General features: G+C 42.6%; 49 protein-coding genes and 1 pseudogene (2 of these 50 cut by a window edge). 33 read left to right on the forward strand and 17 right to left on the reverse strand.

Features of this window, described 5'->3' with window-relative positions; all coding sequences use genetic code 11:
* On the forward strand, positions 1–989 hold the 3' portion of the coding sequence (locus ACQ4XT_RS08685) for a lactonase family protein (RefSeq protein ID WP_446853342.1). Its footprint begins 64 nt before the window's first position; only the last 989 of its 1,053 coding nucleotides appear in the window; the start codon falls outside the window, past its left edge; its stop codon occupies positions 987–989.
* Between the two features lie 243 nt (positions 990–1,232).
* Here ACQ4XT_RS08685 and ACQ4XT_RS08690 read toward each other — a convergent pair whose 3' ends face one another.
* From ACQ4XT_RS08690 to ACQ4XT_RS08710, 5 genes are all read right to left on the reverse strand, one after another.
* Positions 1,233–2,759, reverse strand: coding sequence for an AbgT family transporter (locus ACQ4XT_RS08690; protein WP_446853343.1), 1,527 nt, complete (start codon positions 2,757–2,759; stop codon positions 1,233–1,235).
* Positions 2,760–2,826: 67 nt separating this feature from the next.
* The gene (locus tag ACQ4XT_RS08695; protein WP_446853344.1) at positions 2,827–4,134 is read right to left on the reverse strand and encodes a hypothetical protein; all 1,308 of its coding nucleotides are present in this window, start codon (positions 4,132–4,134) and stop codon (positions 2,827–2,829) included.
* Complete coding sequence (locus ACQ4XT_RS08700) at positions 4,131–5,378, reverse strand: M20 family metallo-hydrolase (protein WP_446853345.1); 1,248 nt, start codon at positions 5,376–5,378, stop codon at positions 4,131–4,133. Before ACQ4XT_RS08700 ends, ACQ4XT_RS08695 begins: the two co-directional genes overlap by 4 nt.
* On the reverse strand, positions 5,375–6,679 hold the full coding sequence (locus ACQ4XT_RS08705) for an amidohydrolase (protein WP_446853346.1): 1,305 nt from the start codon (positions 6,677–6,679) through the stop codon (positions 5,375–5,377). The genes ACQ4XT_RS08700 and ACQ4XT_RS08705 overlap by 4 nt, the downstream gene beginning before the upstream one ends.
* Before the next feature lie 2 nt (positions 6,680–6,681).
* A complete protein-coding gene (locus ACQ4XT_RS08710; protein WP_446853347.1) occupies positions 6,682–7,881 on the reverse strand; it encodes a M20 metallopeptidase family protein in 1,200 nt (399 codons plus the stop codon).
* Between the two features lie 454 nt (positions 7,882–8,335).
* Here ACQ4XT_RS08710 and ACQ4XT_RS08715 point away from each other — a divergent pair, with 454 nt between their 5' ends.
* From ACQ4XT_RS08715 to ACQ4XT_RS08750, 8 genes are all read left to right on the forward strand, one after another.
* On the forward strand, positions 8,336–8,950 hold the full coding sequence (locus tag ACQ4XT_RS08715) for a hypothetical protein (protein WP_446853348.1): 615 nt from the start codon (positions 8,336–8,338) through the stop codon (positions 8,948–8,950).
* A 129-nt stretch (positions 8,951–9,079) separates the two neighbouring features.
* The gene (locus tag ACQ4XT_RS08720; protein ID WP_446853349.1) at positions 9,080–9,244 is read left to right on the forward strand and encodes a hypothetical protein; all 165 of its coding nucleotides are present in this window, start codon (positions 9,080–9,082) and stop codon (positions 9,242–9,244) included.
* A 430-nt stretch (positions 9,245–9,674) separates the two neighbouring features.
* Entirely contained in the window at positions 9,675–10,880 is a 1,206-nt protein-coding gene (locus tag ACQ4XT_RS08725; protein ID WP_446853350.1) for a hypothetical protein, read from the forward strand.
* Between the two features lie 17 nt (positions 10,881–10,897).
* Positions 10,898–11,455 carry a signal peptidase I SipW gene (gene sipW, locus ACQ4XT_RS08730; RefSeq protein ID WP_446853351.1) on the forward strand — a complete coding sequence of 186 codons (558 nt, stop codon included), beginning with the start codon at positions 10,898–10,900 and terminating at the stop codon, positions 11,453–11,455.
* Between the two features lie 68 nt (positions 11,456–11,523).
* Positions 11,524–12,141: a TasA family protein gene (locus tag ACQ4XT_RS08735; RefSeq protein ID WP_446853352.1), complete on the forward strand. Its 618-nt coding sequence runs from the start codon at positions 11,524–11,526 to the stop codon at positions 12,139–12,141.
* 60 nt (positions 12,142–12,201) lie between these two features.
* Positions 12,202–12,897: a TasA family protein gene (locus ACQ4XT_RS08740; protein WP_446853353.1), complete on the forward strand. Its 696-nt coding sequence runs from the start codon at positions 12,202–12,204 to the stop codon at positions 12,895–12,897.
* A gap of 32 nt (positions 12,898–12,929) precedes the next feature.
* Positions 12,930–13,580, forward strand: a complete 651-nt coding sequence (locus ACQ4XT_RS08745) for a class D sortase (protein WP_446853354.1) — start codon at positions 12,930–12,932, stop codon at positions 13,578–13,580.
* 22 nt (positions 13,581–13,602) lie between these two features.
* Positions 13,603–14,367, forward strand: a complete 765-nt coding sequence (locus ACQ4XT_RS08750) for a DUF6612 family protein (protein WP_446853355.1) — start codon at positions 13,603–13,605, stop codon at positions 14,365–14,367.
* 281 nt (positions 14,368–14,648) lie between these two features.
* Here the strand turns inward: ACQ4XT_RS08750 and ACQ4XT_RS08755 are convergent, their stop codons facing one another.
* Positions 14,649–16,385 (reverse strand): ABC transporter ATP-binding protein, encoded by a 1,737-nt coding sequence (locus ACQ4XT_RS08755; RefSeq protein WP_446853356.1) that lies wholly within the window; start codon positions 16,383–16,385, stop codon positions 14,649–14,651.
* 114 nt (positions 16,386–16,499) lie between these two features.
* Positions 16,500–16,640 carry a hypothetical protein gene (locus tag ACQ4XT_RS08760; RefSeq protein ID WP_446853357.1) on the reverse strand — a complete coding sequence of 47 codons (141 nt, stop codon included), beginning with the start codon at positions 16,638–16,640 and terminating at the stop codon, positions 16,500–16,502.
* A 128-nt stretch (positions 16,641–16,768) separates the two neighbouring features.
* Here ACQ4XT_RS08760 and ACQ4XT_RS08765 point away from each other — a divergent pair, with 128 nt between their 5' ends.
* Positions 16,769–17,884 carry a M20 peptidase aminoacylase family protein gene (locus ACQ4XT_RS08765; protein WP_446853358.1) on the forward strand — a complete coding sequence of 372 codons (1,116 nt, stop codon included), beginning with the start codon at positions 16,769–16,771 and terminating at the stop codon, positions 17,882–17,884.
* Between the two features lie 60 nt (positions 17,885–17,944).
* Positions 17,945–18,901: an aldo/keto reductase gene (locus tag ACQ4XT_RS08770; protein WP_446853359.1), complete on the forward strand. Its 957-nt coding sequence runs from the start codon at positions 17,945–17,947 to the stop codon at positions 18,899–18,901.
* A gap of 162 nt (positions 18,902–19,063) precedes the next feature.
* On the opposite strand, the gene ACQ4XT_RS08775 is transcribed toward ACQ4XT_RS08770, so the two are convergent.
* Positions 19,064–19,933, reverse strand: a complete 870-nt coding sequence (locus ACQ4XT_RS08775; protein WP_446853360.1) for an immunoglobulin-like domain-containing protein — start codon at positions 19,931–19,933, stop codon at positions 19,064–19,066.
* Between the two features lie 119 nt (positions 19,934–20,052).
* Here ACQ4XT_RS08775 and ACQ4XT_RS08780 point away from each other — a divergent pair, with 119 nt between their 5' ends.
* The 10 genes from ACQ4XT_RS08780 to ACQ4XT_RS08825 all read left to right on the forward strand — a co-directional run bounded on the left by ACQ4XT_RS08780 (position 20,053) and on the right by ACQ4XT_RS08825 (position 32,187).
* On the forward strand, positions 20,053–20,475 hold the full coding sequence (locus ACQ4XT_RS08780; RefSeq protein ID WP_446853361.1) for a hypothetical protein: 423 nt from the start codon (positions 20,053–20,055) through the stop codon (positions 20,473–20,475).
* 162 nt (positions 20,476–20,637) lie between these two features.
* Positions 20,638–22,248 (forward strand): ATP-binding protein, encoded by a 1,611-nt coding sequence (locus tag ACQ4XT_RS08785; protein WP_446853362.1) that lies wholly within the window; start codon positions 20,638–20,640, stop codon positions 22,246–22,248.
* Positions 22,238–22,903 carry a response regulator gene (locus ACQ4XT_RS08790; protein ID WP_446855627.1) on the forward strand — a complete coding sequence of 222 codons (666 nt, stop codon included), beginning with the start codon at positions 22,238–22,240 and terminating at the stop codon, positions 22,901–22,903. Before ACQ4XT_RS08785 ends, ACQ4XT_RS08790 begins: the two co-directional genes overlap by 11 nt.
* A 260-nt stretch (positions 22,904–23,163) precedes the next feature.
* A complete protein-coding gene (locus ACQ4XT_RS08795; RefSeq protein ID WP_446853363.1) occupies positions 23,164–24,171 on the forward strand; it encodes a tripartite tricarboxylate transporter substrate binding protein in 1,008 nt (335 codons plus the stop codon).
* Between the two features lie 49 nt (positions 24,172–24,220).
* Positions 24,221–24,685: a tripartite tricarboxylate transporter TctB family protein gene (locus ACQ4XT_RS08800; protein WP_446855628.1), complete on the forward strand. Its 465-nt coding sequence runs from the start codon at positions 24,221–24,223 to the stop codon at positions 24,683–24,685.
* A 16-nt stretch (positions 24,686–24,701) separates the two neighbouring features.
* A complete protein-coding gene (locus ACQ4XT_RS08805; RefSeq protein WP_446853364.1) occupies positions 24,702–26,219 on the forward strand; it encodes a tripartite tricarboxylate transporter permease in 1,518 nt (505 codons plus the stop codon).
* A 539-nt stretch (positions 26,220–26,758) separates the two neighbouring features.
* A complete protein-coding gene (gene zwf / locus ACQ4XT_RS08810; protein WP_446855630.1) occupies positions 26,759–28,204 on the forward strand; it encodes a glucose-6-phosphate dehydrogenase in 1,446 nt (481 codons plus the stop codon).
* A 40-nt stretch (positions 28,205–28,244) separates the two neighbouring features.
* On the forward strand, positions 28,245–29,657 hold the full coding sequence (gnd, locus tag ACQ4XT_RS08815) for an NADP-dependent phosphogluconate dehydrogenase (RefSeq protein WP_446853365.1): 1,413 nt from the start codon (positions 28,245–28,247) through the stop codon (positions 29,655–29,657).
* Positions 29,658–29,866: 209 nt separating this feature from the next.
* Positions 29,867–30,316, forward strand: a complete 450-nt coding sequence (locus tag ACQ4XT_RS08820) for an RDD family protein (RefSeq protein WP_446853366.1) — start codon at positions 29,867–29,869, stop codon at positions 30,314–30,316.
* A gap of 1,106 nt (positions 30,317–31,422) precedes the next feature.
* Positions 31,423–32,187, forward strand: coding sequence for a tyrosine-protein phosphatase (locus tag ACQ4XT_RS08825; RefSeq protein WP_446853367.1), 765 nt, complete (start codon positions 31,423–31,425; stop codon positions 32,185–32,187).
* Positions 32,188–32,498: 311 nt separating this feature from the next.
* On the opposite strand, the gene ACQ4XT_RS08830 is transcribed toward ACQ4XT_RS08825, so the two are convergent.
* Entirely contained in the window at positions 32,499–34,826 is a 2,328-nt protein-coding gene (locus ACQ4XT_RS08830) for an immune inhibitor A domain-containing protein (RefSeq protein WP_514132557.1), read from the reverse strand.
* A 996-nt stretch (positions 34,827–35,822) separates the two neighbouring features.
* Here ACQ4XT_RS08830 and ACQ4XT_RS08835 point away from each other — a divergent pair.
* Positions 35,823–36,908, forward strand: a complete 1,086-nt coding sequence (locus ACQ4XT_RS08835; protein WP_446853369.1) for a lipid II:glycine glycyltransferase FemX — start codon at positions 35,823–35,825, stop codon at positions 36,906–36,908.
* A gap of 217 nt (positions 36,909–37,125) precedes the next feature.
* Here the strand turns inward: ACQ4XT_RS08835 and ACQ4XT_RS08840 are convergent, their stop codons facing one another.
* The gene (locus ACQ4XT_RS08840; protein ID WP_446853370.1) at positions 37,126–37,449 is read right to left on the reverse strand and encodes a VanZ family protein; all 324 of its coding nucleotides are present in this window, start codon (positions 37,447–37,449) and stop codon (positions 37,126–37,128) included.
* A gap of 232 nt (positions 37,450–37,681) precedes the next feature.
* Between ACQ4XT_RS08840 and ACQ4XT_RS08845 the strand changes: the two genes are divergently transcribed.
* Positions 37,682–38,623 (forward strand): LCP family glycopolymer transferase, encoded by a 942-nt coding sequence (locus ACQ4XT_RS08845; RefSeq protein WP_446853371.1) that lies wholly within the window; start codon positions 37,682–37,684, stop codon positions 38,621–38,623.
* 175 nt (positions 38,624–38,798) lie between these two features.
* Here ACQ4XT_RS08845 and ACQ4XT_RS08850 read toward each other — a convergent pair whose 3' ends face one another.
* Entirely contained in the window at positions 38,799–39,866 is a 1,068-nt protein-coding gene (locus tag ACQ4XT_RS08850) for a hypothetical protein (protein ID WP_446853372.1), read from the reverse strand.
* Between the two features lie 720 nt (positions 39,867–40,586).
* Here ACQ4XT_RS08850 and ACQ4XT_RS08855 point away from each other — a divergent pair.
* The 3 genes and pseudogenes from ACQ4XT_RS08855 to ACQ4XT_RS08865 all read left to right on the forward strand — a co-directional run.
* Positions 40,587–40,649, forward strand: a pseudogene (locus ACQ4XT_RS08855) (zinc-ribbon domain-containing protein); the annotation flags it as partial.
* 18 nt (positions 40,650–40,667) lie between these two features.
* Positions 40,668–41,405, forward strand: coding sequence for a DUF6574 domain-containing protein (locus ACQ4XT_RS08860; RefSeq protein ID WP_446855632.1), 738 nt, complete (start codon positions 40,668–40,670; stop codon positions 41,403–41,405).
* A gap of 122 nt (positions 41,406–41,527) precedes the next feature.
* The gene (locus ACQ4XT_RS08865; protein ID WP_446853373.1) at positions 41,528–42,949 is read left to right on the forward strand and encodes a TcaA NTF2-like domain-containing protein; all 1,422 of its coding nucleotides are present in this window, start codon (positions 41,528–41,530) and stop codon (positions 42,947–42,949) included.
* A gap of 88 nt (positions 42,950–43,037) precedes the next feature.
* Here ACQ4XT_RS08865 and ACQ4XT_RS08870 read toward each other — a convergent pair whose 3' ends face one another.
* The 6 genes from ACQ4XT_RS08870 to ACQ4XT_RS08895 form a co-directional block, all read right to left on the reverse strand.
* Entirely contained in the window at positions 43,038–43,841 is an 804-nt protein-coding gene (locus tag ACQ4XT_RS08870; RefSeq protein WP_446853374.1) for a sugar phosphate isomerase family, read from the reverse strand.
* A 13-nt stretch (positions 43,842–43,854) separates the two neighbouring features.
* Positions 43,855–44,646 carry an amidohydrolase family protein gene (locus tag ACQ4XT_RS08875; protein ID WP_446853375.1) on the reverse strand — a complete coding sequence of 264 codons (792 nt, stop codon included), beginning with the start codon at positions 44,644–44,646 and terminating at the stop codon, positions 43,855–43,857.
* A complete protein-coding gene (locus ACQ4XT_RS08880; RefSeq protein ID WP_446853376.1) occupies positions 44,643–45,647 on the reverse strand; it encodes a Gfo/Idh/MocA family protein in 1,005 nt (334 codons plus the stop codon). The genes ACQ4XT_RS08875 and ACQ4XT_RS08880 overlap by 4 nt, the downstream gene beginning before the upstream one ends.
* A 12-nt stretch (positions 45,648–45,659) precedes the next feature.
* Positions 45,660–46,472 carry a carbohydrate ABC transporter permease gene (locus ACQ4XT_RS08885; RefSeq protein ID WP_146817133.1) on the reverse strand — a complete coding sequence of 271 codons (813 nt, stop codon included), beginning with the start codon at positions 46,470–46,472 and terminating at the stop codon, positions 45,660–45,662.
* An 18-nt stretch (positions 46,473–46,490) separates the two neighbouring features.
* The gene (locus ACQ4XT_RS08890; RefSeq protein WP_446853377.1) at positions 46,491–47,360 is read right to left on the reverse strand and encodes a carbohydrate ABC transporter permease; all 870 of its coding nucleotides are present in this window, start codon (positions 47,358–47,360) and stop codon (positions 46,491–46,493) included.
* A 79-nt stretch (positions 47,361–47,439) separates the two neighbouring features.
* Positions 47,440–48,675, reverse strand: a complete 1,236-nt coding sequence (locus tag ACQ4XT_RS08895) for an ABC transporter substrate-binding protein (protein WP_446855633.1) — start codon at positions 48,673–48,675, stop codon at positions 47,440–47,442.
* 512 nt (positions 48,676–49,187) lie between these two features.
* On the opposite strand from ACQ4XT_RS08895, the gene ACQ4XT_RS08900 reads away from it, so the two are divergent.
* From ACQ4XT_RS08900 to ACQ4XT_RS08930, 7 genes are all read left to right on the forward strand, one after another.
* Positions 49,188–49,697, forward strand: coding sequence for a DUF4867 family protein (locus ACQ4XT_RS08900; RefSeq protein ID WP_446853378.1), 510 nt, complete (start codon positions 49,188–49,190; stop codon positions 49,695–49,697).
* Positions 49,694–51,451: a solute:sodium symporter family transporter gene (locus ACQ4XT_RS08905; protein ID WP_446853379.1), complete on the forward strand. Its 1,758-nt coding sequence runs from the start codon at positions 49,694–49,696 to the stop codon at positions 51,449–51,451. The genes ACQ4XT_RS08900 and ACQ4XT_RS08905 overlap by 4 nt, the downstream gene beginning before the upstream one ends.
* A gap of 21 nt (positions 51,452–51,472) precedes the next feature.
* Positions 51,473–53,524: an alpha-glucosidase gene (locus tag ACQ4XT_RS08910; RefSeq protein ID WP_446853380.1), complete on the forward strand. Its 2,052-nt coding sequence runs from the start codon at positions 51,473–51,475 to the stop codon at positions 53,522–53,524.
* Positions 53,525–53,605: 81 nt separating this feature from the next.
* Positions 53,606–54,949, forward strand: a complete 1,344-nt coding sequence (gene sftI / locus ACQ4XT_RS08915) for a sulfoquinovose isomerase (RefSeq protein ID WP_446853381.1) — start codon at positions 53,606–53,608, stop codon at positions 54,947–54,949.
* Positions 54,950–54,966: 17 nt separating this feature from the next.
* Positions 54,967–56,133, forward strand: coding sequence for a diphosphate--fructose-6-phosphate 1-phosphotransferase (locus ACQ4XT_RS08920; RefSeq protein WP_446853382.1), 1,167 nt, complete (start codon positions 54,967–54,969; stop codon positions 56,131–56,133).
* The gene (locus tag ACQ4XT_RS08925; protein ID WP_446853383.1) at positions 56,123–56,854 is read left to right on the forward strand and encodes a GntR family transcriptional regulator; all 732 of its coding nucleotides are present in this window, start codon (positions 56,123–56,125) and stop codon (positions 56,852–56,854) included. Before ACQ4XT_RS08920 ends, ACQ4XT_RS08925 begins: the two co-directional genes overlap by 11 nt.
* 15 nt (positions 56,855–56,869) lie before the next feature.
* Positions 56,870–57,671, forward strand: the 5' portion of a protein-coding gene (locus ACQ4XT_RS08930) for a class II fructose-bisphosphate aldolase (protein WP_446853384.1). The gene runs 89 nt beyond the window's last position; the window shows 802 of its 891 coding nt (coding positions 1–802); it begins with the start codon at positions 56,870–56,872; the stop codon falls past the right edge of the window.

Below are 57,671 nucleotides of genomic sequence, written 5' to 3' on the forward strand. Positions count from 1 at the left end.
TCACGCTGGATACAGACAATAAAGAATTGAAAGACGTGAAATTAGCAGCAGAGTTGGGTAACCCGACGTATGTGACGGTGAGTGATGACCAGAAAAATCTATATGCCGTCACAAAAGAAGGAGAAAACGGTGGCGTTACAGCCTTCTCCATTCAGGATGGAACAGGAGAGCTGACCAAATTAAATATCCAAACCGCTGCAGGCTCACCTCCGTGTCATGTGAGTGTCGATCATGAGAAGAACACGGTGGTCACAGCGAATTATCATACCAGAAATATCGTATCCTACTTAACCAATGAAGATGGATCATTGAATCCAGCTACATCTGTCATTGAACATGAAGGCACTGGTCCTCATGAGCGTCAGGAAAAACCGCACATGCATTATGCTGGTTTCACACCTGATGAAAAATACGTCATCGCGATTGACCTGGGAAGTGATCGTGTGATCACGTACGCCGCAGATCAAGGTGATTTAACTCAGGTGCAAGTCTTCAACACAGAACCTGGCAGTGGTCCAAGACACATCACTTTCCATCCGAACCAAAAGTACGCGTATGTTATGACAGAGTTGAGCTCAGAAGTCCTTGTCCTTCACTATGACGAGAAAGACGGTCGTTTCACACAGCATCAGGCGATTAAAACAATCCCGGAAACCTTTAACGAAACCAATGACGGAAGTGCCATCCATATTTCTTCAGATGGACAATTTGTGTACGCTGGAAATCGAGGACATAACTCCATTGCTTCATACAAAGTCGATCAGGACAATGGTCAGTTAACGTTTGTAGAATGGACTTCTACGGAAGGAAATTGGCCGCGTGACTTTGTGCTGGATCCTTCTGAAGAATTCTTAATTGCGACGAACCAGAAGTCAAACACAATGACGTTGTTTGAAAGGGACAAGAATACTGGGAAGCTATCCCTCGTTCAATCGGACGTTCACGTACCGGAACCTGTTTGTGTGAAATTTTTGAATACCCAAAGCTAAATCTTGAAAAACAGGAATTTTGGGAATTGGAATCAAAACGCTTTGGTCTCATGTCCCACTACATGAAATCTCCCTATTAAGAACTGAAAAGAACAGGATAGAGGTCGATGCTATTCTGTTCTTTTTTTAGTAGATGCCGGGGCTTATATTAAAAGTGCTAGACCAACCTGGCGTATTATCTTTATTTGCTATACAGAAAAAGGGCTCCCTTTAAGGGAGCCCTTTTCATGTTCACAAAATGATTTAATTTATATACATACCCACGCCAGGGCCAAACGGAATGCCTAATAGAGCAAAGGCTAGTAATAAAACAATCCAGACACTCAAGAAGATTAAAGCGTATGGCAGCATGAGTGCGATCAAGGTACCAAGACCAGCTTTCTTATCGTACTCTTTCATAAACGCAAGGACGATAATGATGTACGGGTTCATCGGTGTAATGATGTTCGTCGATGAATCGGCAATACGATAAGCCGCTTGGATGAACGCTGGGTGATAGTCTAATAGATAGAACATCTTCAGGAAAATCGGTGCTTCAAGGGCCCACTGGGCAGAACCACTGAAGATGAACATGTTCATGATTGCGGTCAGGAAGACAAAGCCGATGACGACAGGAAGGCCTGTCATGTTGATAGAACCAAGGAAGTTTGCTCCGCTTACGGCAATCCATGTGCCGATGTTTGTCCAATCAAAGTAAGCGATGAATTGAGCGGCAGCGAAGATCAAAACAATAAACCCGGACATTTCTTTCATTGCTTCTCCCATGTAGCCGGAGATATCACGTGTGGAAGTGATTTTCTTAACGGTTACCCCGTAGGCGACACCAATGGTAATGAAGAATAATAGGATAATGGGTACGATTCCGCTTAAAAATGGAGATGGAATGATTCCGCCTTCTTCGTTTCTTAGAGCTGAACCAGGAACGGCAATCGCGACAATCAAGAGCGCGATAAATCCAAGAGCTGCCAGTACGGCATTTCTGAATCCGCGTTTTTCAAGTTTCGTACTTTCCTCCATTTCCGTTCCGCCTTCTCCTTCATATTTTCCTAGACGGGGTTCAACGATTTTTTCTGTAATCAGTGCACCCGTGACGGATAGAACAACAACGGAGGCAATCATGAAGTACCAGTTATCTACGGGTGTAACGACGATGTTTGAGTCCAAGCTTTCCATGACTTCTGTTGAAATACCGGAAAGCAATGCATCGGTTCCTGCAATGATGATGTTTGCTGTGAAACCAGATCCTACACCGGCAAATCCGGCAGCAAGTCCAGCTAACGGGTGACGACCAAGCGTATAGAATACCATAGCCGCTAGTGGAGGGACGATAACGAACGCTGCGTCAGAAGCTAAGTTACCTAGAATACCAACAAAAATAACGGCATAAGTGATCAATGATTTCGGTGCTTTCAAAATCGTACTCTTAATCGCTGTTTCTAGTAAACCGACTTTATTGGCTAGACCAATACCAAGCATCATAGCCAATACAAGTCCAAGCGGCTTGAATCCAGTGAAGTTTTCGAGCATCGAAGTAAGAATGTACTGTAATCCTTCACCTGAAACTAAACTTTTAATGGCGATTTCTTCTCCAGTGCCAGGCTGGGTAGTTGTGACTCCGAAAAGGGAAATGATCCACGAACCTAGGATGGTAAAGACGGATAGGTAAACAAACAGCATGAATGGATCGGGCAGTTTATTCCCCACTTTCTCTACGCCGTTTAACATCCTGGAGAAACCTTTTGCTTTCTTCGTTGAGCTTTTTTCGCTCATATTCATCATCCTTTCTATATTTAGGAAATATTCCTTTATTGTTCCGTAAAAAGGGGAGAAGGAAGAATTATTCCTCCTTCACGAAGCGATACACCTTTCTCGGTCTCCCGCGTTCGCCCGATTGTCGTTCACCTGCCTGTTCCACAATATGGACGCGCTCTAGTTCTGTCAGGATCCTTCGTCCATTTCGTTCGGTACTTTTCAACCATCGGGACAAGTCTTGAGATGAGAAGTGATCCCGGTGATACTGCCTGGAATAAGCCAGAAGCTTGGAAATCACCCCTGGGCTTAAATTCGCTTCTTTCATCTTGTTTTGCAGGGTATGACCGATTTCGGTCGTATGATAACTTAAGGTCTTTTGCTGCTGTTTCAATGAGATGGATTGATCTTCATCCACAATGAGGAGCAGCGGTTCTTTTTCTTCTTTGATATGACGGAAACCGATGCGGACATGATTTTCAGCTTGTGATACGGTTTCACCAAAACCGATGGACACGCGAGCGGTTAAATTGGTTTGCAGACGGATGTCTTCAATGAGAGTAAAAAGATCAGCTTCTGATTCTTCACTTAATTCCCCCCGTGTCGTAAAGATGAAAAACAGTCCATCTCCGAGTTGCATGACAGATCCGTTCGTTTGTTCTGCAAAGGAAAGTAATTGACGACGCACATCGAGCTCTTGATATTTCGTTTTGAACGAGTAGTAGTTTTCTTCTGAGTGGGAGGCATTCATCTCGACACGACAGCCGATGATGGCCACTTGTGAATTGCGGAAATGTTTAGATTGGGCGCGCTCCTCTAAGAACTGAATGAGCATTTTAATCGATAAATAAGAGGGGGTCACCCGGAAAACAGGAATGTTCTTTTCTTTCAATTCTTTATATACGGACTTAATGGAAGTGATGACGACTTCTGTTTTTCCTTGTTCATACAACTGGCTATGAAAAGCGGTCAGTTCATCGGTGTGGCGGACCTTCTCGAATGGAAAGTTTTCGTATTCAAGGGCGTCCAGTTGGTAATAGGACAAAATCTTATCAAACTCTTCATTAGCAATCGTATCGATGCTGACTTTCCGGTAAACGTGATTCGTCGTCAATTGAGCTTCCAATAATATTCCGAAAAAGCTGGAACCGTGAAGAGGAGGGTAAGCACTCTCCTCTTCCGTAATCAAGCCATTTTCTATCGCATAGGTGTGGTTGAGGACGCCTGAGAAGAACCATTGATCGACTTCATGTCGGTGCTCTTTCAGGATATCCGTGACGTCCGATAACTTTTCATAGGCAAATGGGTAGAAGGTAATTTGCTTAAATTCCTCGGCGACATACATGACTTGCTCGACGGAATCCTTCGGGCCGATGACTCCTATCTTTGTTTTCATTGGTGATCACTCGCTACGGATTCCATATAGGCTGCCAGCACATGCGTCCCTTTATTTAAGTCATCAATGGATGCATATTCTCTAGGGTGGTGGCTGATCCCTTCCCGGCAAGGGATGAAAATGAGTCCCGATGGCCAGCGCTTCGCCATATTCATCACATCATGACCGGCCCCGCTGTCCATGGCATGAGCACGGTAACCGATGTTCTCCGTGATTTCCTGAAGCTTCTCTTGAATGGAAGAATCAAGATGGACAGAATCATTGTCCACGAGCGTATGGACATGAACCGTTACATCCTTAGATTCTTGAATCGTTTCACAATAGCTGCGGATTTGGTCGGCAAGTCCTCTTTTCAGCTCATCATCTACGCTTCGGATGTCGATTCCTAATTGGACTTCTCCTGGAATGACATTCATGACGTTCGGTGAAAGTTTCACTGTACTTGTCGTCGCGACAATCGGGGTCTGCTGTTCCTCATTCAGCTTACGTGCTTGTTTTTCCACATAAGTGATGATGGGTGCGGCAGCGACAAAGGCATCGGCACGGTTGGTCATCGGTGTCGTTCCCGTGTGGTTGGCCATCCCTTTCACGGTGACCTGCAATCTGACAGGGCAAGCGACTCCACGAACAATCCCGATTTCTGCTCCGTTGTCTTCAATTTGGGTCCCTTGCTCGATGTGCAATTCAAGGAAGCTTTCTAGATCGGCTGGAGATTTTTCGGCTTGATCGATGGCATCCCAGGATAATCCATAAGATTCTACGGCTTCTTTCACCGTTATGCCGTCAGCATCCACAACACTGCCGAGCTCTTCCTTATCAATCATTCCGGCTGTCGCCTTGCTTCCTACGGTGGAGACGCCGAAACGTGCCGATTCTTCGGAAGCGAAACAGACAATATCAATGTTTTTTTTCGGTTGGAAGCCTTTATCTTTCAGAAGTTTGACGGCAGCCAAGCCTGTCAGTACACCGGCAGCTCCATCGTATCCACCGCCACTACTGACGGTATCCAGGTGGGAGCCGGTAGCAATCGTCGGTGCATTCTCATCGTTTGCTTTCCATCGAGCCCATAAATTTCCGGCCTCGTCCTGGCTCACATCAAGGTTCAGTTCATTGGCTACTTTTCTAAAAGCTTCGTGGGCCTGTTTTTCTTCATCTGTATAACTGAGTCTTGTGAATCCGTTCTCTTCATCCATGTATTCGGTAACATTGAGTTGTAATAATTTTTCTTCTAACCATTGCTTCATTGGATACTTCCTCCTCTTAAGACGTGAGCATAGGCAGCGAGTGCTACAGGTAATACTTTTTCTTCAAAATCAAAGGTTGGTGAATGGTGGTTGGATGGCAGGGATGTACCAAACAGCATGTACGTTGCTTTTCCTCCGTGCTCCTGAACCGCATTCATCATGAAACTGGCATCCTCGGACCCTGACACATAAGCGACAGGATCGATTTGGTGGATCAAGGAACTTTCTGCGCACTGTTTTTCAATGAATGGAATCAAGGAATCATCACAGCGCATTCGCTCCGTTTCCCCGACAAATTCGATATCGACGCTTACATCATACATGGAAGCGGTAGAATGGATGATGCGTTTAGCTTCCTGCTGCATGAATTGATGGATGCCCTCTGATTCTCCTCTTGTTTCAATCTCCATATACCCACGGTCGGATATAATGTTCCGACCGCTTCCTGCAACCAGTTTTCCTACATTCACTCGGCTTACTCCTTCACTGTGCCGGGGGATGGCATGCAGTTGGGTGGCAGCGGTTGCAGATGCAAGTAACGCGTTCCGCCCATCCTCAGGTTTCATACCCGCATGGGAAGACTGGCCGCGGAAGGTCACGTTCCATTTGGAAGAAGCCAGAAAGCCTTGCGTTGTTGCGGCGATGGTACCTACAGGGAGGGAGTTGATTCCGATATGGCCGGAGTAGAATTGGTCAACTCCGGCCAACCATCCTTGGTCCACCATCGCTTTTGCCCCTCGGCCGCCTTCTTCTGCCGGCTGGAACAAGAGGGTAAACCTGCCGACAAGGTGTTCTTGAAATTGAGCTATCAGATGGGCAAGCCCGAGCCCTATCGTTGTGTGTCCATCGTGCCCACATGCATGCATGACGCCATCCTGCTTAGAACGGAATTGACGATCATAAGGAATGTGGTCTTTGTCAGATGCTTCCAAGATCGGGAGAGCATCGATGTCAAAACGAAAGGCGAGATGAGGGCCGTCTTTTCCAGTGTCCCACTGAGCGACCACTCCGGTGTGGCCTCCTGCCATCCGGTCGATCCACTCCGGTGGTACACCATTTTCAAGGGCTTGCTTCTCTGCCTTTTGAAAATCATGAGGCTCAGGAATACCGTACCTGGAATCGCTTTTGACCGCTTCTTTTCCAATATGGGTGAGGAACCCGAGTTTTTCTAATTTCTTGCCGACTTTGTACGAGGTTTGATATTCAAGAAAGCCGAGTTCCGGCTGCTGATGAAACTCGCGTCGCCATGAAGTTAGTTGTGGCTCAAGTTCTTGGATGAAAGAATCAAAGGAATCAATCACTATTATCCCTCCTTATTGGATAGAGACTGTAACGTGTCTAAAGCAACTTCCGCTAATAAGCGGCTTCCCATAGGCAGGGCTCTTTCATCCAATTGGAACCCTGGATCATGAAGCGGCTTTTGTTCAGATGCCTGCTCGATTTGTGTTCCAAGCCAGAGGAAAGCCCCTGGGTATTCAAGTAAGAAACGTGAGAAATCTTCTCCCGCAAGCGCAGGCTCGACTTCAGGTGTCGCATTTTCTCCGAAAAGTCTTTGAGCTGTTTTACGAGCTTGTTGAGCGTAGGCTGGTGTATTAATGGTCGCTGGGTAACCGTCCAGGTATTCAATGTCGACATCCGCATCGAATGCATCCGCTGTTTGGTTGAGAATCGTATGGAAACGATCTTTGATTTTTTGTTTCACTTCAGGTTTGTAAGTCCGGATCGTGCCTTCAATCGTCACCTCTTTAGGAATGACGTTGTAGCGGTGTCCGCCTTCAATCCTTCCGATGGTCACGACTGCGGAATCCAAGGGGTTGATGTTACGACTGACAATGGTTTGCAGGCTTGAAATCATCTGATTCGCAACGATGATCGCATCGTTTCCTTCGTGCGGCATGCTCGCATGTCCGCCTCTTCCAGTAACTGTAACTGTGAAGCGATCTGATGCGCCCATCATTTCCTTGTCGCGAATCCCCATCTGACCAACAGGTAACCCCGGCCACACATGTTGTCCGTAAATCACGTCCGGTTTGTACTCCTCGAATACCCCATCTTCCATCATCGGACCAGAGCCCCCGGTAGGTGAGGCTTCTTCTGCTGGTTGAAAAACGAGAAGGACCGTTCCTTCGATGTGCTTTTGGATTTGTTTAAGGGCATAGCCAGCACCAAGAAGCATGGCGGTGTGTGCATCGTGACCGCACGCATGCATGTTTCCATCTACTTGTGAAACGAAATCATGGTCGTTGGTTTCCTGAATAGGGAGAGCATCCATATCAGCCCGTAACGCAACTGTTCTTCCGGGCTTTCCGCCTTCAATGATCCCAAGCACACCTGTGTTTGCAAAGCCGTTCTTATAAGGAATTTCGTATTCTGTGAGTTTCTCTTTTACGAGAGCAGAGGTGTTCACTTCTTCCCCGCTCAATTCTGGATATTTATGCAAGTGTCTTCGTATTTGATAGATGTCATTTTCAATTTCATTGATGTATGATTGTAAGGTTTCCAAAAAGGACACCCCTTCATTGTTATTTTGGACATTGTCCTTAAATGTTCCGTTATTTATGTACTATAACAAAACTTTCATGAAAATGCATCATGTCTTGACGAATTTTCTGAAATTTCCTTTTGTAATTTACTGAAGTTGTACAGCTATAAAGGATCAGAGGAATGGGGGAAAGTAACGGGTGGAAATTGTTAGCATGGGGATTTTTATTACATTGTATTTATCGGCTAAGAAGGGTTTCTTCCAGTAGAAGTCTAGCGGCTATCGAACACTTAGGTATAAAAGCTGTGCTGTGTCCCTTCTTTGTGTGCGGGAGAAGAGGAGTGTACTACCACAGAGAGTGCCTTCCATAATGGCGCTAACATGAATGTTTGAATAATGATGAAGGTGGGTATAAACGAAACATTTCAAATCTCTGGATAGTGTTCATTTTAAAAAGTGAAAGATAGGTGAAAAGATGAACGTGCGCCAAGTCTTATTTTTAGCTGGATGGATTGCTTTTATATCCTATGCACTATTCCTTGCCCCGGACGGTAACCTCGGATACTTGGATCAACTGTTAACGATGGATGAACCAGATCCTTTCTTATTGATGGTGTTCAGCTTTCTCGGGATCTATCCACTCGTTTTTGTGGCTCTGCTTATAGGGGAAGATCACGGCCGTCTACCGTTATGGCCATTCCTTTTAGGGATGTTCATGCTAGGGGCATTTGCATTGATGCCCTATTTTTTCTTGTCAAAGGCAAGGGAGATTAAAAGAGGAAGAATCCCGGACTGGTTCGTGAAGATCTTCCATACTCGTTTTTTCATTTTTGTTCTTATGGCTGTAACTGCCGTTTTATTATGGCATGGGCTGGGCAATGGAGACGATCAGGCGTATTGGCGTGCTTTTCAAACGTCTAACTTTGTCCACGTAATGACCATTGATTTTATGGTCTTAACCTTGTTGTCTATTTTCGTGATCTATTGGAAGGAACGTAGGGATGGAAGAGCAACCCACCGACACTGGATGGGGGCAATCCCTATATTCGGAGCGCTTGTCTATTTGTTGCTGCTGAAAAGGGAAGAGTAGTATGATTTTTATTTGGTATTGAATGTTTGAGATGTGAGAAGGCTGGGTACTTATATCCTATGAAATCATAAACCGTCATTTTTCTACAATTTTCCATACCATCCTATGCTTTATGAAAGGAGAACGAAAATGAGAGAAGATATGCTAAGAGTGTTGGACCAAAGAGATTTGCTTGTTAAAGAAAACAAGAGGCTCCAGGAAGAGTTGGAAGTAGAGCGAACCAAGGTACAGCAGTTGAAAAAAGAACAAGAGCAACAAGATAGAAAACCATCGCTTTCGACGATGGGTGCCTAGACGAATACATGTTATGAGAACTCAAACGGTGAAAATGAATTTTCACCGTTTGAGTTTTTTTTGTCTCATCCTTTCTTCATTTACCACAACATCTTTACAATTCCCTCTGTTTCCAAATCTCCAACTAGTATGCTTGTGGTGTATAGCCTCCTCCTTTTTTGTTCTATATAAAGAATATATTTTTTCTAAAAAAGATGATTTTAAATGAAAATAGAAGTAAAACTGAGGTTAACCGCCGTTTATCGTTCTTTATAAAGGTATTTCGCTCTTTTTAAGGTTTCCTTAATAGGGGGGGTGGATATATAATCATGCTATAACATTCTCAATAAAGAACGAAAGGTAATTGTGAAGAACATGAAAAGTTTTGAAAAAGGGGTGAGATCCTCTGGAGCCTAGGGATGAAAAACTTAGAAGGCGGCGTAAAAACAGAATGGTAAAGACAACGAAGCACATTACATGCAGTGTAGCAATTACTTCACTGATCGTCGGTACGAGTTCACAAGTTGTTGGTAATACATTAGGAGCCTTTAGTGATTCGGATAAGGATTCATCAAGCATACAGGCTTGTGAAGTATTTCCCGGATACATAAATGAACTGTTTTCAGACGTGAAAGAAGAGCTACTTCTCTTTAATAGTGATTTGAAAGACATTCCGGATATTATCGTCTATACAGTGTCCAATGAGAAATTGGATGGCTTATCGGAATATTCCGATAAACAGATGAAAGAGGAAGTAAAACGCCTGGAGGATAGTTTTACTAAAGTAGATAAATTACAAAACGAACACTTGCAGCTGGATGAAAAACTGAAAGCTAAAAAAGAAAAACTCATAGAAAGAGCTCATACCATTTACAAATTATTCAATAAAATATCCCAGCTTCCAGACCAGACGACAGCCTCCTGTCTGCAGGGTGAATATCCTTTGGCCGTACATGAGTTAAAGGAGCTGATTCTCAATAGCGGCTTGAGTCATAGCCAAATTGAAAACCTTTTAGTTTATTACCATACCAATCAATTTCGAGAAAAGAGTTCTCCTTACATAGGGGAATCCGTTTGGAAGGAATTTAAAAATTCAATTGAAGAGACCTTCTCTTCTTCCATATCCCAATCAGAAATGAACAATAAAACATTAAAAGAACAAAAGGAACAGGTGAAAACAGAAATCACTTCCGTGCTAGCTATGATTAAGCAATTTGAAAAAGAGAAGGAAGCTAAGGAAGAAGCAGAAAAAGAGAAAGAGTCAGAAGAACAAAATGCCAAAAAGGAGCAGGAAGAACAGCAAGATATTCAGATAGATGCTGCAGATGAATCTTCTAAAGAGGAAGAAGTCAACCAAGAAGATGGAATCACGGAAAATGAAGAGGGAAACAAAGAAGATGAACCAAGTGATGCGGAGACCTCTTCCAGCGATGAACAAACTCCTGAACAAGATACAGAGCAACCAAAAGATAAACCAGTAGAAGGTGCACCTAAAGAGAAAGAAAAATCAATAGATGAAAATTCCTCCTCTAAAGAAAATCAAGAGGTAAAGAGTCAGGAGGACAAGAAGAATGATTCCTCCAACAAAGTTGGAGAAAAAGAAGGAGAGTCACCCAAACAAGGTCAAGCCCCTTCCAAAGAAAAAGAAGATGAATGATATAAAAAAGGAGAAACATGATGAAAAATGCGCTGAGTACTCTCATAACATTTCTATTGTATGGCATCTTAATCTTCATGGTTGTCATTGTAGCCATTTCTAAAATTTCTGGCGGTGAATCCACTTTCATGGGGTATCAATTAAAAACCGTCCTTTCCGGCTCCATGGAACCTACGTTTCAAACAGGATCAATTATTGCGATAGAACCTACTGAAGATGGAACCCAATATCAAGAGGGCGACGTTATTACATTTATTCGTGAGGAAGGCGTTCTCGTCACTCACAGAATTATAGAGGTTAAAGGATCAGGCGAAAATACCAGCTATATCACTAAAGGTGACAACAATGATGGTGTTGATCTTGAACCAGTGCTAGCAGCCAATGTTGTTGGAAAGTATGTAGATTTTACAATTCCTTATATCGGTTATGTAATGGACTTTGCTAATTCCAAATTAGGATCTCTATTACTGCTAGTCGTTCCGGGACTCGGGTTATTTGGATATGGATGTATCTCTATCTGGAAAGAAATTTCCAAGCTGGAAGATAACAAAGAGAAAGAATCTGCTAAAGCTTAACGGTTGTACTCCTTGTACATAAGCAAGGATTCAATATAAAACACATATTTTTGAGGAGGAAGTTTGTTATGGGTTTGAAAAAGAAATTAGGTTTGGGTGTTGCATCAGCGGCTTTGGGGTTGTCTTTGGTAGGTGGAGGAACGTTTGCCTACTTCAGTGATACGGCTGAGGCAACAAGTACGTTTTCTGCCGGAACTTTGGATTTATCTGTAGATCCAACTGAGATTGTGAACATTGGGGACTTAAAACCTGGCGATACTATGTTAAGAAACTTTGAATTAATCAATGGAGGTAGCTTAGACATAAAAAATGTAGTACTTACTACTGACTATACTGTTAATGGGAATGGGAATAATGGTGGAGAAGATTTTGGTGAACATATCAAAGTTAATTTTATGTGGAATGCGGATAAAACTCCATTGCTTAACCCTAGTGCTGGAATAGTGGTTTGGGATACCACATTGGCTGAATTAAAGGCGATGGATCCTGAAGTTGTTGAGGATAAATTCGAACGTATCTTTGGAGATCGTTGGGGTACCAAAGGTTTAGTGACTGGTAGTAATGATTTTCTAGCAGTACAATTTGAATTCGTTGAAAATGGTGAAGATCAAAATAAATTCCAAGGAGATTCTCTAAACCTTGAATGGACATTCACTGGTATGCAAACAGATGGTGAAGCTAGATAAGTTAAACCAAAAGGTGGGGTTTATCCCACCTTTTTTTACTAATCTTAAAGGAGAATACATATGAAAAACTCCCCTATCTTTCTTAAAATCTTCAGCATTTACAGCATATGTATTCTTGTCTTCGTCTTCCTCCCACCGATTGGATCAACCCAGGCATCAGAAAATGCTTCGGAAATCGATCTATCAACCTCCCACGAACGTATTATAGATATCGAGAACTTTAAACCGGGTGATTATGCTGTCCGAACATTTGCTTTGAACAATAACGGCACAGAAAAACTACAATACACCGTGACCTCCTCACGTAAAAGTGGTTCAGAAAAATTGTATGACCAGTTAGCCTTTACCCTTGCAATTGAAGGTGAGGAAGTATTTTCGGGATATCTACCAGATTTTGAAAAAATATCTGGTAGGAAGCTTGAAGCTAACGGTTCTAATGAGATGACCTTGAAGATCGAATTTCCATACGAATCAGGGAATGAATTTCAAGGATTGGCAACGGAAATAGTTTTTACTTTTTTCGCAGAAGGTGATGTCCCACCTGTGTCCATACCGGATGAGGGAACTGATTCTCCCCAAAGACAGACAGGTCAGCAGGTTGTACCATCTGAAGGAGGAGTGCTACCACAGACAGGAGAAGAATCTCCGTTTCATTATTATCTTGTGGGTGGACTATTATTAACATTGGGTACGTTCCTTTATATTCGTAGTTTCCTTAGGAAGAAACAAGGTGTTGTCAGAGCAGAATCGTCTTAGGATTTTGCTCTTTTTTCTTAGGAGTGGTGAAAATGAAATGGCTGGCATTGGGAATCATCCTCGTGGGATTGGGTGTCATCAGTTATCCGTTTGTCGAAAATCAATGGGCTTCTTTTAAAAAGGACCAATACATCCAACAATTTGAATTGGGAGAACGAAAACCTCCTCCCTTCCTTAAGGAGGATGACCAATTAGAAAAAGTGAATCACATTCTTGAAACAGGGGATAGCGGTGCTCGCTTTTTTACAAAAGGGGATGGAGATGCTTCTGTCACAGGAGCAATCGAAATTCCTGGGATTCAATTGAAACTGCCTATTTTCCAGGGGGCCAGTGAATACAATTTAAAGTATGGGGTGGGGCATATGAATGGGACGGCTCCCATTGGCCATAATGGTAATGCCGCATTGGCTGCTCATAGAGGCTATAGCCACGGTAAACTTTTCAACCGATTGGATGAGCTCAATAAAGGTGATTCGATTTTGGTTACTACGACAGAGGGAGAGTTTGAGTACGAAGTCAAGAAATCTTTCCTTGTTACACCTGATGATCTAACGGTGCTGAATCAACCAGAACAGGAAATAATGATGACTCTGATTACTTGTGACCCTATAAAGGATCCCACTCACCGTTTAATAGTTAATGCTGTATTAATAGATAAAAAAAGCAGTACCAATAAACAGTAAAGAATAGAAAGGAGAAGAGAATGTGAAGAGACGATATAAAGGCGTATTCATTATCGGCGGTGTAGTCACATTGGTTGCATTAGGGGGAACGATCTCATTTGGAGAAAAGCTCTTAGGAAGTGGAGGTGACACACCTGTTGAAGTTCAGCAGGAAATGTTAGAAGGGAAAGAGGTATTTAAACAATCTATCCAAGCCATGACTCAATTGCAAAGTTTTCATATTATAGGGGAGAGAATAAAGGAAGATGGACAGTCGCAACTAATTTTAGAAATGGATGTCTTATTAGGGGATGCACCGAAAATTCATTCCAAATCTAAACTGCCCGGTGAGAATGGGGCAGGTCAAGGAATTGAAATTTACTTGAATGGCGACCGGATGTATATGAAGACTACTAATGAATGGATGATGCTTCCGGGGGGAGGGGGAGACTTTGGGAAGCTGAAAAATATAAACGCGGACCAAATGGATGAAATTTGGGAAGATCGCGAAGTGTTGGAGGTCGAGGAAAGTGGAGGCAATTATATCCTTTCCCTTCAGGACGGCAACCCTCTCCCGGATTTTGTTTCTAGTGAAACCATGGGGGCACCTAACACAGAAGAAAGTCAGTCCACAGAAATCGTGATTGAAAAAGAAACTTATCATATCAAAGAAGTGGTAGTAAAACGTAATTCTGAAAAGGTGTCGTATACGATAAGTAAAATCAATGCTATAGATAAAAATTCTTTTCCAGAAAAAGAAATAGAGAACGCTTCCAATTTCCTGGATGAAGCGCATTTCAATAAATAAAGTTTCATTGAGAAGCAGGATTCCGGTTTATGCTATGGTCAATTTTTTTAAAAGCTTAGGCCACAATCATCTGATGTTTTTTGTATGATTTATAAGAAGCGCAGCATCAACGTTTTCAGTTGATGCTGCTTTTTTAATAGAATTTAAAAATGATAAGACCCATCATGGGAATAAAGGGAGTGTTGAAGTTATTAAGACCAGCGAAGGCAGTATACAAATAAGTTGTAAGTTTAAAAAGGTATGGTTATTAAATTGCTCCTACCCTCTTTGTGAAGTGGATTCTATGCATCAACCTTCAGTTGTTGTCTTGCAAAATCACGATAAAGCGTATGTTTCTGGAACAACTCCTCGTGGGTACCAATCCCTGTCACTTTTCCTCTCTCTAAGAAGACAATTTGGTCAGCATCGACAATCGTGGAGAGACGATGGGCGATGACGAGTGTCGTGCGTCCTTTCATTAAATTCTTCAAAGCCTGTTGGACAACGATTTCTGATTGGCTGTCGAGGCTTGAAGTGGCTTCGTCCAGCATGAGGATTTCAGGGTCTCTTAATAGGGCGCGGGCAATCGCGATGCGCTGTCTCTGCCCACCGGACAACTTGATGCCCCGTTCACCAACTTCCGTATCATATCCGTGGGACAACGATTGGATAAACGTATCCGCATAGGCCATCTTTGCTGCGGCATGAATTTTTTCTATAGGGATATCCTTGTTCAGTCCATAGGTTAAATTGTCTCTAATGGTACCTGCATAAAGTGGACTTTCCTGAGATACGTAGCCGATCATCGTGCGCCAGGATTTAAGGGTGTAAGTTGAAATGGGTTCTCCGTCATACTGAATATTTCCGTCAGAAGGGGAGTAAAACTGTTCGATCAGAGAGAACAGCGTCGTTTTCCCGCTCCCACTAGGGCCGACAACGGCCGTTACCTCTCCTTTCTTTGCTGTAAAAGAAACGTTCTCTAATATAGGTTCTTCAGGCTGGTAGTTAAATGATAACCGATCCACGACCAGACTGTGGTCGAAAGACTCCACCTCACGTCCAGTCTGCAGATCTTCCCCGTCCAACGATAAAATCGAAAGCACTTTTTCCGTGGCCCCGACAGTCTTCTGGAATTGGGTCGTGAATACGACAATCTGTGTAATCGGCATGATGATTTGGAACAAGTAAATGAAGAAAGCAGCGAGCTCACCTGGTGTCATGGCTCCTGAAGTTACCCGGACACCACCGAAGCCAATGATCAAAACAAGCACAACAATGATCAGCGAAGAAACAAGGGGCGACATCAAAGCCTGGATGACACCTTCCCGTAATCCGAGGGCATACAATTTCTTAATTCCTGATTTTCCTTTGTTCCACTCCCGCTCTTCGGCATTAGAAGCTTTCACAAGGCGTATTTCTGATATGACCCGGGTCAAATGAGCAGAAAAGCCGGCGGTTTCTTTTTGCAGATTACGAGAGATGTTCGCCATCTTTTTGCCGATCGGAATAAGGAAAAGAAGAGCTAACGGAATAATGGAAAACATCACGAGCGTTAACGGCCAGTCCAAGTAGAAAAGAATGACGATTGCTCCGACGACGGAAATGATCCCGGTAATGAAGCCTGTGAAATGCTCGGTAATCAGGTTTTTGATGACACCTGTATCGTTCGTCATCCGACTGACCGCATCTCCGGTCTCATGAGAATCATAATAAGACACCGGAAGGACGAGGAGCTTTTTCCATAACTGTTCCCGCAATGAAGCAATGATATGCTGTCCGACTTTGGCAAGGAAATAAACAGACACCCCACCTGCAAGGGCTTGGACAAAGAAGGCAATAATGATGCCTGCGATCATAGTTGTATTTAAATTATTCAGATCAAAATTGTCGATTAACTGGCTGGCGAGTAAAGGGATTGCAAGACCTGCCATTGTTGTGAGTAAACTTAAGAATAATGCAATTGAGAAAATCAGTTTGGGTGGATGGGTCGCACGGATTAATTGAAAAAGTTGTTTCCATTTCGGCTGCATGTTTGTCATCACCTTCAAAAAATAGGATACCTCTATTATAACGAAACTTTATCGATCACTAACAATTCTTCCATATTCTCCATACTCTTTTGCTTTTAGTCACGATAAAAATTACGCACGTTTTTAAGTTCTTTGCAAGTAGTTAAGGGAAAACGTACCACCTGGATATCCAATCATGATGAGCTGGGAGGTCAAATCCAGCAGCCCGTACATAACTGACGGGTTGTCTCTTACTCCCTGGATGTCATAGGCTTGAACAATCATGACAGCCGCTTCTGCTCTTGTAATCTCCTTCTCCTTACTTCGTGAAAAGTAGGGAGGAATTTTAATGTTTTAAACGTATTAGTATGGTAAAAGGAATGAGGGAATTTATGATAGGAGTGAGTGAACGTATGGAAAATAAAGGTCACCCATCCATTGAAACCATCTACAACCATTTACATGAGCACCCGGAGATCAGCTGGCAGGAAAATAATACGACCGATTACATAGAAAGACAATTAGGAAAGACGAGCTTCAAAGTTCAACGTTTTGATGATTGTCCTGGATTGGTCGCAGAACTTGGTCAAGGAGAACCATGTGTGGCTCTCCGTGCAGACATGGATGCTCTTTGGCAGAAAGTGGACGGAGAATTCAGGGCCAACCATTCATGCGGCCATGATGCCCACATGTCGATTGTGCTTCATGCTCTTTTTGCGTTGGAAGAAAAACAAGCGGAATGGCAAGGGACGTTGCGCGTCATTTTTCAACCGGCAGAGGAAACGATTGAAGGCGCTCTTGCTATGGTAGAAAAGGGGGGCGTGGATGATGTGGATTACCTTTTCGGTCTCCATTTGAGACCAATCCAGGAGTTGAGGTCAGGAGAATTTGCCCCAGCCATTCGGCACGGGGCTGTACGATTCCTCCAAGGGCGGATAGAAGGAGAAGACGCTCATGGAGCGAGACCGCACCTAAATAAAAATGCCATTGAATTAGGAGCAGAATTGGTTCAGCTGCTTAATAACATCCACGTGGATCCAATGGTCCCACACTCCGCTAAAGTGACCTCGTTTCACAGCGGAGGAAAAAGTACAAACATTATTCCAGGTCAAGCGACGTTTTCCATTGATCTAAGAGCTCAGGCGAATGAAGTGATGGATGAATTAGCGGCTAAAGTAAAATCAGTCTGTGAGGCACTATCAAACTTGCATGGTGTGAGTATTCAAGTGGAGGAGAAGGGGAAAGTTCCGGCGGCAGTGGTCAGTAACGAAGCAGCCGGTTATTTGGAACGGGCTATTCTTAAGGTCATGGGTGAAGATGCTTTAAAAGCAACCATTCAAACGACCGGAGGGGATGATTTTCACTTTTACACGATACAGAGGCCTGAGTTGAAGGCATCAATGCTTGCCGTTGGTTGTGATTTGCAGCCAGGGCTGCATCATCCTCATATGACATTTGATCAAAGCGTCATGACTGATGCATTTCGTGTTTTAGTAGAGACGGTCATTGGTGTTTTGGGAAACAGATAAGAAGTCACTGTGCATTCTTTTGTTTCTGTTGGAAAAGCATGTGGTAAACAATGTAAGAATATGAACTTTTCCAAGGGAGATGTAAAAGTGATGAAAAAGACACAGTTAGGAAAGTCAGATTTACAGATAAACCCGATCGGACTTGGGACAAACGCTGTCGGTGGCCACAACATTTATCCGAACTTGGATGAAGAAGCCGGAAAAGACGTAGTCCGCACAGCTTTGAATCATGGCATGAATTTCCTGGATACCGCTTATATCTATGGACCTGAACGTTCCGAAGAACTGGTCGGAGAGGTTATGAAAGAGTATAAAAGGGATGACATTGTTCTTGCAACGAAGGGAGCTCACCAATTCAAGGGAGAAGATGTCGTGTTTAACAATGATCCTTCCTTTTTGAAAAAATCGGTGGAAGACAGCCTTCAACGATTGAGCACGGACTATATCGACCTCTACTACATCCATTTCCCTGACGAGGAGACACCGAAGGATGAAGCGGTGGGTGCATTAAAAGAGTTGAAAGGTGAAGGGAAGATACGGTCCATTGGGGTTTCCAACTTCTCGGTGGAGCAACTGAAAGAAGCCAACAAAGATGGCTATGTTGATGTCATCCAAGGGGAGTACAATCTGTTCAAGCGCGAAGCGGAAAAGGAAATGCTGCCTTATACGGCTGACAATCAAATCTCATTCGTCCCTTACTTCCCATTTGCCTCCGGTCTTCTGGCTGGAAAATATGATGAGAATACGACGTTTGATGATTTTCGTGCGAAGAACCCTCTTTTCCAGGGGGAGAACTTTAAACAGAATTTAGCTAAAGTCGATCAGTTACGTCCTATAGCGGAAGAAAAAAGAGTAGAGGTTCCTCATATTGTGTTGGCCTGGTACTTGAATCAGCCATCTATTGATGCCGTCATTCCTGGTGCGAAGCGTACGGAACAGGTGGTTGATAACTTGAAGACGTTGGATGTTCAGCTTTCGGATGAGGAAATCACAAAGATTGATTCGATCTTTTCATAAATATAAAAGCCTGCTACTATTAGCAGGCTTTTTTGTTTTTACATATGATTTTCCTTTATATGTTTCCAGATCAGATCACTTTTTTCTTTAGTAACGGAGAATAACGTTTGGTTGAACCCAGGGCAGCCGTTTTATTTAAGTTGGAAGCATGAACTACATCATCTACTCCACGATAAAGGTAGCCGCCAATCCTTCTTCCACTTCTGTATCAGAAACACCCAGACGCTTGATGATTCGGTGTTTTCCTTTTTCAAGATCATAGGATTCTAGTTTGACAGTATGGACGGTTGATTCCTTTGGAAGTAGAATATATTCCATAGCTACGACTGCTTCTGGTCCTTCGACCGTCTTCCATGCCTCATTCTCATAAGATTGAATGATGAACCTGGCCCCATAACTTAACCTGGAAGGACCGAAATTGGTGATTCTGAAATCCATCGTGTCGGTGGGAGAGTAGGAAGTCTTGTCGATAGAAACTTCTGCATTCACTTCAGGCTCTGGTGGTACATAGACAATACCGACATAAGTATCGATGACCTCTCCTTTCCTGTTGATCATCTCGGCACTAAGGGAATAAAGTTGGTCTCTTTTATTCGGAAGGGTGGTGACGAGTCCTTTTTCGCCTTCTTCGTACGTCACTTCTTTTACTTTATCTATTTTCTTTAATTCTTTCGTCCGTTCAATCAGTTCTACTTTGACTGTATGTCCTTCTGGAATCCCTTCAATGTATGTCCCTTGTTCTTCTCCAGGATGGTTGATTTGGAAATCAGCAATTGGGGCGATCATATTGCTGCTGTTAAACCCTTCCCCTGTTTTAGGACCATATCCTGTTTTTTCAAAGATTTCTTCTTCTGTGTAAGGAAAGCGTTCCGTGAACATATACTCACTGGAATCAGGTTCTCCCATTTGACTGGGAATCGTATCACTATATGGATTCCCTGAAGTTTCTTTAGTTGTCATGCTTTCATAGATCCATAACCCAAATACCGCAAAGGTGCAGATGGTTATGATGCTTAGCAGGGTTTTTAGCACAGAAACACCCCCTTTTCTTTAATTGTATCATATGGAATATATTACTAGGTTTGGAGTTTGTTTGGGGATCTTATGTTAGAGTAAATGTAAAGCGTCGTTAACTAAGAATGGAGGCTCTTATGCAGAAATACTTGGAAGGAACAGGGATGACCGCATTTTTTTATGTTCTTGTTCTGATGGTTGGGTACTTTGTGGACACACGATTTGTGGGCGGATTTGAGGTATCGGGTATCTTCATTGGAGCACTCACTGTAACCATCCCCTATGTCCTGTTGGGCGTGTTTTCGAGTATCATTCTTGGGGAGAGAAGTTCGTTGAAAAGTGTGATTACTCTAGGTGTTTTTGTCATTGTAGCGGAAAGATTAGCTGTCTATCTTATAGGATATACTCACGTCCTGCGGGATGTTGGACCAAGAGAGCCTATGTGGTCGATTGGGCTGCCCTATTACACCCCCGTTTATATATTTTTTGGTGGGGTTGTTAGTCTGCTGTTATACATTATGGTGGCGAGTCTTCAATCAAAGAATGTGAAAACCGTATAATAATAGAGAGGATAAAGAAACTCCTGGATGTTTCTTTATCCTTTTTTTTATGAGGAAATATGAGTCTAGGAGTTTTTAGAAGATGAAAAATTCAGAAATTAGCAATCTCTCGAATCTTCTCCTATGTTACGATAGATTGAGATAACGTTTTCATAGGTGGAGATGTCATTGAAAGTTTCCCTGCGCACGAAAATTATGGTGTTGATTTTGTCGTTACTTGTTCTAGTGATCGGACTGTTATCCGGTGTTTTTGCCTATATGGAAAAACGAGATGTCGAAGACCAAATGGGCCAGCTCGCCCTCCAGGTCGCGAGTACGGTCTCTTTTATGCCTTCCATTAAAGAAGCGTTTGACACAGAGAACCCCTCTGAAGTCATTCAGCCGATTGCTTTGAGTGTGCAGGAGGAGTCCGGGGCAGAGTTTGTTGTGATCGGAAACGAGGACAGCATCCGCTATGCCCATCCCGATGAGTGGAAAATCGGCAGGCGTATGGTCGGTGGAGATAACGAACGGGCGCTGAAGAATGGAGAATATTACATATCGAAAGCAGAAGGTACGCTTGGTCCTTCCTTAAGAGGGAAAGCGCCGATTATTGGTGAGAACGGGGATATTATTGGCATCGTTTCGGTCGGCTTTTTGTTGGAGGACGTTCGATCCATTGTGTGGAGTAAGCTCGAGAACGTCTTTGGTGTCGCAGTCCTTGTTTTAGTAGTCGGGGCTGTCGGAAGCCTTTTACTGGCGCGGAGTATAAGAAAAGATACGCTCGGCCTCGAACCTTATGAAATCACCTCCTTTTACCAAACGCGTGAAGCCATTCTTTCTTCTATTAAAGAAGGGATCATATCCATTGATGCAGCGGGCCGGGTGACGATGATCAATCAGTCGGCGATTGATCTTTTGAACTTGTCAGAGGGGGCCGAGGGGCGTTTGATTTCTGAGGTCTTTCCGAATACGCAAATGCTGAAAGTGCTTGAAACAGGAAATGCGACCAGGGACGAAGAGATGGTTTTGCTGGATAAGGTCGTCATCGTCAATCGAACTCCGATTATGCATGAAGGACAGGTAGCCGGAGTCGTTTCCAGTTTTCGTGATAAGACAGAGGTGAGGAACATGGTCCAGACTTTATCCGAAGTAAAAAGGCACTCGGAAAGTCTGCGCTCCCAGACGCATGAGCATGCCAACAAGATGTATGTGCTGCTCGGTCTTTTGCAGTTAGGGAAACAGGAAGAGGCGATGGGAATGATCGAAGAAGATTTCCATATGTCGCAAAAGCATCAAACTTTGATTTTTGATCGAATCCAGGATGAAACGGTTCAGGCCATCCTGACGGGGAAAATGAGCGCGGCTTCAGAGCAGAAAGTGGAGTTTATTATTCAAGAAGATTCGGAGTTAGGGCGCGTTCCTCCACATATCACAAGGACGGAGTTAGTCACGATGTTAGGAAACATGATCGACAATGCTTTTGAAGCAGTGAGTGGTCAAAAGGAAAAGCGAGTCGAATTTTTTGTGACGGATGTTGGTCATGATATCGTTTTTGAAGTGTCAGATAACGGACCGGGCATCCCTGAAGACGTGTACACTTCTCTGTTTGTCCGAGGTTTCTCTACGAAAGAAGGAGATCATCGGGGGTATGGTCTTCATAATGTGAGAGAGATTGTCGAGCGGTTGTCTGGAACGATGGAAGTGGATAATAGTGCCGATGGTGGTGCCGTTTTCTCAATTTTTTTACCAAAACATACAGGAGGTGGACCTGGTGAAGGTGATGATCAGTGAAGATGATTTCAGAGTGGCTGAACTGCACGCGCAATTTTTGAGAGTGGTGGATGGTGTAGAAGTTGTCGGGAAGGCTTTGAATGCTGAAGAAACGTTAGAGATGCTCGAGGAAGAACATCCGGATCTTCTTTTGTTGGATGTGTATATGCCTGATCAGCTTGGCGTCGACCTCCTGCATCACATTCGTTCGATAGCACCACAAACGGATGTGATCATGATCACGGCCGCAAAGGAAAAAGAGGTCGTGGAAAAAGCATTGAAGTATGGCGTGTTTGATTATATTATCAAGCCGATTACAATGGAGCGTTTTCAGGAGACGATTGAAAGCTATCGGGCACGGAAAAATCGTATGTCACAAATTGATACTTTTGATCAAGCGACCGTCGATCAGTTGATTAAATCTTCCAATGAAGCGGCTGCCACTTCCATTACTGTTCCAAAAGGCATAGACCCGCTTACCCTTGAGAAAGTGGAAGGGATGCTTTCGGATGCTGGAGGAAGTGGATTAACGGCTGAACAGGCAAGTGGTGAGATGGGAGCTTCAAAAACCACAGCTCGTAGATACCTTGAGTACTTGATCAGTATTGGGAAAGGCAAGGCAGAGATGAACTACGGAAAAGTCGGCAGGCCTCAGAGAAAATACTATAAAGGGTAGAGCACAGAGAAGACTCGTCGAAATGACGAGTCTTTTTTTGGTTTAAACGGAGGAAAGATTAAAAAAGGAAGAAACTGTAAGACCTGGTCACCCAAGAATTGGGTGACCAGGTCTTACAGTTTCTTCCATATTAACAGCCGTGAATTTTATTTGGTTAATTGGTTTTATGCTTTTAATTTTGATTATTTTGAAAACGGTTACATTTTTGGGTGTTTCTTATAAACTATCATCAAATAGCAAGAAGAGAGGGGACTCATTATATGAAGAAGCATTTATGGATGATTGGTAGTTTATTGATTGTTTTGTTCTTAGCTGCTTGTGGCGGCGACTCTTCGGAAACGAGCGGAGACGGCGGCGATGGTGAATGGACGCCAAGCAAGAATATTGAAATTGTCGCTCCTGCTGGTGCCGGCGGTGGTTGGGATACGACGGCCCGCTCTGTTGGAAAGATTCTTGAAGAAGAAGGAATCACCGAGCAGAACGTCGGTGTCGTTAACAAAGAAGGTGGCGGTGGAGCTGTTGGTTGGTCTTACATAAACAGTACGAACAACCCGCACAACATTTTCGTTTCTTCTCCTCCATTGATTTTCGTTCCATTGAACGGACAGTCTGATTTGTCTCACGAAGATTTCACACCACTTTCCAACATGATTGCGGATTATGCAGCATTCGCTGTCGCAGATGACGCAAAGTGGCAGGACTTGAAAGAGCTATTTGAAGATATGAAAAACGATCCTTCCAGCGTAACGGTCGTTGGAACGTCTTCCCCTGGTTCTATGGACCACATGCAGTTCGTCACCATCGCTAAAAAAGCAGGTGTCGACATCCAAAAAATCAAGTACGTTTCTGCTCAAGATGGCGGAGGGATGACACAGATCCTCAACGGTAGTGCAGACGTTTATTCAACTGGAATTGCTGAAACAGTCGAACAAGTGAAAGCAGGAAAAGTTCGTGTACTAGGAATTACAGCAGAAGAACGTCTCGAAGGAGATGTTATTGAAGACTTCCCGACAGCAACAGAACAAGGCATCGATGCCACATTCGTTAACTGGAGAGGTTTCTTTGGACCTGGAGATATGACGGAAGGACAAGTCGCTTATTATGAAGAAAAGCTGAAAGAAGTCAGTGATTCGGAAGCATTTGCCAAGATCCGTGACAACTATGGTTGGGATGAAATGTACATGGATAGTGAAGAGTACAGTCAGTTCCTGGATGAACAAAGAGAGGAACTTGGCAGCTTAATGGAAGAGCTTGGGTTGAATCAATAATAGATAGAAAGGGTCTGTACGCAGGCCCTTTTCTATTAGATTGAAGGTGATGTTCTTGCTGAAAACGTTGAACCAGAAAGTGAGTATCTTCTTGATTTTGTTCGCTGCTGGTTATCTTTATTTGACCTATAACTTAAAGGAATACCCTTACGTGCCAGTAGATTCGGATTTTGTTCCAAAGATCCTCGGCTATTTATTGATCATTCTTGCAGTCTTTTTATTCTTTGATAAATCCTCAGAGACAGAAGAGGAAAAAGAAAAACGTCAAGTACCGAAAAAAGAAATGCTCTTTTTACTCGCGGTTGGGGGCATGATTTTTCTTTACATTTTCCTATTAGAAATCATCGGTTTTGTTTTGAGTTCTATGCTATTTATTATTGCCTGTTCCTGGTTCCTGGGGTACAGAAAGCTCGTAACCACTATCCTCGTTGCGGTTCTATTTCCACTGATTATGTACCTTTCGTTCAATTATTTACTACAAATCCGTCTCCCACAAGGAGTTTTACCATTTTAAAAGGAGGTGAGTCACCATGGGTGCAATGGAAGGATTAATGCAAGGAATACAGGTCGCGTTCAGCTGGCAGGGGATTTTGTTCGTTCTGATTGGAGTCGTTGCCGGCACGCTTATTGGAATGATGCCCGGCCTTGGTCCGATCAGTGCAATTGCAATTATGATTCCGATCACATATGGAATGGACCCCTCTGTCGCCTTAGTGATGATGGCGGGTGTCTATTACGGGGCTGTATTCGGTGGATCGACGTCCTCGATTCTCTTGAACGCACCTGGGATTTCAGGAACAGTAGCCACATCCTTTGACGGCTATCCGATGGCGCAGAGAGGAGAGGCCGGCAAAGCATTGGCGATTGCAGCGATATCATCCTTCGTCGGAGGTACGGTTTCCGTTGTTCTTTTGATGTTGTTCGCTCCCGCCTTATCTGCAGTCGCGGTTTCATTCGGTCCGCCTCAGTATTTTGCCCTCATGTTCTTAGGTCTGACGGCTATTGCAAGTCTATCCGATGGCTCAACGATCAAAGCTTTGATCACAGCTACCGTCGGTTTTATGGTGGCGACCATTGGGATCGACGGCCAGACGGGGACAAGCCGTTTTACATTCGGTAACCCGAACTTACTGGAAGGGATCGATTTTCTTGTCATTGCTCTTGGGTTGTTCGCACTAGCTGAGATTTGTTTTCTTGTGAAAAAGCGGAAAGATCAATCACTGCAAAATCAAGGCGACATCGGAAGCTTGAAGCTTAGCAAAGCTGATTTTAAAGAGATGAGCGGACCGATGAGCAGGCAGTCGTTCCTCGGTTTCATTCTTGGCGTTTTGCCAGGAGCTGGCGCGACAATTGCTTCATTTATCGGTTATATTTCAGAAAAGAAAATCGCCAAAAATCCGAAAGAGTTCGGGAAGGGATCAATCAAAGGGTTGTCTGCACCGGAAACGGCCAACAATGCAGCGACCAGTGGTGCCTTTGTTCCTTTGCTGAGCCTTGGTATACCAGGGTCCGGAACGACAGCCGTCATGTTAGGGGCTTTTCTCGTCCTGGGTATTCAGCCGGGACCACTCCTGATGGCGGATCGTCCGGAAGTTTTCTGGGGCATCATTGCTAGTATGTATATCGGAAATATCTTTTTATTGATTCTGAACTTACCACTCATTCCATACATCGCAAAAATATTGAAAATCGCACGTCCCATGCTGATCTCCCTAGTCGCGATCTTCAGTTTGATCGGTGTTTATGCGATCAGCTTCAGTACCTTCGATTTGTATCTATTGCTGATCTTTGGTTTTGTCGGCTATTTAATGAGATTGTTCAGTTTCCCGGCAGCTCCGTTCATCTTAGCTTTCATTCTCGGGGGTATGATGGAGCAGTCACTAAGACAATCACTTACGGCCGCAGGTGGAGACATGATGATTCTCATCTCCGACCCAGTATCCATCGGACTTTACATCGTAAGTATTCTGTCGTTCGTTGTTCCGATCATTCGTAATCGCAAAAATAAACAAGCGGATCATGCAGAAGAAGAGTCGAATGCTTCCTGATCAGGAAGCATTCGGCTTTTTTAGGGTGAAGACGAGCTGGTATCGCTCAAATGGGATTGGAAATCACTCAAATTAGGTAAAGAATCACTCTGCCCGAGCAGGATATCAATCAAAGTCAAAAAAGCACCTATTTCAGAGCCAAACCGCCTTTATAATTCAAATATAATATGAAAATTTTTTTCAATCTATTGCAAATAAGAGTGAAAACGCTCACACTAAGAGTATAGCCGACATACAAAGCGTCACGTTTCTCACATCGCTGAAATTAAGCCTGATGCGGACTGTGTGCCTCCTGTTGCCTCTTTAAAAACAGCCGAATTTTCAGTAAAATAATTTTCATGGCAAGCTACACATTTTAGACACATTTCATAAATGTCATGAATGAGGTAAACAATAAAACAGTGTTCCTGGCGTAAGCCTGTTCACTTACATATTTGGTGCTCATGCTTTATACTAATAAAAGCGCAAAAGTACAGGAGGTAACACGAATCATGGACCAACTCAACACGAAAAGTCATGGAATCGATACCGCAGAAATGATGGACGACATGACCTTTGTTTTATTCGGAGCAAGCGGTGATTTGGCGAAACGTAAAATCTATCCCGCTCTCTATAACTTATATATAGAAGGGAAAATGCCGAATTCCCTTTCCGTTGTAGGCCTTGGACGTAGACAGTATTCACAGGAAGATTTCCACAGCATCATTAAAGAGTCTCTGGAATCTTTCTCAAGAAGAGATGTAGACGAATCGAATTTGGACGAGTTCCTTGCTTCTTTCCGTTATTTCATTTTTGATGCGATGAAGGATGAATCGTATCAAGGATTGAAAGCCTTTATTGAAGAAAGGGAAAGTGAGCTTTCGATACCAGAAAACCGTCTTTTCTATCTTTCGGTTGCACCGAAGTTGATTGAGCCGATTGCGGCTTCTCTTCACGAAAATGGAATCACAGACACGAGTGGCTGGAAGCGCCTGATCGTTGAAAAGCCTTTCGGAAGTGACTTGCACTCTGCTCGTCATCTAAATAAAGAGCTAACCAAGGTATTCCAGGAGGAAGAGATTTTCCGTATCGACCACTACCTTGGAAAACCGATGGTGCAGAACCTTGAGTCGTTGATCCGTCCGAATCCGATTTTGAAGGCATTGTGGAATCATGAGCAGATTGCGAACGTTCAGATTACAGCGAGTGAGACCGTCGGTGTTGGAACGAGAGCTGGTTATTATGATAAAGCTGGAGCCATTCGTGATATGGTACAGAACCATTTGCTGCAGCTTGTGATGATGACCGCGCTTCATCACCCGGAAAAATTGACGCCGAAACAAATTGAAGAAAAGAAAAAAGCAATCATGGAATCGCTGCGCCCAGTAGAGGAAGATGAAATTTCTAAACATGTGGTGCGTGGGCAGTATGAAGCGGGTGAAATGAACGCAGAGCCGATCCCGGGTTATTTAGAAGAAGACGGTGTTGCGGAAAACTCGAACAACGATACGTACTTCGCTGCTCGTTTGTACATCGACAACGATTACTGGAAAGGCATTCCTTTTTACATTCGTACAGGGAAACGCCTCGAGAAAAAATCGACACGTATCATTATTGAGTTCAAGAACGAGGTTGCTGCTGATGAAGATGCGGCAGGGGCTGTGTCCAACTTGTTGATGATCGAAATCAATCCGAACGAAAGTGTCGGGCTGCGCATCAACTTGAAGGACGATTCAAATGAAAAGTTCGAACCGGCGTACATCAACTTTTCTAAAAACTTGGATGCTCAGCCAGAAGCTTACGAAAATCTATTGGATGATGCTATGCTTGGGCATTCTACGTATTTCGCTCATTGGAGTGAGGTGGAACTTTCCTGGAAGTGGGTGCAGCCAATTCTGGAAGCATTCGAAAACGACGCTCTCCCTCTTCACGGCTATCAAGCTGGATCTGAAGGACCGGAAGCAGCTGAGAAGCTATTGAACGAAGACGGCTATACATGGTGGTAAGAACTTTTTACAGATAGAATGGAAAGGATTTGATCGGAACATGGATAAGCAGAATATTGGAGTCATCGGTTTAGGAGTCATGGGGGCGAACCTTGCCCTGAACATCCAGGATAACGGCTACACCGTGTCTGTCTATGATTACTGGACAGACCGTGTGGACGAACTGGTCGGAAATGATGAGAATACAGGCAATATTTCTGGTGCTTACAGTGCCGAAGAATTCGTCGCTTCTCTTGAAAAACCACGCAAAATCTTGATGATGGTCAAAGCAGGCGACACGACAGACAAAGTCATCGAAAGCCTTGTCCCTCACTTGGAAGAAGGCGACATGCTGATCGACGGCGGAAACACGTACTACGAAGATACAGAGCGTCGTGCTTCCTACTTAGAAGAAAAAGGTATCCACTTCATTGGTACAGGATTCTCTGGCGGTGAAGAAGGTGCCCGTAAAGGACCTTCCATCATGCCAGGAGGACCAAGCGAAGCGTATGCAGAGGTTAAGCCGATCTTCGATGCGATTGCAGCGAACGTTGAGGACACACCATGTGCTGCCTACATGGGACGCGGCGGTGCCGGTCACTACGTGAAAATGGTTCACAACGGCATCGAGTATGGTGACATGCAGTTGATCTGTGAAGCATACTTTATCATGAAAAACGTCCTTGGTCTCTCTGCTAAAGAGCTTCACGAAGTCTTCAAAGAGTGGAATGAAGGCGAACTCGACAGCTACCTGATCGAGATTACGGCAGACATTTTCACAAAAGTGGACGAAGAAACAGGCAAGCCGCTTGTTGAAGTCATCCTTGATACGGCCGGTCAAAAAGGAACAGGAAAATGGACAAGTAAGAGTGCCCTTGACCTTGGTGTTCCACTACCGATCATCACTGAATCCGTATTCGCACGCTTCATCTCTGCGATGAAAGAAGAACGTCAAAAAGCGAGCCAATACCTGACTGGTCCAGAAGTCACTTTTGATGGAAACAAAGAAGAAGTCATCGAGTCTCTACGTAAAGCGCTGTACATGAGTAAAATCTGCTCCTACGCGCAAGGTTTCGCGCAGATGCGTGCACAGTCAGAAGAAAAAGGCTGGGACCTACAGTACGGCGACATCGCGATGAACTTCCGCGGCGGCTGCATCATCCGTGCCCAATTCCTGCAGAAGATCAAAGACGCGTACGACAAAGACGAGAATCTGACGAATCTGCTTCTTGATCCGTACTTCCAGGATATCGCTGTTTCTTATCAAAAAGAGCTTCGTGAAACACTCGCTCTTGCGATTCAAAACGGGGTACCGGTACCTGCGTTCTCAAGCGCCCTTGCTTATTACGACAGCTACCGTACGGCCAAGCTTCCAGCGAACCTGCTGCAAGCACAGCGTGATTATTTCGGTGCGCACACATATCAGCGTGTGGATAAAGAAGGTACGTTCCATACGGATTGGATTAATGGATAAGTATTTGGAAAAAGCACAAGCCTGTAAGTACAGGCTTGTGCTTTTTTATATCAAAAACGCTCGCACGCAATAAACTCCGCTCATGCTAGTGCGTTTTGATTGAATTCCACGCCCTCTGTCTTGCTCATTTCGTACATGCTACCCCTTCAAAAGGACTATATTTTACAAAATGTGGTATACAGTCTTTAAGACAGAAAGGGGATGGAGAAATGAAAATCAAGCAACCAGCAGGATTTTGGGTGCGGTTAGGTGCCAGAGCACTGGATGGAATAATCTTGGGCGTCGTATTCAGCATACTCACTTACTTGATTTACGGAGAATTTTTTAGAGATTACACTCCTTTAGACACTTTGAATATGCTGTATTTCGTACTAATTCCCGTTATCTGGTACGGCTATACGATTGGAAAGAAAGCCACTGGAGTCCGGATTATACGAAAGAATGGAGAAAAAGTAGGTGTTGGAAGAATGTTATTGAGAGAGTTTGTAGGTTCGCTGATTTACGCTTTGACCCTTGGCATTGGAATTATAGTCAGTGCATTTATGGTTGGGTTACGTGATGATAAAAGAGCGATTCATGATTTTATTGCCGGAACCTATGTCACTCATCAGAGTCCTGAAAATTCTTCACAACAGGTGATGGAAGGAAAGCATGCATAATCAACTGGAAATATCGCTAACCTAAACCATAGTCTTGATTCTGTAATATCCGTGCCCGGTTCCTGCAACACACATATCAGCGTGTGGATAAAGAAGGTACGTTCCATAGGGATTGGATTAACAGTTAATCATTATGAAAAGAGCGCAAGCCTTATAAGGCTTGCGTTTTTTTATACAGCTGCGATCAACCATTTGATTAAAATTGCTTGTTCTAAAGTTAGATCTTCACTGTTTAACACGACTAAAAATTCCATTTAGTGGTATATGTTACATAAGGCGTGGAGAAAATTGAGTCGTGGATATATGTAAACGAAGCAGGCCAGGGTTACTTCTCCGCTGCGTAGCTCCCGTTCCTCTGAATATCATTTGAACTTCCTTAAACAACCCTGGTGGTTATAGTGACCCTCACCCAATGTGAAAATTATTACAGATACGAATGGCGTAACTATGTTTTTTTACCTATTAAAAAGTTCTCATCATTGAACAATAAAAAGAAATATAAAGTCCAACTATGTAGATTTTTCTACTAAAGTACTTTATTAATACCAATCGTTCGTATATACTAAAAATAGTTCTTTATAATGAACGATTGAGTTCAACTGTCAATCTTCATTAAATAATGACATAGGGAGTATTTATGTTCTTGATGATAGTAAATCCCTGAGTTATCCATTTATCATTCGGATATAGAGTGATGAGTTTAATTTATTTAGAAGAATTAATCTGCGTGCCAATGTTTTTAGTAAAGATAGATTTTTAAGGTCTAGCGTTAAAAACGACGGAGTATCTTTTTGCTGGTACACTTTTATCCTTAAACCTATAAAAGTAAAAGTGGATCTGCCTAGTAAATGTTTCGAGAAAGAGTTTTTTTAACCGTTCGTTCTTTAATAAGAACCGTTGTAAACAACTAACGAATGGATTGAAATACTGTTTTCCAGAATGTGAGATAAGGGTGACGCAACCAAATTACCTGCAATCTTTTCTTCTAAGAAGATCATCGAATTCCATTCGTAAACTGGATAGTTTTTGAAGCACTTTTTACCATACTACGAAATAAATCGAACCCATACATTTCGGTTCGAAATAAAATCTAGGGGTGGAATAAAATGATAGATTTACACAGTCACATTTTACCTGGACTGGATGATGGAGCTCAGACGATGGAAGAAAGCATTAGAATGGCTAAAACCGCCGTCGATCAGGGAATTGATACGATGGTAGCTACTCCTCATCATCTTCACGCAAAATATAATAATCCGAAGGAGCTCATCCTACAGAAAACGGCTCAGTTAAATAATGAGTTATTCCAACAAGGGATTGATTTGACGGTGCTACCTGGGCAGGAAATAAGAATCACAGGAGAAATGGGGCCATTTGAAGCTAAAGAGGTACTTTCTATCAATGACAAAAGCGGCTATGTTTTCCTAGAGTTGCCCAACCATGAACTCCCGCACTATGCTAAGAAAATGTTGTACGACATTCAAATGTTAGGTTATAAACCTGTTCTCGTTCATCCCGAGCGAAATAGAATTCTTCGTGAGCAACCAAAGGAGCTCTACAATTTAGTAAAGAATGGAGCCATCACACAAGTTATGGCTGCCAGTGTAGCAGGTAAATTAGGGAGGGAAGTTCAAAAATACGCTTACCAAATGATTGAGTCTAATCTGACCCACCTTGTAGCTTCCAATGCCCATGATTCGAAGAAACGTGGTTTTTTCATGAAAGAAGCTTACAGTAAAATAGAGAATAAATTCGGTGCAGATCTTATGTATCAATTCATGGAAAATGCTCATGTTGTTCTTGAAGGGGAAATGGTTTATACAGATCCTCCAGAACGGATTAGAACAAAAAAACGCCTGGGAATTTTTTAATATTGAAGAGTAATGTGGTTATAACAACAATTATGATGGCAGTAGTGCAGGGTGGTTGAAAAATCTATCGTCTGCAAAGGAGAATTATTCGATGGCACATTAAAAACGCAAGTCCCCGTGATCGGGGGCTTGCGTTTGTTTCTAGCTGCTAATCGTTCGTGTTCTAATATTCTAGCTTACTTGCTCATTATGCGTTTTATCCAAGGTTTAATCATGATACTTCGCCTTGTTAGTACTTTTTTAACATATGTTTCGGCTGCGAATCAATGGAAGAAAAAAAGCCACTGGAATATTTCCAGTGGCCTATATCATTATTTGAAAATTAACACTTTACCAACCGTACCATCTTCACTTTGACCAGTGACTCTGAACTTCAGTCCATACTCAGGAACGTTACGTCCTGCATCTACAAGACCTTTGTTGGAGTAGTCTGCACTATCGTCAAAAAGAGGTGTGCGCTTGGTGTAATTATCTTTCATCGTTACACCTAAAAGGTTCCTATAATCTAAATACATTTTTTCAGATTTATCAAGGCTGAATGCAGCATCATGGACTTGGAAACGAGTGGATCCAACGCTGCCATCACTCCATTTGTTTACATGCTGGTCTGCATCGACAACCCCTACAAAACCATCTCCAGGGTGAATACCTGTCCAGTTTTCAGAGTATTGCTTATCCACGTACCATACCACTAGTCCATCATCGAATGTCATGAGACTGTCGCCACGGCGGATGTTTGCTAAGCCTTCATCCACGCCATTGTGACTGCGCCATTCAAGCATGTAATAGTGCTCAGAACGTTTAATTCCATCACTTTTATCGAAGCCATCAAGTGTGAAAAGAGCTTCACCTTCTGCATCATCAAATACAACTTTTTCTCCATCAACCACAATAGAAAGGTCGTCTGCATAAAGACCTGGGTTGGATACAGCCGCATCTGTTACGTATTCAATAGCCACTTCGACTTCCTGACCTACGTATGCAGAAAGGTCGAAGGAAGCGTCAATCCATCCGTCCGAGCTTCCAGTTATGCCGTTACCAAGATTAGAACCATATGGATTTGTGTTTGTCGTAATATCGCTTGCGACTGGCTCACCATCAACAGTTACGTATGCATAATCCCAATCTTTTTCAATGTCGTACCAAGCTTTAAAATTAAATTCAGCACTTGTTGCATTAGTTAGGTCTACAGTTTTTGTTAGGTAATTGTGAAGATCATCAGCGCTATCGGAGAAGTACTCATATTCACCACTGGCAGGTTCGTTGATGACTGTTTCTTTTTGCGGCAAATTCACTTTAACGACATCTTCGTTCGTACCTTTTGTATTTGCTTCGTCTAAAAGAACTTCTAATCCTTTACCGTCAATCTCTTCATGGTCAACTTCTGTACCTGTTAACCAGTTACCTTTAGTACCTTCGTTATCTACTACTGCCGAGGCTTGAAGCATTTCTTTCATATAAGGACTGAATCCTGTCGGCATCGTCCCTGGAATCTTCCCAGCCCAGCTGCCGCTCGACATAATGGACCAGTAGCTGACCGGCTCGCCGGCACCTGTGTATTGAGTATCATACTCATCCGGAAGCCCAAGGTCATGTCCAAATTCGTGGGCCATGACTCCTACAGCACCGTCTTCAGGCTCGATTGTGTAATCGTAGGCCGCCATAGCACCGCCCCAATATCCGACAGTTGCTTCTGTATCGGAAATAGGAGTTACTGCTCCAAGATTCCAACGGTGAGACCAAATCGCATCAGAACCAAGGGATCCCCCACCAGCTTCTTCACCAACTCCAGAGTGGATGACCATTAAGTGGTCGACTAATCCATCAGCCTCTAGGTAGTTTCCGTCACCGTCCAGGTCATAGCGATCCCACTTGTCATAGTCAGCAAGGTTTACTTCTGGATCAGCAGCAGCAGCTTCCAAAGCTTCTTTAACTAATCCACGTGCATTGACATCACTATCATCCTCTGACGGATAGTTACCGCCATACTCAGCAGCAGGTTTACTAGCCGTGTACCAGCCAGCTACTTCACCTTCAACAGAGTAACTCCCACCAGATTGCTGTTCATAATATTGTTTCATAGATACATAGTTTTTCCCGTCCGGACCTGTCCAACCGCCTGTACCGAAGAGCATGTCCTGATAATGTTCACGGGAATAGGCATCATCATTATCATAATACATATCTGTTTCATCAGCAGACATGGAATTATGAGGTTTATCCGGGTAGTCTACAAGAAGTACTAGAACTTTGTCTGTACGCATTTCGCCGTCATAAGCTTCTTCTTCGACACTATCAGGCGTGTCCGCTTGTCCAAGTTTGTTTCCTTTCCCATTCGTCAAGCTGTTATTGTCCATGGCTTTTTCTAATTTTGCCTTCGTATCTGCTTTTTTATCATCTAACTGACCTTTCGCTTTTTCAGCGGAAGCCTGTTTAGATTTCAGGAACTTCTTCAAGCCCTTCTCAGCCTCGGCAGGTGAAGCATCTTTTGCGATTTTTCCACTTTCCTTCAACATCTCGATCAATCGTTCGTCATTCGCAATAGCTCCGTCGAAAGGCATGCCTCCCTGGGAATGTGAATGAGTTTTATGTACGTTCTCATGACCGGTGGTCGGCATTTCGAAAGCACTGGCGCTCATTGGCCCCACAGCGAGCGCTAAGGCTAAAGCAGATGTTACAATCTTTGACGTTTTCTTCAATAAAATGACCCCTTCCTTTAGAAACTTTTTTTATCCTACATTTTCTAATTTATCAAAATTGAACGAACAATCAACATTATATGCAAATAATTCAGAAAAATAAGAAAAAAATACTATGGGGTGATATATATAGAGGTGTTTAAAGTTCATCATATGACAATAAGCAATGTGAAACGTCAGAATTTGATCTCTTATTCTATTAATTTTTCAAAAAAAGTATATATACTGAATGAATTGGCAACATTTCGTTATAAGTATGGAGCCCAACTAATTTTCCATTTTTAAATAAATTAATTAGGTCCTCATCAATGTAATGGACAAATGGTGAGCAATTACTAAAGTTATTCTACCTCTCATTTAAGGACTTCTGCATGAAGGTTTTCGATTGACCTTCAATACTTGATGCCGTTTCAACAGCTCTCTAGGGGTTATAGGGCTTATGGCACTTCTTTGTCATTGTCCATACTAAATGAGTTTTTTTGCTTGTTCTTAATAAAGAATATGAGATAATTCCAGTAAATTGGTTTAATTAGAAGATATTTCTCTACTTTTGTCTCCAAATGCTTCGAAATGAAAGTTGATATTAACATCTAAACTACTATAATTAGTTAAAAGGTCAGGTGTCAAAAGTTTTATATTTTTCTTTTTATATAACATGAAGGGAGGTACAACGCTGCGGATAAAAGTGGTTCATCGCTATGCCACGATGAACCGTTATCTTTAAGTAGTCATGTGTACACTTTCATTCTCTATAAATAAGTTTTGTCATATGAAAAGATTGAAGGTTATTTCGATCGTCATAGTGATTGTATCCTTGTTACAAAGATGAGCGAATTTCGTTATTAAGTGTAGCTTGGGCCTACTAGGTTGGATTAAGTGTCAGCGAATAGAGCCAAGTCAGGAAATAACTACCACAAATGAAATGGAGGGGGAACCATGGATAGCTATATTTATAAAGGTAAGGACAGCGAGCTTTGGCACGAATATTTAAACCAGATGAGAAACAAAGATATTTATTTCACTCCTGAATACTTAACATTGCACGAGCTGAATGGGGAAGGAGAGGCGACCCTCTTTTTGTATGTAGAAGGCAACGAGTTTATTTATTATCCTTTTTTGAAGAGGAAGCTAAGTGAATTGCCGCACTTGAGTTTGAACTCAAATCTCTCTGGAGAGTTATATGATATAACGACACCTTATGGGTACGGGGGACCTATTTCAAATATTAAGGATGCTTCAAGAAAGAATCAATTCTACAAGAATTTCACGAAAGCCTTTGAGAACTATTGTGAAAAGGAAGGAATCGTGACGGAGTTCGTACGCTTTCACCCTCTGATTGGAAATCATCAAGATTATCTTTCTATAGATTCTACTTATCTTCGAAATACCATCCATGTAGATTTAACAAAGGATTTAGATGAAATTTGGGCTAATTATGACAGCACAAACAGAAACCGAATTCGTAAAGCAAATAAAAATGGTCTCGAGGTGATCCACAAGCCTTTGCACCAACGTAAAGATTTCCTTCGCATCTACTATGCCACAATGGACAAAAATAATGCCAGCCAATATTACTATTTTTCAGAGCAATACTTTCAAAATAAAGCCGAATTACTTGAGGAGAAGGCAGAACTATTTGAGGTGAGGTACCGAGGACAGATCATTTTCTCAGGAATTTTTATGAGATATGGAGATTTTCTTCATTATGATTTAGTAGGGTCCGATTTAAATTATTTGAAGATTTGTCCTAACAATTACGTCATTGATTATGCAGCAAGATGGGGTAAAGAAAGAGGGATGAAGTACCTACACCTTGGAGGAGGATATTCAGGCAACGACAACTTGTTTCGTTTTAAGAAGAGGTTCAATAAATATGGAGAACTTCCTTTTTATATAGGAAAAAAAGTGCACAATAATAACATCTATCAAAAATTGACAGAAAGGATGGATAGTGGGAGCGGATACTTCCCAATGTACAGAGATACGTCGATATTAGAGAAAAAAGAGACTGTCGTAGGTTAAGAACAGATCATGGAGAAGGGATCCTCATGGGAAAAGTGCCCTGCCTAAGTTTTGATCTTAATTGCAACAGTGAATTTTCTATATGAGATTATGGATTATTTTCAATGATTCAAAGAAGATATTTGTAGAACATTGTTATGGCAAAACGATCGAACATGCTTTAAGAGGTTCCTCTGAGAGAGAAGTCCTTGTTAAAGATTGGTTTCGAAGTCAAGTTCTAACGAGCACCACTACGCGGCCAACGTCTGGTAATGCTTCTGTGAAAAATCCGGTTCAATGAAAACTGTTGGATAGTAATAATGGTGTACGAAATCCAGACACCTACCCAATCTTTTATTAGATCAATAACAGTAAATGATCGTCCATCAACGAACAGTTGGTGGACTTCGTCTATCAATCCATAAAAAGAGGCAAAAATAGCAGCAAGTAAATTTGTCGCTTTAGTGAAGCGACTATGAACGTGAAGAGCCAGTACGATGAGAATGTAAAGAAATGCAAACTCAACCAGGTGCAAACTTTCCAGGAAAAATCCTAGTGTCATAAAATCCACTCCTTTATCGTCTCAATAGAAAGACTAGATTGAATCCAAATAAGTATCATATAAAGGAGGGGCAGTATTGTAATTATTGACTTTTTCATCATAAGACCTCATTCCATGAACTTTTTAAATAGTATGGGAGATAATCTATGATTTTATAATTGTAGAATTGTAAGTCTTTCCTTCTCGCTATATAATAGAATGAAAAAGTGATATAAGGTGGAGAGATTTGTAAATGAAACGTTCGGATAAACATAAGAAGAGAAAAACACGATGGTGGAAAGTCGCGCTTGTTTTATTGGTATTGTTATTAGTCCCTGCAGGTGTATATAGTTACTCCTTGTACAGTGGAGCGAAGAACACGGTGGATTCAAAGATGCACAAAGAAGTCTCATCCATCGATCATGAATTGACAGAGAAAAAGCGCAAGGAAAAAGAACCGCTTAACATTTTGCTGATGGGCGTCGATGAAAGAGCTGGCGATTCCGGCCGTTCCGATGCTTTGATGGTATTGTCTGTGGATCCGAACGAGAATCGCAGCCAAATCATCAGCATCCCTCGTGACACACGTACGGAGATGGTCGGCGATTCTTCTCAAGCGGGTAATCTGGATAAAATCAATCATGCTTACGCTTTTGGTGGAGCAGACATGGCTATACAGACTGTCGAAAACTTCCTTGATATTAACCTTGACTACTATGTCCAAGTGAACATGGAAGGTTTGGAAGAAATGGTGGATGCCGTTGGCGGAATTACCATCCAAAACGATATTGAATGGTATGGGAAGGATAACTTCCATTATAAAAAAGGTGAATTGACCATGGATGGGGAAGAAGCTCTAGGGTATGTTCGTATGCGTTATGATGATCCACAGGGTGACCTTGGGCGTAACGAACGTCAACGTAAAGTCATCCAGGGTATTGTAGATAAAGGGATGAATGTCGGATCCATTAATAAAATTGGTAATGTCATGGACGTTCTTGGTAAGAATGTTTCTACCAATATGGATTTCAGTACAATGCAGGATTTGATGAAGAACTATAGTGGGGCGAGAGAAAATCTGTCTACCTATCAGATGACAGGTACTGGCACTAAAATTGATGGAATTTATTATTTAGAAGTACCGGACCAGGAAGTGCAGGATGTCCGGGAAATGATACTAGATTATAATTCATAAGCTGCTCTTATACGAGCGGCTTTTTTTCTTTTCTTAGATTTGTAATAGAATGATGACGAAATAAATATTACCCGGGAAATTATTGTCTGTTTTTAGTGAGTTATATGCAACCATATAGAAAATGAATAATGAAAAAGAAGAGGAGAGCACTAAGCTTTCCTCTTCTATTTGATATTCAGTAAAAATAGTCTTCTTTCCACTTTTCAAGTTCAGACTGCCAATAGTGATTAAGTTTAAAATATTCTTCCGTCTCATTCCCAGCATCTGTTGAATTACCATTTGGATCAATCCATCTAATTAATAGACCATCTTTGAAGTAATAGCGATTTTCCTTGTTATGATCATCAGAAGTAAATATGAATAGCAGTTCTCCGTCATCACCATAATAGGATTCAACTCTTGAGCCGTTGAATTTTTCCTGGACTAACTTTTGTCTCATACCATTTTCGTCTTCATACTCGTTTACATCAACACTAACTTCCAATTCGGTGTAAAGGTGTTCGTTCTCCTTTATTTTATTGTATTTTTCACGGATGTTTTCTACCTCAGATGGCACATCAAAGTCTCTTGATAGTATCTCTTCATTGTCTTTGAATACGAGTGTATGGATGAATAAAGAAAGGTCCTCTTTTGAGCTTCCGGTGAGTATTGGGATGGAGTATCCACAGGATCCTGATGTTTCTAAAATATCGGATGAGAACATTGTTTCTGGTGCTTGCGAATCGCACATGGTTTCAATATTGAATTCTGTATGGATGCCTGTTTCCTTTTGTACTTTTTGTGCTATATAAAAGATATCTTGAGCCCATGCTCTTAAAGCCTCATACTCCTGTGAATCATAGGATTGGTACAATTCCCCCAGGCCATCATCTTTTATGTCTTTGATATGTATCCTTAGGTGATTTTCGTTATCATCAATCTTCCAAACACCTAAATCGTAAGGGTGAACTTTGGACAGCCGATTTAATTCTTCTTCGTATTGGAAGAGTCGTTCCTCTTTCTCATTGGCGTCAGGCGTTACTGAATCTTGATCTTCAACTTCATTTCCTTCATTTGCATAAGCAATTGGTTTCTCTTCTGGTATTTCTGTTTTTCCGTAGACTTTACTAGTCTCTTTTACTGGCTGTTCCTCAACTCCCTCTTGATCATCCGCTTTTCCTTGCTGATGGATTTCCTTGTTGGATGTTCCTTCCCATACGAAGTATAAAACGGTTGATAAGGAGAGTATTCCAATTAGCGCCAAGATAAGTATTCGTCTTTTTTTCTTAACGTTTCCTTCAGTTTTTTGAGGAGGTTTCGCTGCTTCTAAGTCGAGGATCCTCTGACCACATTGCACACAGTATGGTTTTCCTTCTACCAGCTTTCCTCCACAGTTTTTACAGAAGTTGTTCATTTGTTAACCCCTTTCTTAAGTTGCGTGAAAATAGATCTAGGCTACATGCATTTCTTATCTTATTTAAAGGAGAGGTGATCTTGTTCTTACTTTTTAAAAAAACTAGAATTCAACAAAAAAAGAAAGGGTCTGCTATGTTTTGTGGATTGTAAGGCAACCAGTCTACCTTTTAAAGGGGATGTGGAACAACCACATACTTTTATTGGAAAAAAGGTTCTTTTTTATTTGCTTTTTACCATACATATATATTTGTACCCATACCTCCTAAACATTTGTGACTACACCCCTCTTCTTCATGATAGGAAAACTTTCCGCCATTGAATCTTTACTAATCCCTTTGAAGGAAAGGAAGTGAATGCAACCGCTAATATGAAACAGAGGAGGATCCTACTAAAAAAGTGTCATGGCCAAGTTTTCTAATCCGATAAGTGTAAAAGTATTCAGATAGGCTCCTCGCTGTACTTTTCAAGCTGTTATAAAAGTGTCAGCGACAATGTTTAAGGGGAAGGGGATCTTTTTAGAATTCAACATTTACTCGCGTGATCCAATCCAACAGAAAGGGTTGATTCTATGTTTTGTTCGAAGTGTGGAACCCAAGTGGAGGCAGATTCAAAATTTTGCGGAGGATGTGGCACACAAGTGGAAGGAGGAATGAACCAAAGCAATCATCAACCATCTACTCAAGCCCTTCAACCGTTGGCGGCGTCTGTAACGGCCCCTGCTCCTCAAAATGAATACGTAGAAAGAGCGAAAAATACGAGCAGGCAATTTTACCAATTTGCTATCCAATCTTTGAAAAAGCCGTTTTCCACTTGTAAGGAAGTCAATGATGGACAAAAAGTCAACGGCCTTATATCCCTGGCTTTATTTGCATTTCTATTTCCATTGTTCTCCTATTTTGTTACTCGGAATGTTTCGAGAGGTGTAGGTTCTTTCACTGGTGTTAACCCTGATATTCCATTCGGTTCCTTTGTAATTCAGCCCTTCTTTTATGCTCTTCTTTTCTTTGCTGTTTTTGTAGCGGTTCACCTGGGGGTTGGGAAAATGATGAAAGTTGAAACCAATTATCTATCTGTCCTTGCTAAATACGGCTCTCTACTCGTCTTACCAATCACCGGATTGCTTATAGCCAATCTCTTTGCTTTATTGTCCTTGAGTGCCGTGGCGACATTCTTTTTCTTCATATCCCTAGCTTTATTCACGGCAGCGAGCTTCTCCTTATTATTTACATTGAATGCTGAAAAGACCTCTGATTCTGGTTTGGATGTCTTCTATGGTCTGGTTATTACAAATATCGTTATGGTCATTTTTTATTTTATTGTTGGAGTGAGCATTTTTAATCAGATTATTAGGGATCTTCAATCAGGACCTCTAGGATTCTTTATGTAATGAGTCATTTGTACAAAAGCGAATGTTTTTGTTTTAAGCCTCCCTTAAATGATGACCACGGGGAGGTTTTTCTTTCATCATGAACTCTTTTGTTTTATTTCATCTGAAAAGGAGGGGGAACGGTGAAGTATTGTACACAGTGTGGAAATGAGCTTCCCCTTAAAACAAAGTTTTGTACGAATTGTGGAAAGACACTTGAAGGAAAACGTGTTCCTTATGGGAGTATATCCAATCGAAGAAAGGTTATGGGGATTTTGGTGAGCGTAGCTATTGTTCTTTTTCTTACGCACCTGTGGGTGGAAAACATAATCGATCCATACAAAAGAATTGAAAAGCTGGATGACCGTATGATGGCTGATGACGCTCACGGTTTCTTTGAGCACGTTAGTTTAGAAAAAGACGGGATTGTGAATAAAGAGGAATATCTGCAGTATATCCGGGAAGGCGATTGGGATTTTGTTATAGACCAAATAATTCAGGTTATCGAACATTCCGATAAAGATTCTGAAGTTGTGATGGGATGGGACGGTAGAGAAGTATTGAAGGTTGAAAAGCGCAAATGGCTGTTAGGCTTTTATGAAACCTATAACATTCAGGGCATTCACAAGAATCTCCATTTGAAAACGAACGTTGCCCCGTTGTCCATAACTATAAATGATGGTAAGGAAATGAATATATCAGAGGAAGATGAGTATCGGGATATAGCTGTCGTCTATCCAGGAAGTCATACCATTCGATGGAAGGGTGAAAATGAATTTGGAGAGTTCGTCGATGAAGAGGAAATGAGCGTCTCGCTTTTTGAAGGTGGATCCCCGGAAGTGAAAATGGAGGTTGACTTAGATACGTTTACCCTAAAGAGCAATCAGATGGATGCGGCTCTTTTCTATAATGGGGAGGACACAGGGTATCTGCTAAAGGACTTTGCTGAGTTAGGTCCATTTCCTTCTGAATCATCATCCATTCTACATGCAGAAATCCAAGATGCTGAAGGTAATGTCCTTCGCACGGAAGCCATACAGCCGGAGCAACTGTCGTCTGATTCAATGTCGTTTATCTTTGAAGTGGAAAAAAGTGATGAGGAGAAAGAGTTAGAGAACGCAGAAGAGAAGCCTATTGAAGAAATCGATCTGAATGATGTGCCGGAGGAAGAGTTAATAGATCAAGCTGAACAGCATGTTTTACATTTCAGAGAAGATTATGAAAAGGCCTTAAACACGGAAGACTTTACATTGGTTGCTTTTTACTTAGGTGAAGGGAGCGAAGCAGCTATTGAATTAGAAGAATACATGGAAGATGTGAGGGGGAATGGTTATCATTTTGACTTTCAGGAAAATGTGATTGATGATTCCCAAAAAGTAAGGGATGACTTATATAAGGTTACGACAAGAGAAACATTTACGTTTACAGACCAAGGTGGAATGGATACGGATTATGAACGATATAAAGAATACGTGATTTATTTTAGTTCACACGGTTTCAAGATTGTGGAGATCCATATTAATGATACGAAGCGTAACCAAAGATCATCGATTCATCAAAAGTAAAAGTATCCATGAAAAAGACCTGAAAAGTGAGGGCTGAATAAGCCTGCACTTTTTAGGTCTTTAGCATTTCCTTATGACCTTTTGATTGCTAGCGCTGATGTAAAACTTTTTGGGCTGTCTCCTGCGTAGCTATGAATTGAAGATCTGTATGGTCCTGAAGTAATGTCACTGGATAGCGGACATTTTCTTCCCCGTAAATGGCTTGATAAAAGGCTTCCTGCTGCCAGGATCCCCCATCGCAATAAAGGCGGATTTTCCTTGCGTTCAGAATATCTTTCATCCCTAAGGTGATGGCCATCGGAGGAAATTCATCAAAACTTCCGCCATTAGTTCGGATACTATTCATCACATGTGTTTCAGGCGCTAAGGATAGAATGCGGGTTTTAGAGTTTTTGAATTCTTCGGTGGTTACTTGCTGGAAGCGGGAAATGATAGGTTCATTGAAAGCGACGTGCCCATGGACACCCACTCCTCCCAAACATAGATCAACGCCACCAACCTTTTCGATTTTGCTGCTTATCTCATCAATGTTGTACACATCCGGAAAATGGCACTGATCTTTCGGGGGCCTGAGTGGAGGATTTAGGCTTTTGTAAAATTCGTTCATGAACTTTCTAAAACTATACGAATGATCTTCTGCAATGGGACGTCCTTGCCAATCCAGGTATTCATCCATGTTGAAGATATGGACGTTCTGCCAAGAAATCTTTTCTTCATTAATGATGCGGGCTAGAATTGGGTAGGGGCGAACAGGTCCTACCGGCAAAATCAGTCTGGTCGGTAAGTTCTTTTCGTTGCGCTCTTGAATAAAATCAGCAAGATAACGGGCAAAATGATGGGCTGAAGCATCGGGTTCTTCTGTCAACGTGTAGGAAACGTTTGTTCTTTTCATCTTTTCCCTCCAATCATAAATCAAGAATGGTGTTCACATTTTCCGAAAAAATGCGTTTCTGAGTGGTTTCATCGAGATTAAGCATCTGAAATAGTTTTTTATGGTCGTTGTAAGAAGCTTCCAAGTCATCGTAGTGGACATCAGAACCGAAGACGAGTTTATTAAAAGCTCCTTCCCAGTAGAATAGATCCTGAAAGAAGGAAGGAGATTTTCGGTTTCGCCACCCCATTGGTGACCCTGACAAATCGACATAAGCATTGGGGTGGAAGCGAGCCATCATAGCGGCCTCTTCGTGCCACGGCATTCCCAAGTGAGCGATAAACATGGTCAGGTTGGGAAAAGAGCGCGCTACCCTGTCTAACATGACCGGACGCATGCGGGCCGATGATACATCATCGCGCTGATCCACTTTCGTTTGCAGAATGAAGCCTGTATGGAAAAGGACCGGCATGCCAAGTTCTTCGATCTTTGCATAGATAGGATCATAGCGGGGGTCATCATAATTGTGCAGCGGGCGGGTCGTTTTAATTCCTCTAAAGCCCTCGGCATATAAGCGTTCCACGTCTTCTACGGTCGACTCCCCCAAACGGATCACTCCGAATCCTATTACTAGATCTGGATAGTCTTTCATCGCTTTTCTGACATCTTCATTTGTAGGAGAAAGATCTCCAAGCCAATTATCTGAAGGGAGACCGAGACCGCTTAAGCAGACACGGTCAATACCGATTCGGTCCATGTGCTTTATTAAATTCTCCGTATAGTTTGGGACGTTGAGGATGTGGTGGTGCATATCAATGACGCTCATACTTTTCCTCCTTTAAAAGAAGTGAGTGGATCTAACAGAATTTCCTTTCCGGTTCGGACCGATTCCTCCGCGGCAAAGGCAATTTTATGACTCCAATAAGCTTCCTCCAGACCTCCGTCCATCGTCTTTTCTGATTTGATCAGACGCGCGAATTCTTTCATCTGTTCAACTTCACCTGGATGATCAAAACCTGTCTGTTTAATTCCACCAAGGTGAAAGAGGGAAGCGTTTTCCGTGTTCTCTGAGATCAGTTTTTGCTCGTTGGGATTGTATATAAACGTATTTTCTTTTTGAAGAACGCCGACTTCCAGATGGTGTTGCTCATAGGATAGAGAAACCCCTAAGTTTCCAAAGGTTCCGTTCTCGAATTCTACAATGACCCATCCGTTTTCTATCATCTCTCCAGGGTGGTCTCCTTTCGCGAATACAGCACGAGGAGGGGACTTTATAAGATTGACCATAAGATCAAAATGGTGGATGTTTTTTTCTAAGAATGTCCCTCCGGTCCGGCTTCTCTCCAGTCGCCATCTCTCACTCCCTTCACGAAAGGGAGGTCTGAACTCATGGCACCAAACGGATAGAAGGGGTGTTGTATCCAAGTGTTTTTTTAACCGAATGAAACCAGGGTCGTGTCTCAGTTCTGTACCGATCACAAAAGTTTTTTCGTAAGTTTCTATCTTTTTATAAAGATCTATGAATGGATCATGTTCCGTAACCAAGGGCTTTTCTGTAAAGATAGCCACCTGGTTTTCCATCGCTTTGTTCATGTTTTTTTCATGAAGGTCATTGGGTGTAGCAATGACGACAGCATCTATCGTTTCATTCCTATACAGTTCTTCTTCCTTTTGATAAAAATGGGCCCCAGGGAAGTGGTGTTCAACAAATGCTTTTGGTTCTTTATCTACATAACCAGCGACTGAAAATTCGTTGGTATGTTTCATTGCTTTAAGTAAGGATTTTGAACGATTCCCAGCACCAATCAACCCAATTGAAATGGTCATCTCAACAGCTCCTTATCCTTTTACTGATCCAGCTGTCATTCCAGCTATGAAGTATCTTTGCAGGAACACGTAAGCAATAATCATGGGTGCTGAAGCAATCATGACACCAGTAAACAACATCGGGAAGTTCGTCATATACTGTCCTTGGAATTCTAATAGAGCGAGAGGCAGGGTTTTGTATTCGTCTTTCGTAATGAACAGTAAAGGATACAACAAGTCATTCCAATGCATGACAAAAAGAAAGATGGCTGTTGCAGATAATGAAGGCAACGATAAAGGCAGGGCAATTCTGCGGTACACCTGCCAATTGTTCGCTCCATCAATGGTACAAGCTTCAAATAATTCTTTCGGAATGGTCTTCATAAATCCTGTCAAAATGAAGACTGCCACTGGTAAAGTTACAGATATATTGACAATCATCAATCCACTAAGCGTATTGGTTAAATCCAACCGGTAGATCAATGAGTAAAGTGGAATCATATTTACCTGTGCCGGCACCATCATTCCGAGGGTGAACAATCCGAAAAGTAAACCGCCCATCCATTTGTTCATTCTCGTAATGGCATAGGCAATTAAACTTGCAAAAAACAATGTGAACGTTACGGATACAAGGGTAACGATGACGCTGTTTTTGAAATATGTAGCCATAGCTGTCTCATTGAAGATTTGTACATAATTGGAGAAGTTGAATGATTCAGGCAGGCCTATGGGATTTTCATACATTTGTGATGTTGTTTTAAATGTAGAAAAGAAGACGGTCAACATGGGAATGATGATGATGGCTGCATAAATGAACAGCAGCACTCTTTTTCCTAATCGATCCATAGATTCTTTCCCTCCTTTTTACGTGGCTCTTGATCTTAAGACTCTCATTTGAACAATGGTGATTATCGCAATGACAATCATGAAAATGACAGATTCAGCTGATGCATATCCGAAGCGGTAGCTCCGAAAAGCTGTATTGTAAATAAGCGTTGCCAGGATTTCTGTAGAGTAGTTCGGGCCACCTCTGGTCATGGCAAAGATCAAATCGAAAGCCTTAAACGATTGAATCGTTGTATAAGCGACAACAATCGTAGCCGCAGGTGCAACAAGTGGCCAGGTGACTTTTTTGAACGTCTGCCATTTGTTTGCTCCTTCCATTTTGGCGACCTCATATAAATCTTTCGGAATCCCCTGCAGGCCGGCGACGAAAATAATCAGCATCTGCCCTGTATGGAACCAGACTTGAACTGCGGAAATGGAGTAAATGGCGATATCTTCATTTCCAATCCAATTCAAAGCAAGTGAATCCAGGTTGATCGCCTGCATGACGGTGTTGATCAGTCCGAGGTTCGGGTCATACATATAGGACCAAATAAAAGCAACGGATACGGAAGACAAAATCGTTGGAAAAAAGTAAAGCGCCCTTAAAAATACACTGCGTTTAGAGTTCTTCGTTAAAAACAGGGCGAAAACTAAAGAGAACAAGGTTTGAAAGATTACGACAAACAGCATGAACTCAATATTATTCACTAAAGATTTACGGAAGATCGCATCAGCCGTGAAAATTTCAACGTAGTTGCTGATTCCGACAAAATCGTACTCTGCAGATAATCCATCCCAGTTCGTGAAGGAATAGAAAAGAGCACTTAATGTAGGGTAAATAAAAAAGATCAAGTACAGGATCAATCCTGGAACGACAAATAGGTAAATGGATTTTCCAGCTTTCATAAGTGCCTCCTTAGTCATAAATAGAAGAAGAAAGCGTCTGTTATCATGAACGGCTTTCTTCCCCTATAAGGAATCATGGTTATTCTACAAATTGGTCGACCACTTTTTGTGCTTCAGCTGCGGCTTCTTCTGGAGATGTGCCTCCGATAACGGATTGAATGGAAGCAATGACCGCTTTTTCAATGTCTGCACTATTGATTAAGTAGCGAGGCTGGAAGCGTGTCTCTTTGTCCATCCAATCGGCTGTGTTTTTCAACACTTCAGACTCATAATTCACATCGCTGACGGTGAGGTGCTGACCCGTTTCATTTGCATAAGTACTGGCATTCTCAGGTTGGCTTAAAAACTCAATGAATTTCTTCGCTTCATCTTTTGTGTCCGAGTTCTTATTGACAGCCATCATGAATGTCGTGGTGTGAACCCCTTCATAGACGGCTTCATCTGCAGGAACGGTGATCGGTGCCAGTAGTCCAAGCTCCATGTCTGGATTCTGTTCTTTGATACTAGCCATGGCATACGAACCACTTCCGAGCATCGCTGCTTTTTCTTGAGCCATTAGTGCAATCGCACCGTCGTGTTTTGTTCCAAGGGAATCATCCTGGAAATACCCTCTGTCGGCTAGTTCCTTGAATTGACTTAGTGTTTTGACCCACCACTCGTCCGTCAATTTTGTTTCTCCATTTTCCAATTGTGTAAAGATATCTTCATCTGTTGCATTATTCATCATCATACTGTTCATTAATTGTCCTGGACCAATGTCTGCACCAGGGAAGGCCATTGGGGCGTACCCATTTTCCTTCAACGTTTCATTCATAGCTAAAAACTCTTCCCAACTCTGAGGGATTTCAATTCCCAACTCCTCGAATATCCCTTTGTTGTAGACGGGCTGGTTGAACACCAACTGATAAGGAACGGCCCACTGTTTCCCGTCTTTCTGACCAGCTTCAAGTAAACTCTCATTAAAGTTGGAGAGTAATTCTTCTCCAGATAAATCCGTCATCAATCCTGCTTTATCCATAATTTCGAATTGAGAACCTGGAAAGGATGTGAATACATCGCCGACTTCTCCATCTCGAATGAGTGTCTGTGCTGTGGATTGATATTGTTCGGATGGATAAATGGTCATATCCACTTTAATTCCTTCATTTTCCTTTTCAAACTTTTTAATGAGCTGATCGAAAACCTCTTTATCTTCCCCACGCCAATGAATGAAACTGATCGTTTTACTTCCATCAGCATTATCAGATTCACCAGAGCTCTCCGATGAACAAGCGCCTAGAACCATTGTCATTAAAATAAAAACGGCAAGCATCATATGCTTAACATTCACTAATTCGTCCCCCTTTTATTTTACATACTAACGTTGCTACCTTAATTAATAACGTTACAACCTTTAGTTCCATGCCTCCTCTCTTGATAACGCTTTCATTGTCTAATATTATATGGACGGGTCCCAAATATTTCAACACTTTTTAGAAAATTAAAAATTTTGTATTCGATATAAATATGTTTAAATCGCTGTTTCATGCGGTTTAGTGGAAGGTAATTAAAATTTCCTCTTGCCAGATTGAATGCGCTTCCAGTACAATGAATAACAACAAAGATACCTACGTTTTATGAAAGGTAGATATCTTTAATGTGGAGGGATGATATGCTGGACCAATTGCAAAAGATGAATGTTTCTCTAAATATTCGACACGTGGAGGAAAGTTCCTTTAAGAATTTTGGCCGAATAATTGATACTTTTCCTGATGAAAAGCTCATTCATTTGATGGAAATATTCCGGTTCCGGAAAATGGGAATGTTTATGTTCCTTCAGAACCTGCTTTGGAGTTAAAGGATTTGAAAAGTACCATTGAAAAAAGGTACTACGGGGGCATGAACATTCAAATCGGTTACTGTAATGGGAACAATTCCAATCTAGGTGGACTGGAATATCATAAGGGCAGCGAAATCAATGTAGCTGCGACTGATATGGTCTTACTTTTAGGGCACTTGAATGATGTGGAGGAAGATGCTTTTTCTACAGAACATTTGAAAGCGTTTTATATTCCGAAAGGGTATGCGATCGAAATGTTCCAAACGACCCTTCACCTCGCTCCTTGCAAAGTGACCGGAGAAGGATTCAAATGTATCGTCATTTTACCTGAAGGTACCAATACTCCATTAAAGGATGAAGAAAAAGGGGAAGATTCCTTACTTTTTATGAGAAATAAATGGCTGATTGCCCATGAGGAACATCAAAGGTTTGTCTCTCAAGGCGCACATGTCGGAATTAAAGGTCCCAATGTATTTGTACAATATTTGAACGATAAAGAAGGAGGAAGTCAATCATGAGTATTCTATATACACTGGTCACGTGTATCTTGTTTATGGGATTGGTCGGATGGGTGTCTTACCGGAAGGCGAAAGGGCAGGTCAATGATTCTGATGGGTATTTTCTGGCCGGTCGTGGATTAACAGGTGGGTTTATTGCTGGTAGTTTGCTGCTGACGAACTTATCTGCAGAACAATTGATTGGTCTAAATGGACAGGCTTATCGCACGAACTTGTCCAACATGGCTTGGGAAGTGACAGCACCAATTGCTGTCATCATTATGGCATTGATCCTGCTTCCTAAATACTTAGGTGGTGCATTTTCCACTCTTCCTGAATTTTTAAGTACACGATTTGATGATGGTGTCAGACGTTACATAGTGGTCCTGTTTATGCTCGGGTATGCGTTTGTGACCATACCATCCGTTCTTTATTCCGGCGCACTAGCGGTGCTGAAGCTCTTTGATGTGCCAGGTCTCTTAGGTATTTCTTTCGAATCATCGGTCTGGCTCGTTATCTGGGTGATTGGTATTATCGGTGCCATTTATGCGATTTTCGGCGGATTGAAAGCGGTTGCAGTATCTGATACGTTAAATGGAATTGGTTTGCTGTTGATTGGTTTAATGATTCCTGTGATCGGACTTTTCGTACTAGGGGACGGGAACTTCTTTCAAGGGTTCAAGACGATGGCTACTGACAATGCAGACAAGTTGAATGCGATTGGTGGAAAAGATGATTCTGTTCCATTTTCCGCTATATTCACCGGGATGATCTTCATGAATATGTTCTATTGGGGAACGAACCAGTACGTGATTCAGCGTGCCCTGGGAGCAAAGAACTTGGCGGAAGGTCAAAAAGGGGTCTTGTTCTCCGGTTTTTATAAGCTGGTTGTACCTATTCTCATGATGATTCCAGGAGTTATTGCTTTCCATTTATATGGATCAGGCTTCCAAACGGTCGACTTGGCTTATCCAACCATGGTGACCAATTTGATGCCTACGATTTTCTCTGGATTGTTTCTAGCTGTATTGTTAGGTGCGGTTTTCTCAAGCTTTAACTCACTTTTGAACTCAGCGGCAACGATGTTTGCTTTAGATGTGTACAAGCCTGGTTTTAAACCGGATGCTTCTGATGAACAGTTGATTCGTGTAAGTAAATATTTCGGTACGATTTTGGCACTCGTTTCATTCTTTATCTCCCCGATGCTCATGAGTGCACCGGACGGCCTCTGGGATATCATTCGTAAGTTTACCGGATTCTTTAACATTCCGATTATCGCCATCGTACTCGTAGGAATTGCATCCAAATTTGTTCCGCCGCTGGGCGCGAAGATTGCAGTGATTTTTCACGTCATTACGTACTACATGCTTGTATGGGGATTGAACCAGATGTTCGGCATTGAAATCACGATGAACTTCATCCACATTTCTGCCATCCTTTTTGTTATCGAAGTCGGTATTATGTTGGCAGTCGGATATATTCGCCCACTGTCTAAACCTTATTCGTTCAAGCATGCTCCTAAAGTGGACATGGTCCCGTGGAAGTATGCGATTCCGACATCGATTATTTTGTTAAGTTTGATTGTATTTACTTACATCGTCTTCTCTCCAATCGGACTTGCTTATCCGGACGCGGTGGTTTCTCAATGGTTCTGGATCGCTTCTGGTGTGTTGATTGGTTTAACTTCTGTAGCACTGGTCTTTGCTATGAAGAAATGGGAAAAGAAATATGACCGTGTCGTAGAAAAGCACATGAAAAAAGCGGCTAACTTATAATTTTCAAGGAGGATTCCACCCATGCAAACGAAACAAAAACAAGGGCTTTCTATTCAATACCAGGATACTACATTCGAAGTTGTGCTCGATGGACGAAAGATCCTTGAGCATACACCGACATCCCCGTGTTTATTTGTCGGTCAAGGAGAAGAAAAAATTGAGATGTACCGAGGCAATTATGAGATCGAAGATTATGTCGTGGAACGATTCGGATTAAAGAGTTTTGAAGTGATGGAAGAAAGCGAACAGGGTTTCCGCGTTGACTTTAAACGGACTTCCATGGATTCAGAAACTCTATCGGTAGCCTTCAGCTATGAAAATCAAAATCTGAAACTGGATTTTTCAGGAGATCGAAAGGCTTTCAATCGGTTCTGGGTCCGTATCGCCGCTGATACCACAGAAAAGGTGTACGGATGCGGGGAGCAGATGTCTCATTTGAATTTGCGGGGCAAACATTTCCCATTATGGACCTCTGAGCCAGGGGTTGGCCGTAACAAGAAGACGTACACCACTTTTCTAGCAGACCTTCATGATCAGGCGGGGGGCGACTATTATCATACCAATTACCCTCAGCCGACATTCCTGTCTTCGAAGAAGTATTTCTGTCATGTCGATACGACTGCTTATGCCGACTTTGATTTTCGAAAAGATCATTATCATGAACTCCAGGTGTGGGAAGTCCCGTCGCAAATGATGTTTGAAACGGGAGCAAGCATCAAAGAGTTAGTGTCTCGACTGACTCATCATCTAGGAAGACAGCCGGAGCTTCCCGAATGGACTTATGATGGCATCTGGCTCGGAATGCAAGGCGGCACGGATGAGGTTCAAAAGAAAATCGATGCTGCACGTGATAAAGGCATGAAGGTAGGGGCTGTCTGGGCTCAGGATTGGCAGGGAAAAAGAGTCACCTCTTTTGGCCGCCGTTTGAACTGGAACTGGCAGTGGGATGAGAACGAATATCCTGAACTGGACCAAAAATTGAAAGAATGGAAAGAACAAGGCATTCGTTTCTTAGGCTATATTAATCCTTATTTGATTTTAGATGGAGCATTGTATAAAGAAGCTGTGGCGAATCATTATTTTGTCCTCAATCAACAAGATGACGTTTATTTAGTTGACTTCGGTGAGTTTGACTGCGGAATTGTCGATCTTACGAATCCGGCAGCCTTTGAATGGTATAAGAGCGTCATTCAAAAGTACATGATTGATTTCGGTCTAGATGGCTGGATGGCTGATTTCGGAGAATACTTGCCGACCGATGCCAAGCTCCACAATGGTGAGCCGGCAATGCTTATGCACAATGCCTGGCCGATGCTGTGGGCAAAAGTGAATTTTGAAGCTGTTGATGAAGCTGGTAAAACAGATGACATTGTCTATTTCATGCGTGCAGGCTACACAGGAAGCCAAAAGTACTGCCGTTTGTTGTGGGCGGGGGATCAGAGCGTCAACTGGGATCTTGATGATGGGATCGCGTCTGTCATCCCTGCTGCACTGTCTGCGGGCCTTGTCGGGAATGGGCTTCACCACAGCGATATCGGTGGATACACGAGTCTGCATGGAAACAAGCGTTCCAAAGAATTGCTGCTTCGCTGGGTGGAACTCGCTGCTTTCACGCCGGTAATGAGAAGTCATGAAGGAAACCGCCCGACCGATAGTCACCAGTATGATCATGATGAAGACACGATGAATGCATTTATAAGAATGACAGATGTCCATGTGACATTGGCTCCTTATTTGAAAGATCTTGTGAAAGAAAATGCGGAAAAAGGGATTCCGGTTCAAAGACCGTTGTTTATGGAATTTGAAGATGACGCACAGACGTATGATCTTCAATACCAATACATGTTGGGAGACGATGTGCTTGTTGCACCTGTCTACGAGGAAGCAGCCAGCCAGTGGAATGTTTATCTTCCGAATGAAACATGGGTTCACCTCTGGAGCGGTGAAGAATTTGACGGAGGCCATGTAGAAGTTTCCGCTCCTATCGGTCAGCCTCCTGTTTTTTATAAAAAAGGATCCGGATATGCTGACCTCTTCGAGAAGATTCGAGAAAAATATACACCTGCTGAATAAAAATAAAGGTAATAACCTTTGTTTAAAGGTAGGTATGTATGGTATGATGTTTTCAAATAGAGAAAAAGGTGGGACGGATCAATGAGCATGAAAGTATTGTATCTTCCGATTGGGAGAAAAACATTTGATTTAGAAGCAGGCGAAATCCAAAGGAAAAAGAGTTCGGAGATGTTGAACGAGTTAGGCATTGAAGTAATTGAACCGGAAGGCATTCTTACTTCACCGGATGACTTGAACGACTTTTTGAAAGCGATTGCCAAGGATGACATCGGCGTTTCCATTTATCAAAGTGTCACGTTCGCGGATGGTGAATTTGTAGAAACACTGATCAAGCAGGTGGAAGCGCCTGTCATGGTGTGGTCCATCCGTGAACCGAGCATTAACGGACGTTTGCGCTTAAACTCCTTAACGGGTGGGAACAGCACCAGCCACGTGTTGAAATGTGCGAAGCATCCTTATTCCTTCCTTTTCGGTAATCCGGAAGAAGCTCAAATTCGCGGGCGTTTAAAAAAATATTTAAAAGTTCAGCAGATGATTCAAGATTTAAAGCAATTCAAAATTGGCGTCATCGGGGAACACCCTCCCGGCTTCTTTTTCTCAGGAACGGACGAAGAGATGCTTCAAAAGCAACTGGGGGTTGAGGTTAAAAGTGTCGATTTGATGAAAGCTTTCGAAGAATCTAAGAAACTATCAGAAGGTGAATGGGAGCATGCGATTGACCGGGCGCAACAGCAAGTGATCGGCTTGAACAGAAATGATGAAACCGTTCAGCGTTTTGCTCAGTTCACGACATATGTCGAGTCTGTCGTTAATCAAGAAAACCTTTCAGGGCTCGCCATCCGCTGCTGGCCGGAGTTTTTCAATGAATTAGGCGCAGCCGCTTGTTCAACACTATCCCAATTTACCGAAGACGGAATCGTCTCTTCTTGTGAATCGGATATCCATGGTTCTGTTTCCATGTTTATTTTACAGCAACTGAGTGGAGGAAAAGCGCCTTACTTAGGAGATATGGTTCATGTGAATGAAGCGAGTAATTCAGTCGTCTTCTGGCATTGCGGCGCAGGTGCCTACTCTCTTGCTCACCCTGACCAGGGAGCGCAGCCTGGCGTGCACCCTAACCGTAAACTCGGATTTACGATGGAATTTGGTCTGAAGCCAGGGCAGGTAACGATGTTCCGCGTCAGCTATACACCAGATGGGTATCGTCTGCTTATCATGAGAGGAAACGCATTGGATACTCCGAAACGATTCAACGGGACGTCTGTAGAAGTAGAACTTGAGACGGAGATCAATGACACGCTGTACAGTTTAATGGAAGAAGGTTTTGAGCCTCACTATGCTCTTGTTTACGAAGATGTCGTTGAAGAGCTTTTGGAACTTGGGCGTCAACTGGACCTTGAAACTATCGTCTATACGAAAGATTGATTGAAGGAGGACACCTGATGAAACATGTCGCAGTAGGGCAGGCAGGAGGACCGACAGCTGTCATCAACGCTACCCTGGCTGGTTTTGTTGAAAGTGTAAAAGAACAGTGTCAATTGACCTTCGTTGAAGGAGGTTATCAAGGTCTGGTGGAAGAGAACTTTCTTTACGGTGATTCGGAAGTCATTGATTGGATTCTTGAGAATCAGTCAGTGCCGGGGGCGTGCTTACAATCCGGGCGTTATCCTTTTAACGATGAGGCGATTGCTCAAGCGGTCCATTCCCTGAAGAAGCACCAAATCGATACCCTCGTATTTATCGGTGGGAATGGGACGATGGAAGCTTTGTTAAAAGTGAAAAAAGAAGCCGAACGTCAGGGTTACACTCTGCAGGTACTCGGACTTCCGAAAACGGTGGATAATGACTTAGGAGGCACAGACCATGCTCCTGGTTTCGCAAGTGCAGCGAGATCGATCGCGCAGACGACGAAAGATTTGAGCCGTGATCTATATTCCATGAAGAATTTTGAGCAGGTCCGTGTACTGGAAACGATGGGCCGTAATGCAGGGTGGTTAGCTGCCGCTGCAGGGGCTTTTAGAGAGTATGAGGAAGAGGGCCCCCATTATATTGCTCTTCCGGAACAGCCGTTGAATAAGGATACCTTGTTAACAACAGTCAAAGAAGCATTGAGTTCCTATGGTTACGCCATTGTCGTGGTCAGTGAAGGGGTTCAGTGGGAACGAGGATCTCAAATTGAACTCAATCATGTAGGCGGACGCTCCATTCTCGGAGGTATTTCCAAAGAAATCAGTGAATTTATCAGTGAAGAGTTACATGTGAATACTAGGGCAGAACTGTTGGGGATGAATCAACGGGCAGATACGTCGTCTTTATCCCCCATCGATACCTATGAAGCTTATCAAGTTGGCAGAGAAGGTGGGCGATGGGTGCTTGAAGGGTATGATGCAGTCATGGTCGCTGTTGGGCGAAAAGCATCAAATTATTATACAATGGAGATAAAACCAGTAAAACTTGAAAATGTGATTGCTGAGGGAGAAAGGCTGTTACCAGCTCAATTCATCACAGATCTAAAGGCTTATTATCAATGGTTGACTCCACTGTTAGGAGGTGACCGGCCTTCATACCCTCCGCTTTCGAAAAGGAGAGTCGAATATAGTGAACACTAAAGTTAATCCCAATAAAGATTTAGCCCTATACTTACAATTGAAAGAATTATTCATTGATCGTATTCATAATGGACAATGGGAAGCAGATAAATTGATTCCGACTGAACAGGAACTTATGAAGGAATTCGACGTCAGCCGCACAACGATCCGTCAGGCCATTTCCATTCTCGTGCAGGAAGGGTTGGTAGAAAAGAAACAAGGTCGCGGAACAATCGTGAAACCTAGGAAATTGAGCGGAAATTTGAGTCAATTGAAAGGGTTCGCTGAAGAAGTTCTGGAACGTGGGCAGATTCCCCGAAGCAAGTTGATCCGGGCGGAGTTCAAGTCCAACCTTCACCACGAAAAATCCATGCTCGAAGTCAAAGACGATGAACCCATTTTGTTAATTGAACGGATTCGTTTAGCGGATGAAATACCTGTAGCCCTTGAACGTACATGCTGGCCGAAAGAGATCGGCGAAATCCTGATGAAGCACAATTTAGATGAAGCGCGTTACTACGAAATCCTTGAAAACTACAACATTTATTTGAATAGAGCCAGCGAAAAGATAGCAGCCATCAATGCAACCATTGATGAAGCAGATGCTCTCGGTATACGGGGAGGCGAAGCTCTTCTTGAAATGACGAGGCTGAGTTTCGGTGTCAATGAACGGCCGATTGAATATACGAAAACGAAATATCGTAACGATCAATACCATTATAGTCTTGAACTTAAACGATAAAAGGAGTGGTCCTCTATGCCATTTGTGGATGGAAAAACATTGCTAACCCATGCTTATGAGAACAAGTACGGAGTCGGAGCCTTTAGTGCTCATAATGCGGAAACCATTTTAGCTATATTAGAAGCTGCGGAAGAAAAGCAAGCCCCTGTGATGATTCAGATTGGCCAGAAAGTGATACAAACCCTGGGCTTGCAGCCGATGAAAGATATGGTCGATTCTTTTGCGAAAGAGTTCACTGTTCCTGTATGTATCCACCTCGACCACAGCCGTCAGTATGAGCAGACAATGGCAGCCATTCAGTCCGGTTTTCAATCGGTGATGTTCGATGGTTCGGGATTGTCATTTGAAGAGAATACCAGAATTACGAAACAGGTGGTTAATGCTGCCCGGGCGCTTGGCATCGGCAGTGAAGGGGAAATCGGTAAAATTGGTGGAACCGAAGATGATATAACGGTAGATGAAAAAGATGCGTTGATCACGACAACTGAGGAAGCGGTCGACTTTGTGAATGAAACGGATGTCGATTATTTAGCAGTATCCATTGGAACAGCCCATGGCATTTACAAACAGACACCAAACCTGCGATTCGAAAGGTTGAAAGAAATATCTGAAGCTGTGGCTCGACCAATCGTTCTGCATGGCGGTTCAGATGTGCCGGATCAACAAGTGCAGGAAGCTATTAAGCTGGGGATCTCCAAAATCAATGTAGACACGGAACTTCGCCAGGCCTATACGCAAGGACTGCAGGATTATTTGGCTTCAAATCCAGCAGACATTGTTTTAGCTAATTCTTTAGGTGCAGGTCGTGAGCGAATGA

Source organism: Halobacillus sp. 12SKB, from assembly GCF_052941655.1.

What these genes read in the sequence shown, in the direction of transcription:
- ACQ4XT_RS08690 (WP_446853343.1), bottom strand. Translation starts at nt 2,759, where the DNA reads ATGAGCGAAAAAAGCTCAACGAAGAAAGCAAAAGGTTTCTCCAGGATG.
- ACQ4XT_RS08695 (WP_446853344.1), bottom strand. Translation starts at nt 4,134, where the DNA reads ATGAAAACAAAGATAGGAGTCATCGGCCCGAAGGATTCCGTCGAGCAA.
- ACQ4XT_RS08700 (WP_446853345.1), bottom strand. Translation starts at nt 5,378, where the DNA reads ATGAAGCAATGGTTAGAAGAAAAATTATTACAACTCAATGTTACCGAA.
- ACQ4XT_RS08715 (WP_446853348.1), top strand. Translation starts at nt 8,336, where the DNA reads ATGAACGTGCGCCAAGTCTTATTTTTAGCTGGATGGATTGCTTTTATA.
- ACQ4XT_RS08720 (WP_446853349.1), top strand. Translation starts at nt 9,080, where the DNA reads ATGAGAGAAGATATGCTAAGAGTGTTGGACCAAAGAGATTTGCTTGTT.
- ACQ4XT_RS08725 (WP_446853350.1), top strand. Translation starts at nt 9,675, where the DNA reads ATGGTAAAGACAACGAAGCACATTACATGCAGTGTAGCAATTACTTCA.
- sipW (WP_446853351.1), top strand. Translation starts at nt 10,898, where the DNA reads ATGATGAAAAATGCGCTGAGTACTCTCATAACATTTCTATTGTATGGC.
- ACQ4XT_RS08735 (WP_446853352.1), top strand. Translation starts at nt 11,524, where the DNA reads ATGGGTTTGAAAAAGAAATTAGGTTTGGGTGTTGCATCAGCGGCTTTG.
- ACQ4XT_RS08740 (WP_446853353.1), top strand. Translation starts at nt 12,202, where the DNA reads ATGAAAAACTCCCCTATCTTTCTTAAAATCTTCAGCATTTACAGCATA.
- ACQ4XT_RS08745 (WP_446853354.1), top strand. Translation starts at nt 12,930, where the DNA reads ATGAAATGGCTGGCATTGGGAATCATCCTCGTGGGATTGGGTGTCATC.
- ACQ4XT_RS08755 (WP_446853356.1), bottom strand. Translation starts at nt 16,385, where the DNA reads ATGACAAACATGCAGCCGAAATGGAAACAACTTTTTCAATTAATCCGT.
- ACQ4XT_RS08760 (WP_446853357.1), bottom strand. Translation starts at nt 16,640, where the DNA reads ATGATTGTTCAAGCCTATGACATCCAGGGAGTAAGAGACAACCCGTCA.
- ACQ4XT_RS08765 (WP_446853358.1), top strand. Translation starts at nt 16,769, where the DNA reads ATGGAAAATAAAGGTCACCCATCCATTGAAACCATCTACAACCATTTA.
- ACQ4XT_RS08770 (WP_446853359.1), top strand. Translation starts at nt 17,945, where the DNA reads ATGAACTTTTCCAAGGGAGATGTAAAAGTGATGAAAAAGACACAGTTA.
- ACQ4XT_RS08780 (WP_446853361.1), top strand. Translation starts at nt 20,053, where the DNA reads ATGCAGAAATACTTGGAAGGAACAGGGATGACCGCATTTTTTTATGTT.
- ACQ4XT_RS08785 (WP_446853362.1), top strand. Translation starts at nt 20,638, where the DNA reads ATGTCATTGAAAGTTTCCCTGCGCACGAAAATTATGGTGTTGATTTTG.
- ACQ4XT_RS08790 (WP_446855627.1), top strand. Translation starts at nt 22,238, where the DNA reads ATGATCAGTGAAGATGATTTCAGAGTGGCTGAACTGCACGCGCAATTT.
- ACQ4XT_RS08795 (WP_446853363.1), top strand. Translation starts at nt 23,164, where the DNA reads ATGAAGAAGCATTTATGGATGATTGGTAGTTTATTGATTGTTTTGTTC.
- ACQ4XT_RS08800 (WP_446855628.1), top strand. Translation starts at nt 24,221, where the DNA reads ATGTTCTTGCTGAAAACGTTGAACCAGAAAGTGAGTATCTTCTTGATT.
- ACQ4XT_RS08805 (WP_446853364.1), top strand. Translation starts at nt 24,702, where the DNA reads ATGGGTGCAATGGAAGGATTAATGCAAGGAATACAGGTCGCGTTCAGC.
- zwf (WP_446855630.1), top strand. Translation starts at nt 26,759, where the DNA reads ATGGACGACATGACCTTTGTTTTATTCGGAGCAAGCGGTGATTTGGCG.
- gnd (WP_446853365.1), top strand. Translation starts at nt 28,245, where the DNA reads ATGGATAAGCAGAATATTGGAGTCATCGGTTTAGGAGTCATGGGGGCG.
- ACQ4XT_RS08820 (WP_446853366.1), top strand. Translation starts at nt 29,867, where the DNA reads ATGAAAATCAAGCAACCAGCAGGATTTTGGGTGCGGTTAGGTGCCAGA.
- ACQ4XT_RS08825 (WP_446853367.1), top strand. Translation starts at nt 31,423, where the DNA reads ATGATAGATTTACACAGTCACATTTTACCTGGACTGGATGATGGAGCT.
- ACQ4XT_RS08830 (WP_514132557.1), bottom strand. Translation starts at nt 34,826, where the DNA reads ATGAGCGCCAGTGCTTTCGAAATGCCGACCACCGGTCATGAGAACGTA.
- ACQ4XT_RS08835 (WP_446853369.1), top strand. Translation starts at nt 35,823, where the DNA reads ATGGATAGCTATATTTATAAAGGTAAGGACAGCGAGCTTTGGCACGAA.
- ACQ4XT_RS08840 (WP_446853370.1), bottom strand. Translation starts at nt 37,449, where the DNA reads ATGACACTAGGATTTTTCCTGGAAAGTTTGCACCTGGTTGAGTTTGCA.
- ACQ4XT_RS08845 (WP_446853371.1), top strand. Translation starts at nt 37,682, where the DNA reads ATGAAACGTTCGGATAAACATAAGAAGAGAAAAACACGATGGTGGAAA.
- ACQ4XT_RS08860 (WP_446855632.1), top strand. Translation starts at nt 40,668, where the DNA reads ATGAACCAAAGCAATCATCAACCATCTACTCAAGCCCTTCAACCGTTG.
- ACQ4XT_RS08870 (WP_446853374.1), bottom strand. Translation starts at nt 43,841, where the DNA reads ATGAAAAGAACAAACGTTTCCTACACGTTGACAGAAGAACCCGATGCT.
- ACQ4XT_RS08875 (WP_446853375.1), bottom strand. Translation starts at nt 44,646, where the DNA reads ATGAGCGTCATTGATATGCACCACCACATCCTCAACGTCCCAAACTAT.
- ACQ4XT_RS08880 (WP_446853376.1), bottom strand. Translation starts at nt 45,647, where the DNA reads ATGACCATTTCAATTGGGTTGATTGGTGCTGGGAATCGTTCAAAATCC.
- ACQ4XT_RS08885 (WP_146817133.1), bottom strand. Translation starts at nt 46,472, where the DNA reads ATGGATCGATTAGGAAAAAGAGTGCTGCTGTTCATTTATGCAGCCATC.
- ACQ4XT_RS08890 (WP_446853377.1), bottom strand. Translation starts at nt 47,360, where the DNA reads ATGAAAGCTGGAAAATCCATTTACCTATTTGTCGTTCCAGGATTGATC.
- ACQ4XT_RS08895 (WP_446855633.1), bottom strand. Translation starts at nt 48,675, where the DNA reads ATGATGCTTGCCGTTTTTATTTTAATGACAATGGTTCTAGGCGCTTGT.
- ACQ4XT_RS08905 (WP_446853379.1), top strand. Translation starts at nt 49,694, where the DNA reads ATGAGTATTCTATATACACTGGTCACGTGTATCTTGTTTATGGGATTG.
- ACQ4XT_RS08910 (WP_446853380.1), top strand. Translation starts at nt 51,473, where the DNA reads ATGCAAACGAAACAAAAACAAGGGCTTTCTATTCAATACCAGGATACT.
- sftI (WP_446853381.1), top strand. Translation starts at nt 53,606, where the DNA reads ATGAGCATGAAAGTATTGTATCTTCCGATTGGGAGAAAAACATTTGAT.
- ACQ4XT_RS08920 (WP_446853382.1), top strand. Translation starts at nt 54,967, where the DNA reads ATGAAACATGTCGCAGTAGGGCAGGCAGGAGGACCGACAGCTGTCATC.